General features: G+C 68.0%; 52 protein-coding genes (2 of these 52 running past the window's edge). 32 read left to right on the top strand and 20 right to left on the bottom strand.

Translation table 11 applies throughout. The features are described 5' to 3' along the window. The 3 genes in view from kdpB to ACWEOW_RS01740 are tightly spaced (each overlapping or abutting the next) and all read right to left on the bottom strand, a layout consistent with a single transcriptional unit that may run on beyond the window. Positions 1–1,195: the 5' portion of a potassium-transporting ATPase subunit KdpB gene (kdpB, locus tag ACWEOW_RS01730; RefSeq protein ID WP_452267415.1), read on the bottom strand. It extends 974 nt beyond the left edge of the window; only the first 1,195 of its 2,169 coding nucleotides appear in the window; its start codon is at positions 1,193–1,195; its stop codon lies off the left edge, out of view. Continuing rightward, complete coding sequence (gene kdpA / locus ACWEOW_RS01735; protein ID WP_452267416.1) at positions 1,192–2,838, bottom strand: potassium-transporting ATPase subunit KdpA; 1,647 nt, start codon at positions 2,836–2,838, stop codon at positions 1,192–1,194. Before kdpA ends, kdpB begins: the two co-directional genes overlap by 4 nt. After that, on the bottom strand, positions 2,838–2,924 hold the full coding sequence (locus ACWEOW_RS01740; protein WP_452267606.1) for a potassium-transporting ATPase subunit F: 87 nt from the start codon (positions 2,922–2,924) through the stop codon (positions 2,838–2,840). The genes kdpA and ACWEOW_RS01740 overlap by 1 nt, the downstream gene beginning before the upstream one ends. Positions 2,925–3,284: 360 nt before the next feature. On the opposite strand from ACWEOW_RS01740, the gene corA reads away from it, so the two are divergent. Then, a complete protein-coding gene (corA, locus tag ACWEOW_RS01745) occupies positions 3,285–4,427 on the top strand; it encodes a magnesium/cobalt transporter CorA (RefSeq protein ID WP_452267417.1) in 1,143 nt (380 codons plus the stop codon). A 73-nt stretch (positions 4,428–4,500) separates the two neighbouring features. Here corA and ACWEOW_RS01750 read toward each other — a convergent pair whose 3' ends face one another. Next, a complete protein-coding gene (locus tag ACWEOW_RS01750; protein ID WP_452267418.1) occupies positions 4,501–5,016 on the bottom strand; it encodes a DUF2127 domain-containing protein in 516 nt (171 codons plus the stop codon). Between the two features lie 258 nt (positions 5,017–5,274). On the opposite strand from ACWEOW_RS01750, the gene ACWEOW_RS01755 reads away from it, so the two are divergent. Both ACWEOW_RS01755 and ACWEOW_RS01760 read left to right on the top strand, forming a co-directional pair. After that, a complete protein-coding gene (locus ACWEOW_RS01755) occupies positions 5,275–5,859 on the top strand; it encodes a carboxymuconolactone decarboxylase family protein (RefSeq protein ID WP_452267419.1) in 585 nt (194 codons plus the stop codon). A gap of 2 nt (positions 5,860–5,861) precedes the next feature. Further along, the gene (locus ACWEOW_RS01760) at positions 5,862–6,749 is read left to right on the top strand and encodes an RNA polymerase sigma-70 factor (protein WP_452267420.1); all 888 of its coding nucleotides are present in this window, start codon (positions 5,862–5,864) and stop codon (positions 6,747–6,749) included. A gap of 223 nt (positions 6,750–6,972) precedes the next feature. Here ACWEOW_RS01760 and ACWEOW_RS01765 read toward each other — a convergent pair whose 3' ends face one another. From ACWEOW_RS01765 to ACWEOW_RS01775, 3 genes are read right to left on the bottom strand one after another with little or no spacing between them, the layout of a single operon-like run. Further along, positions 6,973–7,965, bottom strand: a complete 993-nt coding sequence (locus ACWEOW_RS01765; RefSeq protein WP_452267421.1) for a BadF/BadG/BcrA/BcrD ATPase family protein — start codon at positions 7,963–7,965, stop codon at positions 6,973–6,975. A gap of 16 nt (positions 7,966–7,981) precedes the next feature. Next, positions 7,982–8,752, bottom strand: coding sequence for a sugar isomerase domain-containing protein (locus ACWEOW_RS01770; protein WP_452267422.1), 771 nt, complete (start codon positions 8,750–8,752; stop codon positions 7,982–7,984). A gap of 36 nt (positions 8,753–8,788) precedes the next feature. Continuing rightward, on the bottom strand, positions 8,789–10,729 hold the full coding sequence (locus ACWEOW_RS01775; protein ID WP_452267423.1) for a DUF5107 domain-containing protein: 1,941 nt from the start codon (positions 10,727–10,729) through the stop codon (positions 8,789–8,791). Positions 10,730–10,878: 149 nt separating this feature from the next. On the opposite strand from ACWEOW_RS01775, the gene ngcE reads away from it, so the two are divergent. The 4 genes from ngcE (at position 10,879) to ACWEOW_RS01795 (ending at position 15,469) form a co-directional block, all read left to right on the top strand. Beyond that, complete coding sequence (gene ngcE / locus ACWEOW_RS01780; RefSeq protein ID WP_452267424.1) at positions 10,879–12,294, top strand: N-acetylglucosamine/diacetylchitobiose ABC transporter substrate-binding protein; 1,416 nt, start codon at positions 10,879–10,881, stop codon at positions 12,292–12,294. Between the two features lie 129 nt (positions 12,295–12,423). Then, a complete protein-coding gene (locus ACWEOW_RS01785; RefSeq protein WP_452267425.1) occupies positions 12,424–13,398 on the top strand; it encodes a carbohydrate ABC transporter permease in 975 nt (324 codons plus the stop codon). Further along, a complete protein-coding gene (locus ACWEOW_RS01790; RefSeq protein ID WP_452267426.1) occupies positions 13,398–14,300 on the top strand; it encodes a carbohydrate ABC transporter permease in 903 nt (300 codons plus the stop codon). The genes ACWEOW_RS01785 and ACWEOW_RS01790 overlap by 1 nt, the downstream gene beginning before the upstream one ends. A 359-nt stretch (positions 14,301–14,659) precedes the next feature. After that, the gene (locus ACWEOW_RS01795) at positions 14,660–15,469 is read left to right on the top strand and encodes a DeoR/GlpR family DNA-binding transcription regulator (RefSeq protein WP_452267427.1); all 810 of its coding nucleotides are present in this window, start codon (positions 14,660–14,662) and stop codon (positions 15,467–15,469) included. A gap of 9 nt (positions 15,470–15,478) precedes the next feature. Here ACWEOW_RS01795 and ACWEOW_RS01800 read toward each other — a convergent pair whose 3' ends face one another. The 5 genes from ACWEOW_RS01800 to ACWEOW_RS01820 form a co-directional block, all read right to left on the bottom strand. After that, on the bottom strand, positions 15,479–16,495 hold the full coding sequence (locus ACWEOW_RS01800; protein WP_452267428.1) for an aldo/keto reductase: 1,017 nt from the start codon (positions 16,493–16,495) through the stop codon (positions 15,479–15,481). A 64-nt stretch (positions 16,496–16,559) separates the two neighbouring features. Further along, positions 16,560–18,146 (bottom strand): MFS transporter, encoded by a 1,587-nt coding sequence (locus ACWEOW_RS01805; RefSeq protein ID WP_452267429.1) that lies wholly within the window; start codon positions 18,144–18,146, stop codon positions 16,560–16,562. Further along, positions 18,143–19,039 (bottom strand): aldo/keto reductase, encoded by an 897-nt coding sequence (locus ACWEOW_RS01810; protein WP_452267430.1) that lies wholly within the window; start codon positions 19,037–19,039, stop codon positions 18,143–18,145. The genes ACWEOW_RS01805 and ACWEOW_RS01810 overlap by 4 nt, the downstream gene beginning before the upstream one ends. Next, positions 19,039–19,923, bottom strand: a complete 885-nt coding sequence (locus ACWEOW_RS01815; RefSeq protein ID WP_452267431.1) for a helix-turn-helix transcriptional regulator — start codon at positions 19,921–19,923, stop codon at positions 19,039–19,041. Before ACWEOW_RS01815 ends, ACWEOW_RS01810 begins: the two co-directional genes overlap by 1 nt. 108 nt (positions 19,924–20,031) lie before the next feature. Beyond that, complete coding sequence (locus tag ACWEOW_RS01820) at positions 20,032–20,496, bottom strand: winged helix-turn-helix transcriptional regulator (RefSeq protein ID WP_452267432.1); 465 nt, start codon at positions 20,494–20,496, stop codon at positions 20,032–20,034. Positions 20,497–20,600: 104 nt separating this feature from the next. On the opposite strand from ACWEOW_RS01820, the gene ACWEOW_RS01825 reads away from it, so the two are divergent. Beyond that, a complete protein-coding gene (locus ACWEOW_RS01825; protein ID WP_452267433.1) occupies positions 20,601–21,107 on the top strand; it encodes an SRPBCC family protein in 507 nt (168 codons plus the stop codon). 81 nt (positions 21,108–21,188) lie between these two features. After that, positions 21,189–22,637, top strand: coding sequence for a wax ester/triacylglycerol synthase domain-containing protein (locus ACWEOW_RS01830; RefSeq protein ID WP_452267434.1), 1,449 nt, complete (start codon positions 21,189–21,191; stop codon positions 22,635–22,637). Between the two features lie 56 nt (positions 22,638–22,693). On the opposite strand, the gene ACWEOW_RS01835 is transcribed toward ACWEOW_RS01830, so the two are convergent. Continuing rightward, complete coding sequence (locus ACWEOW_RS01835; protein ID WP_452267435.1) at positions 22,694–23,437, bottom strand: ABC transporter permease; 744 nt, start codon at positions 23,435–23,437, stop codon at positions 22,694–22,696. Continuing rightward, the gene (locus ACWEOW_RS01840; protein WP_452267436.1) at positions 23,434–24,162 is read right to left on the bottom strand and encodes an ABC transporter ATP-binding protein; all 729 of its coding nucleotides are present in this window, start codon (positions 24,160–24,162) and stop codon (positions 23,434–23,436) included. Before ACWEOW_RS01840 ends, ACWEOW_RS01835 begins: the two co-directional genes overlap by 4 nt. Positions 24,163–24,369: 207 nt before the next feature. Between ACWEOW_RS01840 and ACWEOW_RS01845 the strand changes: the two genes are divergently transcribed. Continuing rightward, positions 24,370–25,545 (top strand): sensor histidine kinase, encoded by a 1,176-nt coding sequence (locus ACWEOW_RS01845; protein WP_452267437.1) that lies wholly within the window; start codon positions 24,370–24,372, stop codon positions 25,543–25,545. Continuing rightward, entirely contained in the window at positions 25,542–26,237 is a 696-nt protein-coding gene (locus ACWEOW_RS01850) for a response regulator (protein ID WP_452267438.1), read from the top strand. Before ACWEOW_RS01845 ends, ACWEOW_RS01850 begins: the two co-directional genes overlap by 4 nt. Positions 26,238–26,295: 58 nt before the next feature. Here the strand turns inward: ACWEOW_RS01850 and ACWEOW_RS01855 are convergent, their stop codons facing one another. Then, positions 26,296–29,013: an ATP-binding protein gene (locus ACWEOW_RS01855; RefSeq protein ID WP_452267439.1), complete on the bottom strand. Its 2,718-nt coding sequence runs from the start codon at positions 29,011–29,013 to the stop codon at positions 26,296–26,298. Positions 29,014–29,168: 155 nt separating this feature from the next. On the opposite strand from ACWEOW_RS01855, the gene ACWEOW_RS01860 reads away from it, so the two are divergent. The 7 genes from ACWEOW_RS01860 (at position 29,169) to ACWEOW_RS01890 (ending at position 37,469) form a co-directional block, all read left to right on the top strand. Further along, positions 29,169–29,747 (top strand): OsmC family protein, encoded by a 579-nt coding sequence (locus tag ACWEOW_RS01860; RefSeq protein WP_452267440.1) that lies wholly within the window; start codon positions 29,169–29,171, stop codon positions 29,745–29,747. Further along, positions 29,744–30,904, top strand: a complete 1,161-nt coding sequence (locus ACWEOW_RS01865; protein WP_452267441.1) for an NAD(P)/FAD-dependent oxidoreductase — start codon at positions 29,744–29,746, stop codon at positions 30,902–30,904. The genes ACWEOW_RS01860 and ACWEOW_RS01865 overlap by 4 nt, the downstream gene beginning before the upstream one ends. 704 nt (positions 30,905–31,608) lie before the next feature. Continuing rightward, on the top strand, positions 31,609–33,510 hold the full coding sequence (locus ACWEOW_RS01870; RefSeq protein WP_452267442.1) for a KAP family P-loop NTPase fold protein: 1,902 nt from the start codon (positions 31,609–31,611) through the stop codon (positions 33,508–33,510). 2 nt (positions 33,511–33,512) lie between these two features. Continuing rightward, positions 33,513–34,283, top strand: coding sequence for a hypothetical protein (locus tag ACWEOW_RS01875; RefSeq protein WP_452267443.1), 771 nt, complete (start codon positions 33,513–33,515; stop codon positions 34,281–34,283). Between the two features lie 2 nt (positions 34,284–34,285). Beyond that, positions 34,286–35,578: a hypothetical protein gene (locus ACWEOW_RS01880; protein ID WP_452267444.1), complete on the top strand. Its 1,293-nt coding sequence runs from the start codon at positions 34,286–34,288 to the stop codon at positions 35,576–35,578. Then, a complete protein-coding gene (locus ACWEOW_RS01885) occupies positions 35,575–36,342 on the top strand; it encodes a TatD family hydrolase (RefSeq protein ID WP_452267445.1) in 768 nt (255 codons plus the stop codon). The genes ACWEOW_RS01880 and ACWEOW_RS01885 overlap by 4 nt, the downstream gene beginning before the upstream one ends. A gap of 473 nt (positions 36,343–36,815) precedes the next feature. Next, a complete protein-coding gene (locus tag ACWEOW_RS01890; RefSeq protein ID WP_452267446.1) occupies positions 36,816–37,469 on the top strand; it encodes a hypothetical protein in 654 nt (217 codons plus the stop codon). 875 nt (positions 37,470–38,344) lie between these two features. Here ACWEOW_RS01890 and ACWEOW_RS01895 read toward each other — a convergent pair. Beyond that, complete coding sequence (locus tag ACWEOW_RS01895) at positions 38,345–39,907, bottom strand: IS1634 family transposase (protein WP_452267447.1); 1,563 nt, start codon at positions 39,905–39,907, stop codon at positions 38,345–38,347. A gap of 287 nt (positions 39,908–40,194) precedes the next feature. Here ACWEOW_RS01895 and ACWEOW_RS01900 point away from each other — a divergent pair, with 287 nt between their 5' ends. The 3 genes from ACWEOW_RS01900 to ACWEOW_RS01910 all read left to right on the top strand — a co-directional run bounded on the left by ACWEOW_RS01900 (position 40,195) and on the right by ACWEOW_RS01910 (position 45,242). Continuing rightward, positions 40,195–41,280, top strand: coding sequence for a hypothetical protein (locus ACWEOW_RS01900; protein ID WP_452267448.1), 1,086 nt, complete (start codon positions 40,195–40,197; stop codon positions 41,278–41,280). Positions 41,281–42,375: 1,095 nt separating this feature from the next. Beyond that, on the top strand, positions 42,376–43,815 hold the full coding sequence (locus ACWEOW_RS01905) for a M28 family metallopeptidase (RefSeq protein WP_452267449.1): 1,440 nt from the start codon (positions 42,376–42,378) through the stop codon (positions 43,813–43,815). Between the two features lie 560 nt (positions 43,816–44,375). Then, entirely contained in the window at positions 44,376–45,242 is an 867-nt protein-coding gene (locus tag ACWEOW_RS01910) for a phosphotransferase family protein (protein ID WP_452267450.1), read from the top strand. Positions 45,243–45,712: 470 nt separating this feature from the next. Here the strand turns inward: ACWEOW_RS01910 and ACWEOW_RS01915 are convergent, their stop codons facing one another. From ACWEOW_RS01915 to ACWEOW_RS01930, 4 genes are all read right to left on the bottom strand, one after another. Beyond that, positions 45,713–46,126, bottom strand: coding sequence for a cyclic nucleotide-binding domain-containing protein (locus ACWEOW_RS01915; protein WP_452267451.1), 414 nt, complete (start codon positions 46,124–46,126; stop codon positions 45,713–45,715). Positions 46,127–46,397: 271 nt separating this feature from the next. Beyond that, complete coding sequence (locus ACWEOW_RS01920; RefSeq protein ID WP_452267452.1) at positions 46,398–46,679, bottom strand: hypothetical protein; 282 nt, start codon at positions 46,677–46,679, stop codon at positions 46,398–46,400. Between the two features lie 51 nt (positions 46,680–46,730). Then, entirely contained in the window at positions 46,731–47,075 is a 345-nt protein-coding gene (locus tag ACWEOW_RS01925; RefSeq protein WP_452267453.1) for a type II toxin-antitoxin system HicB family antitoxin, read from the bottom strand. Then, entirely contained in the window at positions 47,072–47,320 is a 249-nt protein-coding gene (locus ACWEOW_RS01930; RefSeq protein WP_452267454.1) for a toxin HicA, read from the bottom strand. Before ACWEOW_RS01930 ends, ACWEOW_RS01925 begins: the two co-directional genes overlap by 4 nt. 258 nt (positions 47,321–47,578) lie before the next feature. On the opposite strand from ACWEOW_RS01930, the gene ACWEOW_RS01935 reads away from it, so the two are divergent. The 11 genes from ACWEOW_RS01935 to ACWEOW_RS01985 form a co-directional block, all read left to right on the top strand. Further along, positions 47,579–48,496 (top strand): tyrosine-type recombinase/integrase, encoded by a 918-nt coding sequence (locus tag ACWEOW_RS01935; RefSeq protein ID WP_452267455.1) that lies wholly within the window; start codon positions 47,579–47,581, stop codon positions 48,494–48,496. Positions 48,497–48,671: 175 nt separating this feature from the next. Further along, positions 48,672–49,076, top strand: coding sequence for an ArsR/SmtB family transcription factor (locus ACWEOW_RS01940; protein ID WP_452267456.1), 405 nt, complete (start codon positions 48,672–48,674; stop codon positions 49,074–49,076). Continuing rightward, on the top strand, positions 49,073–49,546 hold the full coding sequence (locus ACWEOW_RS01945) for an SRPBCC domain-containing protein (RefSeq protein ID WP_452267457.1): 474 nt from the start codon (positions 49,073–49,075) through the stop codon (positions 49,544–49,546). The genes ACWEOW_RS01940 and ACWEOW_RS01945 overlap by 4 nt, the downstream gene beginning before the upstream one ends. A 3-nt stretch (positions 49,547–49,549) precedes the next feature. Continuing rightward, positions 49,550–49,999, top strand: coding sequence for a CoA-binding protein (locus tag ACWEOW_RS01950; protein ID WP_452267458.1), 450 nt, complete (start codon positions 49,550–49,552; stop codon positions 49,997–49,999). A 316-nt stretch (positions 50,000–50,315) separates the two neighbouring features. After that, positions 50,316–53,165: an ATP-binding protein gene (locus ACWEOW_RS01955; protein ID WP_452267459.1), complete on the top strand. Its 2,850-nt coding sequence runs from the start codon at positions 50,316–50,318 to the stop codon at positions 53,163–53,165. Between the two features lie 123 nt (positions 53,166–53,288). Further along, on the top strand, positions 53,289–53,981 hold the full coding sequence (locus ACWEOW_RS01960; protein WP_452267460.1) for an alpha/beta fold hydrolase: 693 nt from the start codon (positions 53,289–53,291) through the stop codon (positions 53,979–53,981). A 14-nt stretch (positions 53,982–53,995) separates the two neighbouring features. Then, entirely contained in the window at positions 53,996–54,847 is an 852-nt protein-coding gene (locus ACWEOW_RS01965) for an alpha/beta fold hydrolase (RefSeq protein ID WP_452267461.1), read from the top strand. A gap of 326 nt (positions 54,848–55,173) precedes the next feature. Next, on the top strand, positions 55,174–55,746 hold the full coding sequence (locus ACWEOW_RS01970) for a VanZ family protein (protein ID WP_452267462.1): 573 nt from the start codon (positions 55,174–55,176) through the stop codon (positions 55,744–55,746). 189 nt (positions 55,747–55,935) lie between these two features. After that, positions 55,936–56,571 carry a tyrosine-type recombinase/integrase gene (locus tag ACWEOW_RS01975; RefSeq protein WP_452267463.1) on the top strand — a complete coding sequence of 212 codons (636 nt, stop codon included), beginning with the start codon at positions 55,936–55,938 and terminating at the stop codon, positions 56,569–56,571. Positions 56,572–56,672: 101 nt separating this feature from the next. Then, positions 56,673–56,894 carry a type II toxin-antitoxin system VapB family antitoxin gene (vapB, locus tag ACWEOW_RS01980; RefSeq protein WP_452267464.1) on the top strand — a complete coding sequence of 74 codons (222 nt, stop codon included), beginning with the start codon at positions 56,673–56,675 and terminating at the stop codon, positions 56,892–56,894. Beyond that, positions 56,891–57,195, top strand: partial view of a PIN domain-containing protein gene (locus ACWEOW_RS01985; RefSeq protein WP_452267465.1) — the 5' portion only. Its footprint extends 100 nt past the window's final position; the window shows 305 of its 405 coding nt (coding positions 1–305); its start codon is at positions 56,891–56,893; its stop codon lies beyond the right edge, outside the window. Before vapB ends, ACWEOW_RS01985 begins: the two co-directional genes overlap by 4 nt.

The following is a 57,195-nucleotide window of genomic DNA, read 5'->3' on the forward strand; positions in this document are numbered from 1 at the left end:
AGGAGTCCCGAGTCGGAGTGTCGATGCCAGAGCCGGCCAGCGCGACGATCGAGCGCCCTTCGGGCGTCTCGTCCGCGAGTGAGGAGACGTATGCCGCACGGATGATCTCGTCGTTGCCCAGGCCCGGTGCGGCGAGCAGCTCGGTGGCGCGGCGGTTGCCGTAGGTGATCGTGCCGGTCTTGTCGAGCAGCAGCGTCGACACGTCGCCGGCGGCCTCGACGGCGCGTCCCGACATGGCGAGGACGTTGTGCTGGACCAGGCGGTCCATGCCGGCGATGCCGATGGCGGACAGGAGTGCGCCGATCGTCGTGGGGATGAGGCAGACCAGCAGCGCCACGAGGACGACGGCCGACTGTGCTTGCCCGGAGTAGATGGCCATCGGCTGCATCGCCATGACGGCGAGCAGGAAGATGATCGTCAGCACCGTGAGCAGGATGGTCAGCGCGATCTCGTTCGGGGTCTTCTGCCTGGAGGCCCCTTCGACCAGGGCGATCATCCGGTCGATGAAGGTCTCGCCGGGCTTGGTCGATATCCGCACGGTGATCCCGTCGGACAGGACGGTCGTCCCGCCCGTGACGGCGCTGCGGTCACCGCCCGACTCGCGGATCACCGGCGCCGACTCGCCGGTGATGGCCGACTCGTCGACCGTGCCCATGCCTTCGATGACGTCGCCGTCGCCGGGGATGATCTCGTTGGGGCGGACCACCACGATGTCGCCGATCCTCAGGTCGGAGGCGGCAACCGTCTCGAGCGAGCCGTCGGACGTCCGGCGCTGCGCGGTGGTGGTCTTCCTGGTCGCCCGCAGCGTCGCGGCCTGGGCCTTGCCGCGACCCTCGGCGACCGCTTCGGCCATGTTCGCGAACAGGACCGTGGCCCAGAGCCAGACCGTCACGGCCCAGGCGAACCACGACGGGTCGACGACCGCCTGCACGGTGGTGACGACCGAGCCGATCCACACGACGAACATGACGGGGCTGTGCCACACGTGTCTCGGGTCGAGCTTGACGACCGCCTGGGGGAAGGTCGTGACCAGCTGTCGCGCGAGCTGGGTGTACGACGTGCTCGCGCGGCCTGGCCGGATCAGCTCTTCACCCCGCTTGTGGTGGTGGGGGGCGAGGGCGGTCGCCGCGCGCTCGGACGCGGCGGGGACCCGCGGTGGGGTGGTCGTGTTGGAAGTCGTGGACGACCGGGTCATGAGAGTGCCTCCGCGAGGGGACCGAGGGCCAGCGCCGGGAAGAAGGTGAGACCGCCGACGATGACGGCCACCCCGACGTACATGCCGACAAAGGTCGAGGTGTGGGTGGGGAGCGTGCCTGCGGTGACCGGTCGGCGGCGTTGCGCCACAAGGGCGCCGGCGAGCGCGAGCACGAGGACGATGGGAACGAACCGACCGAGGAACATGCACAGGGCCAGGGTGAGGTTGGTGTATGGGGTGTCGGCTGAGAAGCCGGCGAAGGCGCTGCCGTTGTTGTTGGCCGCGGAGGTGTAGGCGTACATCACCTCGGTGAGGCCGTGCGGACCCGTCGCGAGCATCTGCGACGACACGAGCGGGGCCACCATGCCGATGCCGGTGAAGGCGAGGACCAGGGTCGGCATGACGAGCAGGGCCAGGGCAGTCAGCGTGATCTCGCTCCGGCCGATCTGCTTGCCGAGCAGCTCGGGCGTGCGGCCGACCATGAGCCCGGCGATGAAGACCGACAGGATGGCGACAAGCAGAGCGCTGTAGAGGCCCGTTCCGACGCCGCCGGGCGACAGCTCGCCGAGCATCATGTTGAACATCGCGCCTCCCCCGCCGAGCGCCGAGAAGCTCTCGTGCATCGAGTTGACCGCTCCGGTAGAGGTGCTCGTCGTGCTGGCGGCCCAGAGCGCGGACGGCCAGACACCGAACCGCAGCTCCTTGCCCTCCAGGCCACCGAGCGAGCCGGACGCAGCGTGGACCTCAGCCCACGTCACCACGGCCAGCATGAGCCCCCACAAGGTCGCCATGAAGCCGAGAACGGCCCACCCCTGACGCTTGTCGCCGACCAGGACGCCGTAGGTGCGGGGCAGGGAGAACGGGATGACGAGCAGCAGGAAGATCTCGACGATGTTGGTGAAGGCGTTGGGGTTCTCGAAGGGATGGGCCGAGTTGGCGTTGAAGTAGCCCCCGCCGTTCGTCCCGAGCTCCTTGATCGACTCCTGCGAGGCCACGAGGCCGCCCTGGATCACCTGGTGCCCGCCGGAGAGCGTCGAGACGGTCGATGGCTCGCTGAGGTTCTGGATCACTCCGCCGAGCAGCAGCACCACCGCACCGATGACGGCGATCGGCAGGATGACGCGGAGCAGCGCCCGGACGAGGTCGACCCAGAAGTTGCCGAGCTCCGAGCCGCTCGATCCCACCAGGCCGCGGACGAGGGCGATCGCGACGGCAAGCCCGACGGCCGGCGAGACGAAGTTCTGGACGGTCAGGCCTACGGTCTGCACGAACGCCGACGTCCCGGCCTCACCGGCATACGACTGCCAGTTGGTGTTCGTCACGAAGCTGACGGCCGTGTTGAGCGCGGTGTCGAGGTTCATCGCGGTACCCCGCGCGAACGGCAGCACGCCCTGGAGCACGATCATGAGGAAGAGCAGCACGACCCCGACGACCGAGAAGGCGACGACGGCGACGGCATACGTCGTCCATCGCTGCTGCGATCCGGGATCCACCCGCACAAGCCGGTAGACGTAACGCTCGATGCGCCAGTGCTTCTCGTCGCTGAAGACTTTCGCCATCCAGTTGCCGAGCGGCACGTGGACGATCGCGAGAGCCGCGACGAGGACAGCGATGGTGAGCAGCCCGCTGACGGTGTCGCTCATCAGAAGCGATCCGCATGCAGCAGGACGTGGACGAGGTATGCGAGCACGGCCAGCGCCACGATGCCAAGGAGGATGTTGATGACCACGGGTCGTTCCTACCTGCGGCGCGGGGGACCGTTCTTGACCCTTGACATGGGGTTGACGGTTCTTGACGCGAACTTGACGACACGTCGTCGGTCGGAGGCGCGGGCCCTGGAGGATCGGGCCACGCCGCATCCGGAGCGCCATGACCTCCACGCGCGACGTTCACGGCGATGGGTCCGATTCGCACCGGGAGCACGATCCGCCGGGGTAGCATGTCGGTGCTCCGCATCGGGCGGGGACCTTGTCGACTGGAGGTGGTTGCCGTGCATACCGGCCCTGCCAGTCGTCGCGCTGGCATCTGCTGACCGGTCGCTCGAAGGGGCCGGTGTCACCGTGCCCGTTCACCGATCCGAGGTCCTGCCATGTCCGAGCGTTCGCTGCCATCGATCCGACGCCGCCTGACCACGCGCGTCGCGCGCCGCGCCACCCTTGCCGCCGTCCCATCACCTGAGAGCTCCGCGGCGGCGACTGCCACACCCGCGCCCTCGAGCCTGGTTGACAGCGCGATCTATGTCGACGGCGAGCGGGTGTCATCCCCAGGCTCGTTGGCGCGGTCGTTCCGCGAGCTTCGCTCCACCGACGGAGCGGTGGCGTGGATCGGCCTGTACCGTCCGAGCAACGACGAGCTCGCTGCCGTGGCAAAGGAGTTCGACCTGCACGATCTTGCGGTCGAGGACGCGATCGTGGCCCATCAGCGGCCCAAGCTCGAGCGATATGGCGAGACGCTCTTCGTGGTCCTGCGCGCGGCCCGGTACCGCGACGAGATCGAGGAGGTCGACTTCGGTGAGCTGCACCTGTTCGTCGGTCCCGACTACGTGATCACCGTGCGGCACAGCGAGTCGCCCGACCTGGCCGCGGTGCGTCGCCGGCTCGAGAGCAACCCGGACCTGCTCAGCCTTGGCCCGGAGGCGATCCTCTACGCCATCCTCGACCGCGTCGTCGACGGGTACCTTCCCGTGGTTGCCGGGCTCGAGAACGACATCGACGAGATCGAGGTCGAGGTGTTCCGCGGTGACCCCGCGGTGTCCCGGCGCACGTATGAGCTGACGCGAGAGGTCATCGAGTTCGAGCGCGCGACGCGACCGCTGGCCGCCGTCGTCCAGGCCCTGGCCGCCGGCTTCGAGAAGTACGGAACCGACGAGGAGCTGCGCCGGTATCTGCGTGACGTCGATGACCACCTGACCCAGGTCATCGAGCAGATCGACGGCTTCCGCCAGCTGCTGCGCGACATCCTCACAGTCAACGCGACGTTGGTGGCGCAAAAGCAGAACGAGGAGATGAAGATCCTCAGCGAGACGAGCAACGCCCAGAACGAGGAAGTCAAGAAGATCTCCGCATGGGCCGCGATCCTGTTCGCACCGACCCTGGTCGGCACCGTCTATGGGATGAACTTCGACAACATGCCGGAGCTGCACTGGCAGTACGGCTATGGGCTCGCGATCCTGCTCATGCTCGGTGTCAGCCTCGTTCTCTACTCCGTCTTCAAGCGCAGGCGCTGGATCTAGCGGTCCTGCATCGGCGTCGGCGCGCCGCGACTGACACCTCGGAGAACCCCGGTGCCGCTGACCGGGTTGAACCTCACCCCTCGCCGGCGGTGATGGGCGCCCTCGTCTGAGACCCGTCCCTGACCTTTTGGTACTCGCGCCAGATCAGCCAAAGGATGAACACGTCGAACACCGTCAGGAGAATCATCCCGACCGACGGCTTGACGAAGACGATCGAGTAGACCTGGTACACCATCAGGAGCCCCAGGGTGATGAGTGAGAACGGGTACGCCCACAGCTGGTTCTTGAGGATGCCGATCACCGCAATGAGCTTGATGGTGGCGTGAATCCACAGGTAGGCGATGGCGAACGCCTGACCTCCGGAAGAGAAGTGCGAGGTGGCGTTGAGCAGGAGGTTCGCGACCCGGTCGTTCGGGTCCTCGAGCAGCTCGCGCTGGGTCAGCAGGACGACGAACTGGTGCATCTGCGCCGGGCTCACGAAGAGCAGGAGCAGCCCGGCGAGGAACTCGAGCACGCCCGTAGCGCCCTTGATGAGGATGCCGCCCTCGAAGACCTTGTCGAGGGCGGTCGTCGGATGGAATGTGCTCATCTCGCCGACACCTCATGGACCGGTATCGCGTCCGTGGCCAGCAGGCGCACGCGCGAGTCAATCCCGCTCGTCATCGGCCGCTCCACCTGGGCACGGTATGGAGAGGACCTTGGAAGACTCTGGGACCTCCTCCCGGACTGAGTCCGGCGGCATACCCCGCGGCCACCCACCGGTCGAGTGAGCGCCCGGCCCCAGGGTGTGTCACAACGAGCGGCCGGCCGGCGTCTGGATGTCATACCGACTACACAGGAGGACGACATGACTGGAACGACCCGCATTCCTCCCGCCGACATCACCGGCTTCAAGGGTGCCCTGATCAAGCGGTTCGCGAGGAAGGCTCTGGGCCAGGTGCCGAGCTCGCTCGGTGTCTACTGGCACAACCAGAAGGTGCTGATGAGCATGACGTCCGTCGGCGGCAAGGTCCAGAAGTGGGACGCCTGCGACGAGCAGCTCAAGTCGTTCGCGCACATGGCCGTCGCGGCCCAGGTCGGCTGCAGCTGGTGCTTGGACTTCAACTATTTCGAGGCCCACAACAAGCACCTCGACATGGACAAGGCCCGCGAGATCCCGCGCTGGCGCGAGGCGGATGTCTTCTCGCCGCTCGAGCGCGAGGTGCTGGCCTACGCCGAGGCGATGACTGTCACCGAGCCGACGGTGACGGACGAGATGGTCGCATCGCTTCGCGCCCGCCTTGGTGAGGCCGCGCTCGTCGAGCTCACGGCGACCATCGCGTTCGCGAACCTCACGACGCGAGGCAACGTCGCCCTCGGCATCGAGGCCGACGGCTTCGCGGCAGCCTGCGGCCTGAAGCCGCTCGCCCAGCCCACAGCCGTAGTGTCGTGACAGTGACCGTGACCGACGACCCGTTCATCGCCAACCGAGGGCTGCTCTTCACTGTCTCGTACGAGATGCTCGGGTCCGCGGCCGACGCCGAGGACGTTGTGCAGGACACGTGGTTGCGGTGGGACGCCATCGGTGAGCGGGCGCGCGCCGCAGTGGACAACCCGCGCGCGTATCTCGTTCGGATGGTCACCCGCAAGGCCCTGGACCGGTTGCGCTCGAACGCCCGACGGCGCGAGGACTACGTCGGCGAGTGGTTGCCGGAGCCGCTGCTCACCGCCCCGGACCTGGCCGACGATGTCGTGCTGGCCGACAGCGTGTCGATGGCCATGCTCACCGTGCTCGAGACGCTGACACCCAGCGAGCGCGCGGTCTTCGTGCTGCGCGAGGTGTTCGACACGCCGTACGGCGAGATCGCAGAAGCTGTCGGCAAGTCCGCGGCCGCCGTTCGGCAGATCGGCCACCGGGCGCGCGAGCACGTCGCGGAGCGGCGGCCTCGCATGGAGGTCAGTCGCGGTGAGCAACAGGAGGTGGTCGAGCGGTTCCTAGCGGCCGTCGCTCACGGCGACCTGCAGGGGCTGCTGGACGTCTTGGCACCCGATGTCGTGCTGGTTGCCGACGGCGGTGGAGTCGCCCAGGCGCTCGTCAACCCCGTGGCCGGCGCCAAGAAGGTCGCCAACCTGCTGCGGCCGTTCACGCGGCTCGTCCCGGGTGCACAGATCCTGCCGATCATGCTCAACGGCACGGTCGGGGCCCGGGTAGTCGGCACCGACGACGGCTACGACACGGCGATCAGCTTCGTCGTCGAGGACGGCCTCATCAGCCGCATCTATGCCGTCCGCAACCCGGCCAAGCTCGGTCAGATCGACGTCGCAGCGCCGATCAGCCGCTAGCAAGCCGGCGGCATACCGTGGGGCTGATGTGACGGAGCGCCCACTCGACGGGGGGTGATCCTCGGACGTGGCCGCGCTACAGAATCCAGCCGCGGTCGAGCGAGTGTCGCAGTTCTGGGCGACTCACCTACCAGGTACTGCCGCGGCTGGATCTCGTAGGACTGCCCTGCTGATCAGGCGCGATGTCGCGCGCGCTCTGGCGGTCGGCGACCCCGGGCTCGTCTCAGGATCGACCCCTCAACTGGTCGATGGACCGTGTGAGGCGAGCCAGGGTGTCGCTGTCGACGACGGCTCGGCCGCGTAGCAAGCCGACGATCGCCGCACCAGCCACGCCGTCGTGGGCGGTGCGGACGTCGGCGCCCTCGAGCTCCCTCGTCAGCGCACCGCCCGACGATCGGCCGGGGTCGAGAAGCCCCTTGACGACGACGCTTCCACCGAGGACCACCGGCAGCTCGTCGTGTCCGTCACGAACCAGGCGCAGTGTCCTGGCCAGGGCTTCCTCCGCCTCCGCCGTGATCGCCGCCGCGGTCGCATCGCTGGCCTCGGCACGGAACGCCAGCGGCGCCAGCCGGGCGAGCCGAACCGGTTGGCCGTTGTAGGACCAGCTGACCAGGGCCCGAAGCAGCGCCGACCGGTCTCCCTCCGCCGGGCCCAGGCCGAGCTCTTCGATCACCAGACGCGTCAGCTCCGTCGGTTCGCCGGCCCGGTCGAGGTCGGCGGCGACCGCGCGCGCAACCTTGCGACCGATCCAGAAGCCTGATCCGTTGTCGCCGAGCAGCCACCCGGTCCCGTCGACGATGCGCTCGGTGACCAGGTCCTGGAAGCGGGCAGCGATGGCCCCCGTGCCTGCGACGAGTGCGACACCCGCTGGCTCGACGGCTGAGGAGTGGTACATCGCGAGGATGTCGGATGCTCTCGTGAACTCGGCCCCCGGCACTCCGAGCGCCTGTGCCACGGCACGCTGCTGGAGCAGGTGCTCCTCGCCCGCGGCCGCCAGCACCAGTCCGCGCACGTCGTCCGGTCCGAGCGACGCCGAGGCCAGTGCAGCCGAGGCGGCCTCGGCCAGCGCTGCCAGGGCACGTTCGGCGCCGACCGCCGTGGCGTTGCCGCTCGTGGAGGCGCCGTAACCCAGGCACTCGGCATCGGCGGACACCACCACCGCACGGGTGTGCGAGCCGCCCGCGTCGATGGCCAGCAGCACTCCGGTTTCCCTCACTCAGCCATTCTCCAGCTCAGGCGGTACGACGGATCCGGCCCTCGTAGCGTCCTTCGAGCACGGTGTTGTGCTCGTCGCCGCCGGGGATGTTGGCCGACAGATAGAGCGGCGCCTGTCCTCCCGACTGCGCAAGCGTCTTGGCGACGCCGATGGTCAGGAGCTGCGCGATGTAGGCGGCGGTGATCGACGAGACAGCCCCGACGGGGGCATCGAGATCTGTGACGAGAGTGGCGTCGCCGTAGGGCGCGAGGTTGTCGATGACGACGTCAGCGACATCGGCCAGTCGCTTCCCACTGGGGTGCTTCGGCGACACCCGCGCAGTGTGCTCCAGGCTGGTCACCGCGATGACGCGGTGACCAGCCTGGCGCGCCAGCAGGGCCAGGCCGACGACCGAGCCGTTGACACCGGAGTTGGACGCGATCACGAAGACGTCCTCGGGGTGGCGGTTCACCGTGGCGAACAGATCGTCTGCGATCTGAGGATCCCGTTCCAGCGGGGGGCGGCCGTCCAGCTCCGCGAGCGTGTGCTGCCCGTAAAGGACGGAGTCGCGTAGGGCGACCTTGTTCGTGGGGATGAGTCCGCCGGCCCGACCTGCGATCTCCATCGCAAACGCCTCGGAGTGGCCGGTACCGAATGCATGGATCACTCCGCCCCGCTCGATGCACTCGGCAAGGATGGTGATGGCGGGGTCCAGCCCACCCTCGGAGGCCAGCCGGGTGAGGGTGTCCAGTCGCGTACCAACCTGCGCGGCGAACGCCGCGACGTCATCGGGAGCCTTCGCCCACATTCGTCTCTCCTATCGTTGCGCTACGTCAGACTCTGTTCAGGGGTGGGCCCCGGGCGACATCCGGAAGTCCAGGTGCCGCGGCACGGGGTCCCCGGGGCGCAGCCGCTGCCACACCTCGGACAGGGTCCGGTCGCCCTCGGCGAGGTCCGGCACCTCGAGCGCATCCAGGATCTCGAGCGCCGCTGCGTCCTGCCCGAGTGCGGCCAGCGCCTCGGCCAGAAGCATCCGAGTGCGCCCGTGGTCGCGTACCGCCTCCGGCAGGGCGGCCACCGCGGCCACGACCTCGCCCGGGCGCCCCGCGTCCCGCAGGGCCACGAGACGCTCGACCGCGAGACGGCGGTCGTCCGGAGCGAGGGAGCATGCGCGCTGGTACAGCGCGTCTCGCGCCGTCGCGTCGCCGGCGAGCAGCGCCTGACCGCGCAGTGACACCGCGGTGGGCTGCAGCTCGGCACTACGACGGTATGCCGTGTGGGCGCCGTCCAGGTCACCCCGCAGATGGCGTGCGGTGCCGAGCGCGTACTGGGCCCACCAGCCAGCCTTTCGTTCTCCGGCCTCCGACAACCGCGGCACCCAGCGGTCGGAGACCAGGGGCAGGGTCGGTCGCGTCGGGTCGATGTGGTCAAGGGCCGTGAGGTCGTCCGACTCGACGAGCCGGAGCAGGGGCAGGCTCTCGTCCCCGACCTCCGGGAACGGCGTGCCCGGCAGCTGTGGTGCGCCACGAAGTGCCAGCTCGGCCCGCCCCCAGCCCGAGCCGGTGTGGACTGCCTCGCCGGGGGCGAGGTCGGCCACGCCGTTCAGCCACCGGTCGTGCTGCATCGCGAGCCAGCTGGGCGGCGTGACCGCATGGACGGCATCACGTGCGGCCCGTGCTGCGGCGCCGTAGTCCGCCGCCACCACGGAGGCGTCGAGCTCCAGCGGCGCGAACGCCTCCGTCCACGTCCTGCTGGCGTACCCGTCGAGCAGGTCGTGCTCGAGCTGGGTCGGGCAGATGCCCGCCTGGATCTCGAGGTAGCGGGTCCCCTTGATGCCAAGCCAGTCCTGCCAGTGCTGGCCGCCGGGTCCGTGCCCCCACAGGAACAGCTTTCGACCGCGAAGGGCCGCTGTGGACGTCTGGGCGAGCCCACGACCGTCGGGTTCCACGGCGGTGACCAGCCGGCCCTCCTGGTCACCGACCTCGTAGAAGTAGTCGGCGGCATACCGGCTGGCGCTGGGCACGCTGACGTCGACCGAGCCGTCGGGGAACGGCACGTTCACCCGCTCGAGCACGCCCGCGTAGTCCGTGCGCCAGGCGCTCTCGGCGGGCACGAGGACCCGGGTCCCCGGCGTCTCCGGCACGGCGATGTTGGTCCAGTAGTAGAGAGGCTTGGGTTCGGGGTCCGGGTTGAGCACGCGGGTGGATGCCATCAGGCGGGAGTCGCTGAGCCACAGGTCGACCTGCAGGACGAGGTCGCGGGTCCGCTCCCATTCCCAGAGGCGGACCACCGGGCCGAGAGGTGTGTCCAGGATGGCAGCGTGCATGGGCAGGTTGGAGGTGGTGCTGTGGCCGGTCGAGCCGAGGTTCCACTCGATGCCGCCGGCGAACCATGCGTCGGTGAGGCCGAAGTTCGCCCAGCGCAGCCGTGGGTTCTGGTGGACCAGCTCGCGACCAGTCGCCTCGTCGACCAGGGACCAGACCCGCCCCCCGAGCGAGGGCAGCACCAGAGCGCGAATGCGGCCGTTGCCGAGCTCGATGGCCTGGATCTCCACCTCGTGGTCCGCGCGGTCGTAGTCGCTTCGGACGCCGTACGGCAGCGGCGACGAGATGCGCCCGCGTCGGACACGCTCCATCATGTCCGGTGGGGCCTCGTCGCTCACCTGCGTGGTGATCGGCCCGCGCACCGGCGTGAGAGCCGGCAGCGGGCTCGCCGGGCCGGGAAGCGAGCCCGTCACGACCAGGGACCTGCGATGCGCGTAGGTGGCGGATCGGGGCGCGGTCACGAATGGAGTCTGATTGTTACTGATTGCTTTGGTCAAGATCCTTGACACAATCAATCACTGACTCCACCATGTGGTGATCACGGCACCCAGCGTGTCGCCAAGCACGGGCGGGGCACCGGGCCTCGCGCGACCCAGGAAGTAGGGAGCGGATGGATCCTCGGAACAGCCAGGTTGATCGGCGCACGATCCTGCGGGTGGCGTTGGCGGGCGGAGTGGTGTTGCCCGCACTGTCCCTCGCAGGATGCGCGACCAGTAGCGGCGGCTCGTCGACGAACACGAGCGCCGCGGGCGCCGCAAAGAGCGACAAGAACCCGTTCGGCATGGCCGCCAACAGCACGGTCGAGGCGGTCATCTTCAACGGTGGCTACGGCTTCGACTACGTCACCTTCGCGGCGGGGGTGCTCGAGAAGGCGCAGGCCGGCAGCAAGGTGACGGTGAAGCCCTCGACACAGATCGCGCAGGAGCTCCAGCCGCGGTTCGTCGGTGGCAACCCGCCGGACCTCATCGACAACTCTGGCGCGAACGCGATCGGCCTCAACACCATCGTCGACCAGCTCGAGGACCTCAAGGACGTGTTCGAGGCCAAGAACCTCGAGGGCACGACCATCAAGGACACCCTGTACCCGGGCGTCGAGGCGCCCGGCACCATCAACGGCAAGCTCGCTGCCATCAACTACGTCCAGACCGTCTACGCCATCTGGTACTCCGCCGCCCTCTTCGAGGAGAACGGCTGGACCGTCCCCAAGACGTGGGACGAGGCGATCGCCCTCGGCGCCAAGGCCAAGGCCAAGGGCAAGTACCTCATGCTCTGGGGCAAGGAGGCCGCGACCTACTACCAGACGCTCGCCATCGCCTCGGCCATCAAGGAGGGCGGCGACGAGGTGCGGCTCGCACTGGAGAACCTCAAGCCGAACGCCTGGAGCCTGCCGGCCGTCCAGGGCGTGTTCAAGGCCCTCGAGACGATCGTCAAGAACGGCTACATGAAGCCCGGCGGCGCCGGCACCCAGTTCACCGCCGCGCAGGCCCAGTGGAGCAACGACCAGGCCGCCCTGCTCTACCCCTCGGGCTCGTGGATCGAGAACGAGATGAAGAAGCAGACCAAGGACGGCTTCAAGATGACCGGCGCGCCCGAGCTGACGCTCACGTCGGGATCGAAGATGCCCTACACGGCTCTGCACTCGGCGGCCGGCGAGCCGTTCGTCGTCCCGAGCAAGGCCAAGAACGTCGCCGGTGGCAAGGAGCTCCTGCGGGCGATGCTGTCCAAGGAGTCGGCCACCAACTTCGCCAAGACCAAGCTCGCCCCGACGATCGTCAAGGACACGGTCCCGGCCGACGGGTTCGGCTCCACGGCACTGCAGTCCCAGGGCAAGATGCTCGCGGACGCCGGCACCGACGTGTTCACGTGGAACTTCGTCGACGTCTACGGCATGAACCAGGACCAGCTGGTCCCGTGGAACGCGTTCCTCTCAGGGCAGATCGACGCCGCGGGGCTCACCAGCCAGCTGCAGAAGATCACCGACAAGGTCGCAAACGACTCCTCGGTCAAGAAGGTCGAGGTCAAGTGACCCGGTGCCCGGCCCGGTGCCACACAGCCGGGCCGGGCACACTCTTGTCCACCACCTGCCGGTGCCGGGTGGGCCGGCAGCCGTGCTAGTGGCACCAGCCGACCCGCAGCAGCAAAGGGGACAGCGCCCATGACCGCAGTCATTCCACAGACCGGCACACCGACAGTGTCAAAACGGCGTCGCCGACGTATGCCGGCGTCGCGCCGGGCCTTCGTCCTGCTGACCCTCGGCCTCCCGTTCCTGTTCTATGCGGTGTTCGTCCTCTGGCCGTTCGCGCAGGCGTTCATCTACTCGCTCACCAACTGGAGCGGGTTCTCCGACACGTTCGACTTCGTCGGCCTCTCCAACTACACGGCCCTGCTCAACGACGACACCTTCCTGCAGGCCGTCCGCAACAACCTGCTGCTGGCGATCGTCGTACCGTTCGTGTGCATCGCCCTAGCGCTGGCGTTGGCGACGCTCGTGACCGTGGGCGGGTCGAGCACCGGCGCAGTCCGGGGCCTCGGCCACTCCTCGTTCTACCGGATCGTGTCCTTCTTCCCGTACACGATCCCGGCGATCGTCATCGGCCTGATCTGGTCGCAGATGTTCGACCCGTCCAGCGGGCTGGTCAACGGGCTCCTCACGAGTCTCGGCCTGAGCCAGTTCACGTCGTTCGCCTGGCTGGGTGAGGTCAGCACCGCGATGCCGGTGTCGATGTTCGTCATCATCTGGGGCTTCGTCGGGTTCTACATGGTCCTGTTCATCGCGGCCATCAAGGGCATCCCGGCCGAGCTCTACGACGCGGCCCGGGTCGACGGCGCCGGCCGGATCCGGATGACCATGATGGTCACCCTGCCGATGGTGCGCGAGACGATCCAGACGGCATACATCTATCTCGGAATCCTCGCGCTCGACGCGTTCGTCTACATGGCCGCCCTCAACGCCAGCGGTGGCCCGCAGAACTCCACCCTGACGATGACTCAGGACCTGTTCAACACGGCGTTCAAGAAGGGGCAGTTCGGCCTCGCCAGCGCCATGGGTGTGGTCCTCGCGGTCCTGACGCTGCTCTTCGCCGCCGTCGTCTTCCTCGTCAACCGCCTGACCAAGGGGAAGGACAGCTGATGGGCGTCGCCAACCCGCCCCGCACCGCCGCGACCGCCAAGGCGCCGAAGGAGCAGGTGCCCAGCCCGGCCCCGAAGGGCGAACGAGCCGTCACCGCCGTGTCGCACATCGTCCTCACGATGTGGTCGATCATCGTGATCCTGCCCTTGGTGTGGGTGTTCCTGTCGTCGTGGAAGACCACCGGCGAGATCTTCAAGTCACCGCTCGCGCTGCCCCAGCACTGGAGCTTCGACAACTACATCGGCGCCTGGACCGACTCGCACATCGGCCGGTACATGCTCAACTCGGTCATCGTCGTGACCTCGGCACTGGTCATCGTCATGGTCCTGGGCTCCGCGGCGGCATACTCCCTCGCCCGGTACCCGTTCCCCGGCAGCGGCGTCGTCTACTACTTCATCCTGGCCGGTCTGACTTTCCCGATCTTCCTCGCGATCGTGCCGCTGTTCTTCGTCCTGAAGAACGCTGGGCTGCTGAACACGCTCCCAGGGCTCGTGGCCACCTACGTCGCGTTCGCGTTCCCGTTCACGGTGTTCTTCCTCTATCCGTTCTTCCGGGCCCTCCCACAGGAGATCGCCGAGGCGGCCGAGCTCGACGGCGCCGGGGAGTGGCGCACCTTCGCGCAGGTGATGGTCCCGATGGCGCGGCCGGGGATCGTGGCGATCGCCATCTTCAACTTCCTCGGGCTGTGGAACCAGTTCTTGCTCCCGATCGCGCTCAACACCAACGAGGACAACTACGTGCTGTCCCAGGGGATGGCGCGGTTCGCTTCGCAGGCGGGGTATGCCGTGGACTTCGGCCAGCTCTTCGCGGCCGTGGTCATCACCATCGTCCCCGTCCTGGCGGTGTACATCTTCTCCCAGCGACAGCTCCAGGGCTCGCTCTCCCAGGGCACGCTGAAGTAGACCAGCGCGGCCGTGTGCGGAGGCTGGCCGTCTCCCACTCGGCGGCTGGTGTGCCCCGGCGACGGACACGCGCGAGGCCTGCCGATGCGGTCATGCCCCGAGACCACGCGGCGGGGCTTCGACGCGCGCGCCGCGTTCACATTCAGCCACAAATGTGCTTAGATTCGACTGATTCGAACCCCTCCCGATCGAAATCAATCAGTCAAAGTCGTGGCGACAGGCACGCCAGCAGGCACAACGACTCATCGCGAGCGCGTTGCGCGACACCCATTGATGGATAGAGGGGAGAGGCGCTTGATTCCGATCACCACAGCCGTCGACCACGGGCGCGGCGGCCTCGTCTCCGTCCGGGAGCGGTCATGACCGCACGACGGTCCAGGGCCGCCGACCGCGGCTCGCGCTGGAGCACCCTGCTCGGGCTGCTCGCCGAGCGGGGACGGCTCAGCGTCGCCGAAGCCGCGGAGTCGCTCGGCGCCTCCGAGGCCACCGTCCGCCGCGACTTCGGCGACCTGGCCGCACAGCAGCTGGCCACCCGCACCCATGGCGGGATCGTCGCGACGGCTGTCGCCTACGACCTCCCCGCTCGGTACAAGCAGGCCGGCAGCGACAGCGCCAAGGAGCGCGTCGCGACCTACGCCGCCGACATCCTCATGGAGGGCACGGTCGTCGGGCTCAACGGCGGGACGACGACGAGCGCGGTCGCGCGCCGCCTGGCAGCGCGGTCCGACCTGGCAGAGTCGTCCACGCACCCCGCGATCACGGTCGTGACCAATGCCCTCAACATCGCCACCGAGATGGTGCTGCGACCGTTCGTGCGGTGCGTGTCGCTCGGTGGGGTCGCACGGCCGGAGTCCTATGAGCTCACCGGCCCGCTGGCGTCGATGGTTCTCGGCGAGCTGTGGCTCGATACCGCGGTGATCGGCGTCGACGCCGTCTCGGCCCAGGCCGGCGCCACGTGCCGGCACGAGGGCGAGGCCGGCATCAACTCGCTCATGGTCCGGCGCGCCGAGCGAGTGATGGTCGTCGCCACAGGTGCCAAGCTGGGTGACCGCGCGTTCGCGCGGATCTGCCCGGCGAGCCGGATCGACGTCCTCGTCACCGACGAGTCCGCCGATCCCGCCGCCGTGGCGGACCTGCGGGCGGCCGGTGTCACCGTCGAGGTGGTCTGAGCCGCTCACCTAGGGCGATGGCGGCGGCGCGTCTCGGTTGGTCATGGCGTCCTGCGTCTCGGGGTAGCGTGCGCCGACGATCTGGATCTGATCGGCAGCGGCACGTAGCTCGCTCAGCTGGGCCTCACTCAGCTCCACGCCCGAAGCACCGGTGTTCTCCTCTAGTCGAGAGAGGCGCTTGGTGCCTGGGATGGGCACGATCCACGGCTGCTGGTGAAGCAGCCAGGTCAGCGCGAGCTGGGCGGGGCTGGCGCCGGTCTCCGCCGCGATCCGGTTCAGCACCTCGACCAGGGCGAGGTTGGCCCGGAGCGCCTCACCCTGGAACCGCGGTGTCTTGCCCCGGAAGTCGCTCTCGGCGAACGTCGTGGTCGCGTCGATGGTGCCGGTCAGGAAACCCTTGCCGAGCGGGCTGTAGGGCACCAGGCCGATGCCGAGCTCGTCCAGGACCGGAATCGTGTCGTGCTCGCGGTCGCGCCACCACATCGAGTACTCGCTCTGCACCGCCGTGACCGGGTACACCTCATGGGCACGCCGCACGGTGGAGGCGGCCGCCTCAGACAGCCCGAAGTGCAGCACCTTGCCTGCCTCGACCAGCTCCTTGACGGTGCCGGCGACGTCCTCGATCGGGACCTCGGTGTCGACCCGGTGCTGGTAGTACAGGTCGATGTGGTCGGTACGCAGCCGTCCCAGCGAGTTGTCGACGGCAAGGCGGATGCTGTCCGGCCGACTGCTGAGACCGCCGGGCTCGACGCCGTTCTCGCTGAACGCGAACCCGAACTTGGTGGCGATCTTCACCTCGTCGCGCACCGGTGCGAGTGCCTCTCCGACGATGTCCTCGTTCGTGAACGGCCCGTAGACCTCGGCCGTGTCGAAAAACGTGACGCCGAGGTCCACCGCATGCCGGATCAGCGCGATCGAGTCCTGCCGAGACGGGCCGCCGGTGTTGCCGTAGGCGCCCGTCAGGCTCATACAGCCCAGACCGATCTCGGAGACGGTCAGGCCTGTGCCAAGGGTTCGTTGCTTCATCAAGACTCCTTCGGGTCGTCTATCCCAGTCGGTCGGTCAGAGTGCCCTTGCTGCCGTGCGTCTGTCACGGGGGCAGCAGGTGGATGGCTGTCGCCGGCGGGTCGGAGAAGCCGAGCGCGGCCTGCTCGACGGCCTGGTCGGCACCGGTGAGCCGGCCCTCGTGCTGGCGCAGGTGCTCCTCCCAGGTCGCCACCCAGAACTGCTCCACGAACCGGTCACGGTGCTCAGCGTCGCGGGACAGCTCCCACCGGATCCCACCCGTGCGCAGCCGGGATCGTCGCAGCTGCTGCATCGCGGCCAGCCACTGCTGCTCCCGCTCGGGCGCGATCGTGTAGCTCCCCGCGACCTGCACCGGCCCGGTCGCCGGGTCCGGCGGCAGAGCCACGCGGGCCTCGCCCCAGTAGGCGACCGGGTCCAGGTCGTCGGCGCCCGCGTCGGGCACGCGCCGGATCAGGCCGATGCCCACCGCCAGCAAGGCCAGCACGGCCGAGACCGTGAACGACGCGACCAGCCCGACGCGCGTGGCGACGACGCCCCAGACCATCGCACCGACCGCTTGGCATCCGGTGAAGACCATCGTCCAGATCGCCATCCCGCGCGCCATCACCCAGCGCGGCAGGAACAGCTGCAGCTCCCCCACCAGCGTCGAGATGGTCGTCGTCCAGGACAGGCCCGCAGCCACCAGGATCACCAGGGTCAGGCCGAAGCTCGACGTCCTCACGGTCGCGAGCAGAGCCACAGACATCAGCACTCCAGCCACGGTCAACGTGGCGTTGGTCGACAGGACCAGCCGAACCCGGCCCAGCACCAGCGCACCCGCGATCGCCCCGATCCCCAGAGCCGCGAACATCACCCCGTACCCGCCCGGCCCGACGCCCAGCTGTCGCGATGCGATCAGCGGAAGTAACGCCCACAGTCCCGACGCCGGCAACAAGAACACGGACAGCCGGACCAGGATCCGGCGTGCAGCCAGGTCATGCCACGCGTACCGGCCACCGGCCCGCAGCGCCGGCCAGAACCGTTCCCGAGTCGAGGTGGTCTCGGTGGGGACGCGGCGCCAGAACAACAGCGCGACAGCGAGCGGGATCACGGACAGCGCATTCAAGGCGAACACCGTCGGCACGCCGAATCTCGCAAGCACCACGCCGGCGAGCGCCGGGCCGGCGGCCCGGGACACGTTGACGCCGACCATCTCCAGCCGCGCCGCGGACCGGATCTGTGGACGCGGAACCAGCTCTGGGGTGCTGGCCTGCCAGGCAGGCAGCTGCACCGCCGCACCGGCCCCGAGCAGGAACGTGAACACCAGCAGCAGCGACGGCGGCATCCGCCCGACGAGGGTCAGCGCCAACAGCGCGAGCCCCGCTACCAGGAAGTACACCTGAACGCTGAACAGCAGCCATCGCTTGTCGAACGAGTCCGCGAGCACCCCTGCCGGCATCGCCAGCAGCATCACCGGCAGCGTGTTCGCCGCCTGCACCAGCGCCACCACCGCCGCCGCGCCCGGGGCATCGACCAGCAGCCACTGCGCACCCACGGTCTGCATCCAGGTCCCCATCCCGGAGACCAGCACCCCGACCCAGAGCGCCGCGAAAGTACGCTGCCGCAGGGGAGCCCATGGCGATGACTCCAGCACTTCGGGCCGTGAGGTCATCTTTCCGGCGGGAGGTCGGGCTCGGGGATCGGCAGCCCGTGCTTGGCCAGGCTGATGTCCTCGGGCTCTGGTCCACCGCGCCTGCCGGTTTCGAGGCCGTCGATGGCGGCCAGCTCGTCGTCGGTGAGCGTGAAGTCGAAGACGTCGATGTTCTCGGCGATCCGCGCGGGCTTGGTGGACTTGGGGATGACGGATCGGCCGTGCTGGAGGCCCCAGCGAAGCATGACCTGAGCGGGCGACTTGCCGTGGGCCTGCGCGACCTTGCCGATGACGGGGTCTTCGAGCGCGCTGGTGTGGCCGCTGTCGCGGTAGAAGGTGATGCCGCCGATGGGTGACCACGCTTGGTTGAGGATGCCGTGCTCGACATCCACGTCCTGGACCTCTCGCTGCTGGAAGTAGGGGTGGATCTCGAGCTGGTTGACGGCCGGGACGACCGACGCGACCTCGAGCAGCGCGCGGATGTGGTCGACCATGAAGTTGCTGACGCCGATGGCGCGGACCGAGCCGTCGGCGAGGAGCGTCTCCAGCGCGCCATAGGCCGCGAGCGTCTTGTCGAAGTTGCTCGGCAACGCCTGGTGGAGGATGAGCAGGTCGACCTGGTCGACGCCCAGCTTGCGGGCACTCTTGTCGAAGGCGTGCAGGGTCTCGTCGTGCCCGTAGTCGCTGATCCAGACCTTGGTCTCGACGAAGATCTCGTCCCGCGGGATGCCGGAGCTCCGGATCGCGTCGCCGACTTCGCGCTCGTTGCCGTATGCCGCGGCCGTGTCGATATGCCGGTAGCCGAGCTCGAGCGCTGCCGTGACGGCGGCGCGGGTCTCGTCGGCAGGCGTCTGGAAGACGCCCAGGCCGAGGGCCGGCATACGGACGCCGTTGTTGAGCGTCAGAGTCTGCATCAGGGGGTCCTTCCGGGGATGACGCGCACGGGTGCGGTCGGTGCGCGGGGAGTCGTCGTCCAGCTGGCGAGCAGGGCGATGGCGTCCGCGGCCGGGCTGTCCGGTGCGGCCGTGTAGACGTTCAGTCGTTGGCCCTCGTCGCCGGGCAGCGTGAACGCCTCGAAGTCGAGGGTGATCTCGCCGACGAGCGGGTGGTGGAAGCTCTTGGTGCCGGAGCGGTGGTAGCGGACGTCGTGCGCCGCCCACAGATGCCGGAATCTCTCGCTGCGAGTGGACAGCTCGCCGATGAGGTCCTGCAGCTCCTTGTCGTAGGGGTCGCGGCCGGCCTCGGCCCGCAGGTACGCGACGGCGTCGCCCTGAACCCTCTCGTAGTGGGTGAAGAACTCCGCGGCGTCCGGGTTGAGGAACACGAACCGGGCCGTGTTCGGGTGGTCCGACTCCTCGAAGATCGGGCTGTAGAGGGCCCGGCCGAGGTCGTTCGCGGCGAGGATGTCGAAGCGGCCGTTGCGCAGGTAGGCCGGCGTCGGCATCAGGTCGAGCATCCGCTGGATGGTGGGCCTGACCCGCCGACGCGACGGCGCCCTACGGGCCGGCCGGCGCGTCGAGGCCGACCGGACCAGACGGTAGAGATGGTCACGCTCGGCCTCGTCCAGCTGCAGGGCATGGGCGACACCGTCCAGGACACTGTCGGACACCGCGCCGACGTTGCCGCGCTCGAGCTTGGTGAAGTACTCCACGCTGATGCCGGCCAGCAGCGCCGCCTCCTCGCGACGCAGGCCAGTGACGCGGCGGTTCGACCCGTACACGGGCAGGCCGGCCTGCTCCGGGGTCAGCCGCGCCCGGCGGGTGACGAGAAAGTCGCGGAGCTCGTCCTTGGGATTCACGGTCTCCACGCTAGATACCCGGGCGACGTCAAGGCAGTCCCTGCCGGTACCCCTATAGGCAGGCAGCCCAGCTCGGCGAGCGCCTGATGCTCGCGCGGCGAGCCGCAATCAGGAGCGTCGGGGTCTGCGGTCGGCGAGGTACTCGGCTGGCATCCCGGGGCCGGGACGGACACCGATGTCGGCTGCGGGCACGGCTCCGTGCGTCTGACACACGGCCTCCACGTGCACCTGCCCGGCGCAGTCGTCGTGCAGGTAGACGATCGGCGGCTCGCCGGGCGCCGCCCACCGGTCACCCCAGTGCGTCAGCGCGACCATGGCGGGGGCGAGGTCGCGCCCCTTGTCCGTCAGCACGTACTCCCCCTCGTCGGACTGCATGATCCCGGCGGCGACGAACGCCTCGAGCCGGGTCGAGAGCACGTTGGTCGCGATGCCGAGGTTGTGCTGGAAGTCGCCGAACCGTGTCACGCCGGCGAAGACCGCGTCGCGCAGGATCAGCAGGCTCCACCGTTCCCCGACGAGCTCGAGGGCGCGGGCGAGGGAGCAGACCTGGGAGTCGTATGTCTTGCCGAGCATGGAAGAAGAGTAGGCCAAACCACTTGCATCATGAAAGTGCTGCGATCTAAGGTCACTTGCATCAAGCAAGTACGCATCCCCAGCGCACCGGAGGGCAACCACCCATGAGCAGCAACCTCACGCACACGTTCACCGTCGAGCAGACGCCTCACCAGGTCTTCGCCGCTATCACCGACGTCCGCGCCTGGTGGGGCAGCCTGGTCGGCGACACCCACACCATCGGCGCCGAGTGGGTCTACCTCGTGCCCGACATCCACTACACGAAGTTCCGCACGACCGAGCTCATCCCGGGCGAGCTCGTCGAGTGGCTCTGCGTCGACAGCTACCTGTCCTTCCCCGAGGACAAGCACGAGTGGACCGGCACGACGGTGCGGTTCGAGATCACCCAGCCCGACGGGCCGGCCGGTCGCACGAGGCTGACCTTCACCCATGTCGGGCTGACCAGCGATGTCGAGTGCTACGACGTGTGCAACACCGCTTGGGGGCAGTACATCCTGGGCAGCCTGCGCGACCTCGTCCTCGCCGGAGCGGGTCGGCCGATGTTCTTCAGCAACCAGGAGTCGCTCGACGCCGCCCTGGCCGGAACCGTCGAGAACCCCCGCGTCTCCTGACGCAACCGGAGACACGGCGCCGGGTCCCGGATCGTCGGCCAAACCGATGGCGGACGGCCGGCGCGGACCTACGGTCGGGGTGTGGACACATCGACTCCCCACCGCGCGGGTCGGGCCGCCGCACGGGTCGGTGGGCCGATCGATCGGCTCAGCCCCAACGACCTCACGGCACTGGTCACAGACCGGGGCCCGGCGCCGATGAACGTCGCCGCCGTCCTCGTCGTGGACGGCGGCGAGGAGCTGGCGCACCAGGAGGTCACGAGGCTCCTCGGAGAGCGGGTGGGCTCGGTCCCCCGCCTGCGTCAGTGCCTGCGGCACGCTCCGCCGGGCTGCGGCCGTCCCTACTGGGTGGACGACGACCGGTTCGAGATCGAGCGCCATCTGCACTTCGCGAGGGTCGACGGCGAGGGCGGCGAACACGGCCTCTGGGAGTATGCCGCACTGCGGGCCTGCACCCCCCTCCAGCGAGGCCGTCCGCTGTGGACTGCCCACTGGGTCAACGGGATCGGCGACGGCCGGGCGGCCTTGGTCATCGTGGCCCACCACGTCGTGGCCGACGGCATAGGTGGCCTGGCCGTCCTCGCAGCGCTCGCCGACCGGCCGGCCATCGCCCAGCCGGCCGTCCCCGACCACGCGGCCGTCGCCGGACGCACGGTGGGCGCCGGCCAGGCGCACCCCGCGCCGCGTCCAGCTCATCCGGGCGCGCGGCATACATCGCCGACGGTGGCCGAGCTCGCGACCGACGCCTGGCAGGCTCGCCTGGACGGCCTCCGTCATGCGGGGGCCAGGGCTCGACTCTCGGGAGCCGGCCTCCGGGCCCTCGGGATCGGGCGCCAACGTCCTCGGCTGGTGTCGCACACGTCCCTCAACCGCCCGACCGGCCCGCGCCGGCGCCTGGGCCTGGTCGAGCTCCCGCTCGAGGCTGCCGTGTCGGCGGCGCACCGGCACGGCTGCACCGTCAACGACGTCGTCCTGGCCGCGGTGGTGAGCGCGATGACGGACGTCCTCGAGAGCCGGGGCGAGCGGGTCGAGTCGCTGGTCGTGTCGGTGCCGTACTCGTCCCGCGCCGAGGCGGGTCCGGAACAGCTCGGCAACCGCGCCGGCGTCGTCCCGTTCCGCATCCCGGGCGCCGGGTCGAGCGCGCAGGAGCGGCTGCGCTCGGTGGCCGCGCAGTCGCGCGCCCAGCGTGGGCGGCCACGGGCGGCCTCCGCCGGCCCCCTCGGCGTGGCTTTCCGTGCTCTCGCGCGGGTCGGTGCCTTCCGGCTCTTCATCGACCACCAGCGACTGGTGCACACCTTCGTCACCAACGTGCGCGGGCCGTCGCGGCCACTCGCCTTCGGCGGCTGCGAGGTGAGCCGGGTCGTGCCGGTGGCGGTGACGCCGGGCAACACCTCGGTGACGTTCGACGTGCTGTCATATGCCGGGAGCCTGGGTGTCACCGTCGTGGCCGACCCCGACGCACTGCCCGATCCAGCGGGGCTCGCCAGTCGGCTCGAGACGCGGCTCGACGAGCTCGTCGCTGGCGGCTAGGGCGAGGCAGGGAAGGGCCGCCCGATCTCGGATCGGGCGGCCCTTCGGCTTGTCTCTCAGTGGGATTCGCGACTCAGGGTGAACCGCGCGGCGACGGCTGACAACGCGATGGCCCACCCGGTCAGGACTGCCGCTGACGCCACGGGCGAGAGCAGTGCCGAGCCGGCGCTACCGACGCTGGTGAGGGCCAGCGCCGCACCGGCGGGCATCCACTTGGCGATGTCGGGAGCGACGGTCGCGAGGATTCCGGTCTCCACCAAGAGGGCCCACGCGAGGGTGCCCAGGATGGCGGCGACCGTGTTGCGGGTGATCGCGCCGACGGCGACGCCGAGCATCCCCCACAAGGCCGAAGACACTGTGGCCCCGACCCACAGCTGGGTCACGTCGACCGGCAGCGACTCGACGCCGCGGGTGCCGTACACGATGTGTGCCTCGAGCAGCGCCATGCCGAAGACCGTCGCGCCGAGGATGGCACCCAGCCCGGCGGCGGTGACGAGCTTGGCTGCGAGCACCCTGCCACGGCGGGGGGTGGCGAGGTAGGTCGAGACGATGGTCCGGGTGCGGTACTCCCCCGCCATCATGATGATGCCGATGGCGAGCATGACCATCGAGGTCAGTGCCGCCACGGACAGCGCGTGGTTGACCTGGTCGGTCGAGCCGAACGGCGGGCCGCCCGGGTTGGGGACCAGCGCGTTGGAGGCGACCGACACCGCTCCGAGCACCACCGTGACGGCGAGGCTGACCCACGCGGCGGGCGTGGTCCGGAGCTTGTGCAGCTCGAGAACGATGAGACGGGTCATGACCAGGACTCCTCGGCAGTGGTGGCGTGGGTGGGGTGGGTGACGCTCTGGAAGAGCGACTCGAGGTCGCTGTCGGCGACGAGGTCCGCGAGCTGCCCGGCGGCAGCGAGCCGGCCGGTGCTGATCACGATGAGGTCGTCGGCGACGGCCTCGACCTCGCTGAGCAAGTGGCTGGAGAGCAGTACGGTGCCGCCGCGGTCGGCGAAGCCACGCAGGAACCGACGCATCTCCCGGATGCCGTCCGGGTCGAGCCCGTTGAGCGGCTCGTCCATCACGAGAACCGATGGGTCTCCGACCAGGGCCGATGCCAGCGCCAGACGCTGCCGCATGCCGAGGGAGTAGCCGCCGACGCGCCGTCGGGCGGCTCCCCCGAGGCCGAAGCGCTGGAGCAGCTCGTCGGCGCGGCCAGGGTCGACGCCGGCCTGGCGCGCGGCGATCCGCAGGTGGTTGCGGGCGGACCGGTTGGGGTGGAATCCCTGGTCGAGGACGGCCCCGACGACGCGGGCCGGGTACTGCAGGTCGCGGTACGCGACGCCGCCGATGGTGGCGGTGCCGCTCGTCGGCTCGGCGAGGCCGAGCAGGATCTTCAGGCTCGTGGTCTTGCCGGCGCCGTTGGGCCCCACGAAGGCGGTGACCCGGCCGGGCATCGCCACGGCGGTGAACCCGTCGACGGCGGTGACGGCGCCGTAGCGCTTCGTCAGCTCGTGGAAGGACAGTGTGGACATGGCGGCTCCTGAGGTTGTCGGGTGCTCCCCTTTCGGGGTCGTCCACCACGGTCCGCCCCGAGCCGGGTCGTCGTCGTCGGCCCAGAGGGCGGTTCTCCGGCTCCCTCCGACGGCCGACGAGGGGACCGGCGCGCCCCCCGGCATACGCCTCTGGACGTACACCCGAAAGCCGATCCGCGCCCTCAGCAGCGCGCCTACCGTGGACGCATGGCCAGACGCTGGTGGCAGATGCCGCGCATGGACCCGCGCGTCTTCGACGCGGTCGTCGCGGCCGTGCTCCTGGCTCTGCTCGTCCTGTCGTTCCCGGGACATGTCATGCCGGGGCAGCGCCCCGCCGACGGGGTCGCCTGGTTGCTCGCGATAGGGCTCAGTGCCCCGTATGCCGTCCACCGCCGGTATCCGTCCGCGGCCCTGGCCGTGGCCCTGGCCTCGGTCCTCGCTTGGTCGGCAGCGCACTTCGCGCCCTACCCAGCGCTCGGCGTCTTCACCGTGCTGTTCGGCATCACCCTGCACGATGGTCGCCGCCGAGAGTCGGTCATCTCGCTCGTCGCCACCCTCGTCGCACTCGTCGCCGCGCTGGCGCTGCAGCCGCCAGGAGTGGCGGGTCCGAGCGACTGGGCCGCGACGCTCCTGGCAGCTCTGGTGGCGTGGCTGGCGGCCCACAACCTCAGGCAGCGGCGGCTGCGGTGGGCAGCGCTCGAGGAGCGGGCCCTGCTCGTCGAACGCGAACGCGCCGAACGCGAACGGGCTGCAGTCGCCGCCGAGAGGCTCCGGATCGCCCGGGAGCTGCACGACGTCGTCGCACACTCGATGTCACTCATCGCCGTGCAGGCGGGCGTCGGCGCGCACGTCATCGACACTGACGTCGCCAGCGCTCGCGCCGCGCTCGATGTCATCGAGTCGACGTCCCGCGATGCGCTGACGGAGATGCGGCGGATGCTCGGCGTGCTGCGGGACGGGACGGAACCCGCCGACGTGCGGCCGGCATACGGGCTCGCCGACCTCGACGACCTCGCGGCCGAGGTGCGACGGTCGGGACTCGGCGTGCTGCTCGACCGGCCCGCCGACGTGAGGTTGCCCGCCTCCCTCGACCTGACGGCATACCGCGTCGTGCAGGAGTCGCTGACGAATGTGCTCAGGCACGGCGGGCCCGTCGCGCACGTGCGCCTGGGGATGACGGACGACTGCGTGACGATCGAGGTGACCGACGAGGGACGCACGTCGGCTGAGCGTCGCGATGCTCCCGTCGGGTCCGGCGGGCACGGGCTGGCCGGGATGCGAGAGCGCATCGCGCTCTACGGCGGCACGTTCGAGGCGGGGCCGCTCGCGGGCGGTGGGTTCCGGGTGCGAGCAGTCCTTCCTCGAGTCCCGGCACCGCGATGACCGCGGCAGAGCCCATCCGGGTCGTGGTCGCGGACGACCAGGCGCTCGTGCGCGGCGCGTTCGTGCTGCTCGTCAACTCGGCACCCGACCTCGAGGTGGTCGGCGAAGCGGCCGACGGTGCTGAGGCGCTCGACCTCGTGGAGTCGCTCGCGCCGGACGTGGTGCTCATGGACATCCGGATGCCTGTCATGGACGGCCTGGCCGCGACCCGCAAGATCAGCGAGCTCGACTGCGCGACAAAGGTGCTCGTGCTCACCACATTCGACCTCGACGAGTATGTCTTCGCGGCGCTGCGCGCCGGGGCGAGCGGGTTCCTCGTCAAGGACACGCCACCCGCGGGCCTGCTCGACGGCATACGTGTCATTGCGCGAGGAGACTCCCTGCTCGGACCGACCGCGACCCGGCAGCTCATCGAGGAGTTCGTCAGACGAGGGACGCCGGAGCCGGGCGTCCCCAGCGCCGTGCCGCAGTCACTGGGAGCCTTGACCGACCGTGAGCGAGAGGTCCTCGGTCTGGTTGCGCGGGGGCTCTCGAACCGGGAGATCGGGGAGGCACTGTTCGTCTCCGCGGCGACCGTGAAGACCCATGTCAGCCGGCTCCTGATGAAGCTGGATGCCCGCGACCGCACCCAGCTCGTCGTCCTGGCCTACGAGTCGGGCCTGGTCAGTCGGCGAGCGTCGCCCGGCAGCTGAGCGCCGCAGCCATGCGTCGCGAGAGATCCGTGCGTCTGCCGCGAGAGCTGCGAGCTGTTCATCGCCGCGACCCCATCGGGTCTCCCTCGGCGAGGACGCGGGTCCGCTCGGCCTGATAGGGACATCCGAGCGCCGCGAACGTCTCGGTGAGCTCGAGGACCCCCGCGCGGTCCCCTGCGGCGATCGCTGCGGCGCGATCCACCATGGCAGCGGTGATCGGGTTGCCCTGCGTGGCCCGGCGGGCGCGTCCGACTCGGTCCGCTGCATCGTCCCAGCGCGCAAGCACGGCCGCCTCTGCCCAGACAGCGGCATACCAGGGTCGGAACAGCGTCTGACCGCCGTGCCACCAGGTCACCCCGTCGTCGATGTCGACCGCCAGCCGGCGCAAGGCGCTCGCCTCATCTCCCCGATGAAGATCCACCATGGCGTCGAAGGTCGTCTCCCAGGCGAATCGGTCGATGGCGGGTTGCCCGCCGATCAGGTCGTCGGTGACCCGCACCCAGTCGGCGCGGCGTGCGTCGTCACCGAGGATTCCGTGCACCATGGCCACCGCGTGGGCGCAGCTTGCGACGTTCGGCACGACCGGACGGCCATCGCGGTCCCAGCTCGACCGGAAGCCGGCTGCGTCGCGGAGGACGTCGTCGAACCGACCGGCAAGGGCCTTGACCTTGAGCCGGCGGGCAATGCCGAGAAAGTCCCCGTCGCGGTGGAACGGCAGGTGAGCGAGGCGGTCGGCGTACTCCACTGCACCGGTCAGGTCACCGGCCGCGAGCAGGACCTCGGACCCGTACTGGAGGTGATCGCTGTGCTCGAACCCCGCGCGCGGCACCATGGGCATCGACCCCACCAGCGCGTCCCGACGGCCCACCGTCTCGACCGCGGACGGGAGGTCGTTGAACCGAAGGTGCAATGCGGTCAACAGGTCCAGCGCAGCGTCCTCGAGGACCGGGTCACCCACTCGACCTGCCAGCTCGACCACCTGCTCCGCCCGGGTCACGGTGAGGTCGACGTAGTCGGCGAAAGCCTGTGCCACCGCCACGACCGCCTCGACGGCGTCTGATCCGTCCGAGTATGCGGTGGCCTCCGCGATGAGAGCCGCACCCTCGTCGGGCGTAGGGCGCTCCGACATGATGCCCGGCGCTCGAACCACCATCAGCGACATCCATGCGAGGTCGCGAGCGGCGCCCGGGGTGTCGCCCAGCGACAGCGCGAGGTCCGCGGCTCGACGGAGCAGCCGCACCATGTCGTTTCCTGCATACCCCGTGCCCGCTGCTCCAGCGGCGTTCCGCAGGTGCGCTATCCGTTGTTCCGGTGCCGGGTCCCACTCGGCGGCCTGCTCGAACAAGCGCTGGGCTTCGATGACACGGCCGCGGAGCCACAGCTGCTCAGCCAGCCGAGCGGCCAGCTCAGCGGCCTGGGCAGGGTGGCCATGCCGCGTGGCACAACGCAGCAGCGCGGCCCTGGCGTCATCGACAACCCGGTCGAGCCTCACGCACCACGCATCGTCGGGCTCCGCCGTCGCGATCTCGACGAGCCTGGCGCGGCAGAACGCCTCGTGGCGCAGCTCGATCTCGTGGCGCTCACCTGTTGCGTCGAGCTGCTCCTGGCCGTACTGCCGGATCGTCTCCAGGGCGCGGTATCGAGTCTCCACCCTGCGATCGACGAGCAGGAGGCTGTGATCCACCAGACGTGCAAGACCGTCGGCGGCCGCGGCCCGACTCTTCGACGGTGCCGCCACGGCATACGCGGCATCGACGTCGAACCACGACGCGAAGACGGCAACCCGGCGTAGCAACGCCCGGTCGGCGGAGTCGAGCAGATCGATGCTCCAGCTGATGGTGTCACGCAGCGAGCGGTGCCGTCCCGCGGTGTGGCCGCCGACGGTGAGAATGCGCAGCGGCTCGCGGAGTCCGGCCTCCAGCCCGTCGAGGCCGAGGGCCGGGTATCGCGATGCGGCCAGCTCGATCCCCAGCGCCACGCCGTCCAGCATCTGGCACAGCGCAGCGACTCGAGCGATATCGGTGACGACCTCGCCCGTGGCCTCGCCGACGCGGGCCCGGAACAGCTCGACCGCATCATCGACCGCGAGCCCAGGGACGGCGTACAGGCTCTCGTAGGGCACCAGCAGCCGGATCCGGCTCGTCGCCAGCACCGTCACCTCGGGACACCCGTTGACGATCAGCTCGACGCAGTCCCGGACGCCGTCGAGCAGGTGCTCGCAGTTGTCCAGCACCAGAACCCCGTCGCGGCGAGCCATCGCGGCGACCAAGGCCGCCTCCGGCTTCGATGCCCACTGCTGTGACGTGCCCACGGCATCCGCTACGGCGCCGACCACCCCGTCCGGATCGGTGACCCGCACGAGGTCGACGAACCAGGCGCCGTCACGGCGCTCCGAGGCGAGGTCGGTGGCGACGCTGAGGGCCAGTCGGCTCTTGCCGATCCCTCCGGCGCCGATGGCCGTGACCAGGCGATGCTCGCCGAGCGTCTGCGCCAGGGCGGCACGCTCGTCCAACCTCCCCACGAACGACGTCACCGGCACCGGTAGCCCGCCACCTCCGGGCCGATGCGACGCGGCGTGCCGGGCCAAGGCACGCCGGTCGGGCAGCTCGGTCTTGCGCAGGAGCGCCGCGACGTGCGCCTCGACCGTGCGCACCGAGATGACGAGCTCCGTCGCGATCTCGGCGTTCGTCATATGCCGGCCGACCAGCGCGAGCACCTCCCCCTCCCGCGCGGTCACCGTGGTCCAGGCCGCACCCGTGGCACCCGTGCCCCCCATGGCTCCCAGTGTGCCCCTAGCTGGAGGGGTACGAAGCGCGTAGGTAGTGCACATCGGTAGTGAGCACTGATGTGCCGGCGCGTGGTGCACGGCGACTCTCGATGTCACGGGCCCGGCCGCGGAGGGGCGGGCCACATCACCGACAGGAGCACACCATGAGCACCACTTCGATGACGACGAGGGACAACCCGGTGCGCAACGGCGTGGACACGCCCGCGCTGTTCGCCACGCTCGACGCGGTCAAGGGCGACCCGGACCTCGCCGAGTTCCAGTTCCGCGTGACGAACGAGTGGGTGAGCGGAACGCACAACAGGTCGACGATCCACGACTTCCATGGCTGCAAGCAGGAGATGACGCACGCGGCGACGTGGACGTACGACGCCGACCATCCGGCTGTGCTCGTCGGCAACGACAACGGCCCGACGCCGGTCGAATACGTCCTCCACGCCCTGGCGGCATGCCTTGCTTCGGGCTTGGCCAACATCGCCGCGGCACGCGGTGTGAACCTCGACCAGGTGACCACCCGGGTCACGGGCGACATCGACCTGCGCGGCATCCTCGGCCTCTCCGACGAGGCGCGCAACGGCTTCAAGCAGGTCTCGGTCCACTTCGCGCTGCGGGGCGACGACCCGGACAAGCTCCGTGCGGTCGTCGAGCAGTCGCGCCGCCGCTCAGCGGTGTACGACCTGCTGACCAACGGCGTCCCGGTGTCGATCGAGGTTGACGCCGGATGACGTACGACGTGGCCGTGGTCGGCGCCCGCGCCGCTGGCGCCTCCACCGCCCTCCTGCTGGCCCGCGCCGGCCTGAAGGTGCTGCTCGTGGACCGCGCCGCCTATGGCACCGACACGCTGTCCACGCACGCGCTCATGCGTGGCGGGGTGCTTCAGCTGTGCCGATGGGGACTGCTCGAGCGAGTGATCGGCGCGAGCACGCCGCCGGTGCGACAGGCCACCTTCCGATACGACGGCCGCGTCATCCGTGTCCCGATCAAGGCGACGCACGGGGTGAGCGCCCTGTACGCCCCCCGCCGGACCGTGCTCGACCCGATCCTGGTGGATGCCGCCGTCGCCGCTGGTGCCGATGCTCAGTTCGGGGTCGGGGTTGCCGATGTGGTTCGCGATCGCACCGGTGCGGTGAGGGGGCTGGTCGGTCGTCGGCGCGGTGGTCAGGCTTTTCGGGCGGAGGCGAGGATTGTGGTGGGGGCCGACGGGGTCCGGTCGACGATCGCCGACCGGGTCGGCGCCCCCTTCGATCGGGTCGGCTCGGGCGTCGGCTCGACCACGTACGGCTACTGGCCCGACGTGCAGGTGGACGGATACGAGTGGAACTTCCGTCCGAACGCCTCCTCCGGCGTCATCCCGACCAACGGCGGGATGGCCTGCGTCTTCGCGAGCGCGACCCCACGGCGGATCGGCCGCGGCGGGGCCCGCACCATCGTGGAGCTGCTGAGCGCCGTGGACCCTGATCTCGGTGCCCGCCTCGCGGCGGCACCACCTCCGTCGACGCGGACCTTCACCGGCCTGCGCGGGTTCGTCCGCCGTTCCTGGGGGCCTGGGTGGGCCCTGGTCGGCGACGCCGGCTACTTCAAGGACCCACTCAGCGCCCACGGGATCACCGATGCGCTGCGAGACGCCGAGCTGCTCGCCCGCGCGATCGTCGCAGCACTCGACGGCGCCAACGAACGCGATGCGTTGGAGGACTACCAGACGACCCGGGACTCGCTGTCGCGCAACCTGTTCGACGTGATGGACGTGATCTCCGGGCACCGCTGGACGGACGGCGAGATCGGCGACCTGCTGCTGAAGCTCAGCGCCGCCATGACGGCGGAGGTGGATGTCCTGGCCGGCCTGGGCGCCCCACCGGACATTCGCCTCAGCGCTTCCGGGTGACTGGCGTTTGGCCCATCCCGTCACTCCTATCCGGGCTTCGCCGCCCTCCTCATCAGAAGGAAGGCGCGCGTGAGATCGCCGCCCTCACCCTGCTTGACAGACCACGGTTTCTTTCCGGCCACGGGGTCGCGGCCAACGCGGAGACTCGGCCGCCGGACTGAGAACCGTCACCCCAAGGACGAACGCTCCGGCGGCTCCATGCACCCTGCTTCGAAAGGGCGCGGAGCCGCGGACCGGCGTCCCACCCACGACGCCCTTTTCGCCCAGAATGATCCTGCGATCAAGCTCGCGCAGCTAAGGTCAGCCCGTCGGTGCTCGCACGGATGACGGGACCGATCGGGAGGCGGCTTCATGACCACGTGGACGGTGATGTTGCTAGCCACCGCGAGTCTCTGCGTGCGCGTGCGTGACATTGCGATCTGTGGCGGACGCCGCACCTATGTTTGAACGTGCCGTCGGAGTGTCGCGACGTGCGCGGCCCGCCTGCTGAGGCAGGCTCGGTCGTGTCGCGGTAATGGCCAGCGGCGCTCAATGAGTTGTGCAGGCTTCCACCCGCGACGTGGTTGGTAGTAGCCGTGAAAATCAAGCGGAGTTTCCGGGTCGGCGGCATTCGGGAGACGCACGCATTGATCAATAACGACAAGCTGACGTGAGAATTGGTTTAGAGCCTTGAATATTGAAACAATTGAGATACCATGACAGAAATGCCGACGATCGCCCAAGGTGATGGCGAGAACTATCCGATCTTACTAGATGAGCCAAGTGATGTAGACCTCCTTTCCTTTGATGCCGTCGCGTCCACTGTAGTTGAAGCGGTCCTTGATCCGGGACTCGAGACGATTGCGCTTGGTCTCTCCGGTAGTTGGGGAAGCGGCAAGACCTCGGTTCTTCGAATCATCGCCTCACAGTTGCGCTCGGAGGAACGCGAGAAGCAGACTTGTCTCGTAATTGAGACCGATCCTTGGCGTTACGATCCACAGCTCGGCATTAAGGAGTCCCTGATCGGGGAGATCCTCGTTGCAATTGACAGCGCCCTGCCGGATGAGGGGCTAGGCCAACAGTCCAAGCATCTGGTGCGTAGGATGCTGCGACGCGTCGATTGGACGAAGGCGATGAAGCTTGCAGTGAATTCTGCCATAACCGTGTCGCTCCCATCGATCGACGGCGTGCTTGACCTGGTCAAGCCCAGCGAGGACGACGACAAGCCCGAACCGATCACGGACATGGTGAAGTTTCGCGAAGAGTTTCGCGCCTTGCTGAAATCGGACGGCTTGAAGGAGATCAAGAACGTGGTGGTCCTCGTCGATGACCTAGACCGTTGTCTCCCGGAGACGGTCGTGGAAACACTCGAAACCATACGACTGTTCTTGTCCGTGCCCAAGATGTCATTCGTTATTGCCGCGGACGAAGCGCGCGTAGCCGATGCAATTGCGACTCGCTTCCCTTCGACCGAAGGATCCCCAGGTGAGGAATCGCCCGCCCAGCTGTACCTGCACAAGATCGTTCAGACGTCCGTTCCGGTCCCTGCCCTAAGCGACTTCGACACGGAGGCTTACCTCGTCCTCCTACAGGTTCGGCGGCTCCTTCCGCCGGAAGAATACAACGCGATCGTCGCAGACGTGGCCAAGGCTCGGCGCGCTGCTGAGGCTCTCGACACAGTCACATCGCTGCAGCGGAGCGAGTTTGCGGACTATCGAAACAACGCTGCCCGAATCCGACCAATCGTCCACGAGAAGACTCGTGGCAACCCGCGGCGCATCAAGCGCTTTCTCAATGACCTCTCGGTTCGCCTGACTATCGCTGCCAAGCGAGGTATCCCGCTTGATGCCGCTACCATCGCCAAGCTCATGGTTTTAGAGCAGTACTTCCCAGATGACTTCAAGACCGTTACCGACTGGCTGCGAGAGCAAACGCTGCGCCAAAATCTGGAAGCGCTGGAGGCTCAAGCAGGAACACCAAATGCGGGCGACAGCGCTGACAGCGGGGCCGCCGCGACCGAGCAACCTATTGATGAAGGCGGCGTCCCGTCTCCGAAGGCCAGTGCAAAGAAGGTAGCGGCGAAGACCGACACCAAGGAGCTTGAACCTAAGGTCAAATTCACAGAGGGCCTCCTGCGTTGGGCTCGCCTGTCTCCGCAGCTGGCCAAAAAGGACGTGGCCCCATACCTGGTATTTGCGGCAAGTTTCAAGAATCTCTTCATTACATCCGTGGGACTACCGGAGTCCATCCGCGACATGGCGACCCAGCTGCTCTCTCGCTCACCGTCTGAGGCTCGTCGCGTGACCGAGGATATGCTTCGAAGCTTGCAGGCATCTGAGATTCTGCGTCTTGTCCAGCATATTGGCGGAGTCATTGTCGATGAACCTCAGCGGCAGACAGCGGGCATAGTTGCCATGCTCCGCATCGCGCGGGTGCACGCGTCGTCAGCCCAGGCGGTTGTTGCAGCGCTGCGACGAATGAGTCCAGGCGACCTCAGAGTTGGTGGCCTGACCGAGCTGCGAGCGAACGACCCCAAAGAGATCGTTGACCAGTTGGCTGGTATGGCTGAAGCCAGTGGCCGCAAGGACCTCCAGGAGGCCATCACCCTCGCCAAGGAGGACGTGTAGCCATGGGGACCAGCTCGTCGTATGAGGGCTCGGCGAGCAAGGTTTCGCGTGTGCTCAGAGAGGGCGTTGACGAGTGGAGTCAGTCTCAAACTGACGGCGCCGCATCCCCGGTCCCGGAGAATGTGGTCGCGCAGGCGCTTAAAATTCCGGTGTTCCCCCGGCGCCCATCTGGAGGGGGCGGCGGAGTTGGTGGTGGTGGGTCCGTAGGGAGCGCTGCCGGTGCAACCGGATCCAAGAAGCAGAGCGCGCCACGGCGCGATGCCCGAGCCTATGCGTCGACCGCAAGCCGTGCCGCAAACCTCGCCCGTGCCTTTCGTGAGGGTGACCGCGAGACACTCGAGAAGGCTGGGCTCGACTTCGACAAGCTAGCCGCGCTGCCGAGCCGGCCAGAGATGGTTCGAGCCATCCTTGATGTGGTCTGCGAGGACCAGACGGGCAGCGACATCCCGGCCGAGGAGCAGCGCGACATCGCGGGGCGCCTCCTTGACTGGATGCTCGACGATCGGATGAATGACACAGTTCCTGACGCGGCGGCCACAGCGGAGCATGCCATCGGGCTCATCATCGCCGAGGTCTTTCTTACTGAGGCGGGCGAGTATGCGTCAACAGACGCGGCAAGCCGCGAGCGCTTCATCGACGAGGTCTACGAGACCAGCCACCATCTTGCCGCCAAGGCGAATCTTGCCAGGTCGGGAGCCACCAAGGCCGCCATTGACAAAGCGATAGAAAAAGGTTTGCGGTTTCTTCGCCGCATCCATGCAGGAGACTCCTAGAAATGTTTGACTTCAACTTCTCAGTCCTTGCGCCGCCCAACCCGCTCCCGCCGGACGCCAACACCACCTTCTACTGGCACAATCAGACCACCAGCCCGTACTTCGGGACCAATGTCGGGCCCCTGCTCGGTAAACTTGGTGCCGTCAATAATAGAAATATCGACCTCGTACGAATTGCGTCCGCAGTACTGGCCGCCGACCGCTCAGCCAGTCGATCTGGTCGCCTATCAAAGTGGAACCAGCGAGAGATCAAACTGACGGTCGATGTGCTTGCAGTTGGCCCGTGGAACGTGGTCAGATACGACCTCCAAGATCTGCTCGGGTTTCTCACCGGAGACATCTGGCAACTAGGGTTTCGGCGGGAAGTTGGAGCCCCCGAACAGATCCGAGCGGCAGGCATCGACACCAAACGAGTAGTCCTCCTCAGCGGCGGGGCCGACTCCGCGGTAGGGGCACTCATGTCGGCGCATGAATTGTCCCCCCGGGGAGATAAGCATGTCCTCGTTTCACACTGGTCGTCCAAGAACCTTCCCAAGATACAGACGGCCCTCGCCGCCGAGATCGAGCGACTAGTGCCAGGCGCGCTGGCCGACCACATCAAGATCCATCACGCCCGGGGAAGAAAGTCGCCATCGGGGGCGAGGTACGGTCTTGAGAACTCGACCAGATCGCGTTCCCTTCTCTTCATCGCGCTTGGCCTAGCCGTGGCGTCTGTGAACAAGGTCCCTCTCTGGGTCCCCGAGAACGGCTATGCCTCCATCAACCCGCCGCTCTCACGCAGTCGTCGCGGGAGTCTGTCCACCAAGACAACCCACCCCAAGTTCCTCGCCGACCTCGTCCGCATCCTTCAACGAGTGGGTGCGCATCACGAACTACTCAACCCGTACGCGAACCTGACGAAGGGTGAGATGTTCGCGCGAATCCGCGACGCCCACGGCACCGGCGAGGCAAGCAAGTACCTCAGCGCAACCACATCGTGCTCCCACACGGGCGCGCGGTCGTATGGGATCTCGCCCACTGTCGCGTGCGGCGTCTGCTTTGGCTGTGTACTGCGGCAGGCGTCCTTCGTGGCGGCGGGCCTAAGCGACGGCACCAGATACCTGACACCGAAGGGGCCGAAACAGAAGGCTTGGGTTGCAGACAAGACTGTCGTTCCAGCGATGCGCGACTTCCTACGGGAGCCCTTCGGCGACATCGACCTCGCACGGTCGCAGATCCCGTCCACCATTCCCCTGACAGAGGTGAGTGACCTGTGTCGACGAGGGCGAGACGAGCTCCGAGGCCTAGCCCTGTGAAGACCACCCCGCCGCTCGATACTCATTCCCATATCTCCACGGACATCGACGCGCGTGACGTCAATGCGTTGGGTGCCTTCATTTTCGCCATGACACGATCACCGGCCGAGTATGCCGACACCAGGACGCGCCGCGACGCCCGAGTGGTCTGGGGCATTGGTGTCCATCCGGGACTCGTCGGAGTCAACAAGGCTTTCGACGCCGGAGAGTTCGAACGCGGCATCGAACAGTCACTACTCGTGGGGGAGGTCGGACTCGATGGCTCGAGTCGTGTACCAGTGTCGGCTCAGATCAACACTTTCCGCTTGATCCTCGAAGCACTTCAGCGGCATCCTCGAATCGTCAGCATCCATAGCGCGGGAGCGCAACTGCGGGTACTGCGCGAGCTTCACCGTACGCCCGTACAGGGCGTGATTCTCCATTGGTGGACCGGGTCCCCCGAGTTGACCGAGGAGGCCGTTCGACTTGGGTGCTACTTCTCGCTGCCGCCGGCGATGATGTCCGCAACCGAGACAGTACGTGTGATCCCGATCGGCCGACTCCTGCCAGAGACAGACCATCCCTACGGAGACCGACACACGAGAGGAATTAAACGCCCCGGAGGCGTGCGCGAGGTCGAACAACGTCTCGGGCGACAGCACGACATTCAACCGCTTGAAATGCGACTCCAGTTCTGGCGCAACCTCGCACAGCTCGTCGATGAAGTCGGACTCCGAAGCCACTTCCACACCGAGTGGCGGTCAGTCCTGAGTGATGTGCGCTGACGCGCCGATGTCGTCGCTCACAGTAGTCTGTGGAAATAGGTGCGAGTTGACCCGTAAGAAGGTGATCGGAGGAGTTTGAGCACTTGTCGGCGCGGCCAGCCCAGCGGTGCGGCATGCTCCTGCGGGGTGGTCGCACTCGAGGGCGCGACGTCGGTTGTCGAAGGCCGCCGAACGGGGCTTGCCTCGCTCGGGCGGCGGGTGCTTCCTTCCCGAGGATCTTCTGAGCTCCGTGGATCCGAGAGCATCCTCGGCAGGAGCAGGTCGTTGTCCGCCCCGAGCGGTTGAGAGGGCGCCGCGTGAGCCTGCCCGATCTGACCCGACGACCGAAGCAGGATGGTAGACATTGCAATGGCAATTAGCCCTTCGTTCGTCGACGCGGCGTCACTGTCCACACGGACGGCGCTTAGGGTCTGACGCGACGTACGACACAGTGGCATGAGAACCAGTTCACCAACTCACTGATGGAGCCAGTAATGGATCAAGCGCCGGCATTGATCGAGTCCGTAGCGTCTCTCGTCTGGCCACTTGCCCTGGTTGCGTTGATTGTTGTGCTGCTGCCAACATTGCGAAGAATCCTCGGTGACAGTGAATCGGTAGACGTTGAAGTCGCAGGCACTAAAGTGTCGATTCAGCGTGCATCGGAGGGCCTGCGCAGACTTATCACCGACCTTCAGGATCGAGTGAACGAGTTGGAGTCTGCAAGGATCGATGTTGATCAGCAAATACCAAAGCTCGATGAAGGACGTCAGCGGAACCGCTCGGTGCTGTGGGTTGACGACCGCCTGGAAGCCAACGTTTACGAGCGTGCGAGGCTACGCGATGCGAATTTCCAAGTGGTGCAGGCTGAATCGACCACGAAGGCGCTAAACGCGTTGGAGACCGATGGCCCATTCGAGGTGATCATCTCAGATATGTCTCGAATCGAGTCGTCGGGTCGGCTCAATACTAGGGCTGGTTTAGAACTGCTGAGCCAACTGCGGGCCGCGGGGGATACGACTCCAGTGGTGTTCTTCAGCAGCAGCCGATCACTTGCGCCAGTGCTGGCGGAGTTGAACGCGCAAACCGGAGTCAGTTACACCACGTCTCCAAGCGAGCTTATGCGCTTGGTGGGAATCGTCGACTCCTAAGGAGGTCGCCCGGGAGGTACAGGTGCCTCCCGGTTTAGGGAGCTGACTTCGTCGGAGCCTGGCCCTGCCCACCGTGCCGTGCGCCGCGTGCTGAGTCCGATGCCTGCAACGGTGCGCCATTGGCGATACCACCGCGTCGCGTAATCGCTGAACATGTGCCTCACCTATTGGCTGAATTAAGTGCGTCATTTCGCCAGGATCGATCCGTGACCCAGATCCGAGCGTCTTGGACTTGCAACTCGATTGGTCAGGCGAGGCGGAACATGGAGAGGTCGTACCCCGTGCCCGTGAGACTGCTGCTGAGCCTTTGTCCATTAGGTGTGCGGTAGGCGAGTTCCAAGATGCCCTCGTTCGACACGAAGGCGCCTCGACGGGATAAGGAGCCCCGGCCTGTTGCGCACGTTTGATTCGATTCGACAGCTCACGCGCAAGATACTGCGACAGGCTGGAGCGCTCCCCGGTCCCGGCACCGCCCACCTCAAGACCAAGCACCGCCCGGATGTTGGGGTGGGACGCATCTACCGCCATGGCGAGCTGGTAGGCAGTCAGGTACGGGCGTCCAAAGTGGTGCCCTCCGGGGTTGTTCAAGTGCCCCCCCGTAGTGCCTCTAGGACAGCACTCTCAACGCCTTCTGACTCCCACACGGACATGCACCGACCCTCTTCTGCCGCCCCTGCGGGTCAAGTGGTTCCCATCTGCGCGTTGCGTCACTTCCCCGCGTGCGGACGCGGCCTGATCACGAGCGGATCTAGCGTCGATGGATCCCGGTGCCCCGGGAGCGCGTCCACGCTTCGTCAGCGACCCCAGCCGGATCTGCGACGCGCGCGTGCAGCGCCGGTTATCGCTCGCCGCCCGACTCGTGCCACCGGGGTGTGTCAGTGAGGGTTGAGGTCGAGGGCGTCGAGGATGGCCTTGGCGGCTGGGGTGAGGGGGTCTTCGGCGAGGTGGTCATGGCCGGCGATGCGCACGTTGATCTGTTGCAGCGGCCGTAGCGTCCGCACGATCTTCTTGATGCTCATCCCGGTCGCGTCCTGCAGGTAGCGGGCCACGGCCAGCGCCGCGAAGACGATGGTCAGGTGGGCCTCGATCGACTCGCGGGTGTGGTGGAAGATCGGCCGAGCACGCAAATCGCTCTTGCTCATCCGGAACGACGCCTCGACGTGCCAGAGGTCGTGGTAGCTGGCGATGACCTCGCCGGCGGGCATCGCGTCGGCGGGGATGTTGGTGACGTAGCCCTTCATTCCGACGAGGCGTCGCGCTCGGGCGAGGGACGCCTCGTCGAGCGACTGGCTGCCGTTGCGGAGGGTGACGAACCGTGGGGTACGGGCGACCTTCTCGCCGGCGACGACGGCCTTGGCCCTGTTCTCCTGCAGCGTCAGAGTCTTGCCGTCCCGCACGGCACGCTTGCGGGAGTAGGCCCACACTGCCCGCCACGACCGCGAGTGGACGGCCGGGTCCCAGGTGGGTTCGGCCTTCTTGTTCACGTCGTTGACCGCCTGCGTGGCCTTGGTGGCCACCCGTGGGGTGATCGTGTCGATGACCTGCCCGTCGGTGAACGCGTCGCCGTGCCAGCGGAAGTGGGAGGCCAGGTCGGCCGGTGCCTTGGTGACGCGGGAGCCGACGATGAACCGCAGCCCGGCCTCGTGCAGGTCCTTCAGGTTGCTCGCGGACAGCATGCCGGCGTCCGCGACGACGACCATGTCCGACAGCGAGTGGCGCGCCTGGAACTGGCGGATGATCGGGATGATCGTGGCGGTCTCGGCCTTGTTGCCTTCCCAGCAGCCGATCTCGAGCGGGAAGCCTTGGCGGTCGACGAGGAGGCCGACGACGATCTGCGGGTCGACCCGTCGTTCCTTCGAGTAGCCGACCTTGCGCAGCTCGTCCTCATTCTCCGCCTCGAAATACAGCGTCGTGACGTCGTACAGGCACAGCGACACATCACCGCTGGCCGCGGCGTGGGTGAAGCACGCCGTGGCGACCTGGTCGCGGTAGCCGCCCGTCGCGGCCCGCTGCAGCGACCGGAACATGGTCCGCAGCGACGCGTGCTCGACGCCGATCTCGTCGAGGACCCGCAGCGAGTCGGCCTTGGACGTCGGCTCGATGATCCGGGCCAGCACCAGCTGCTGAAAGGCCGCATCGTCGAGGGCGTCGAACCCGAGCCGGGCGTACACGCTGGTCAGCACGTGCCACAGCAGCACGGACCGCTTCCCGGTGATCACCCCGGCCCGGCCCGGCTGCGGCATGCCGGACACCTCCAGCTCAAGCGACTCCGGACCGGGCCGCAGCCGCCGCCTGGCCTCAGCCATCAGCACCGCGAGCTCCGCCTCACCACGTGCGGTGCCGACGTGCTCCAAGACGACATCACGGCCAGCTCGCCGCTCCGCGATCTGCACCTTCGTGCTGCCCGACCGGCCCGGAGACTTCCGCACGAACACCACGACCCGACACTACCGATCCGCGGGGTGTGTCACTCAGCTCGCGCCCACGCCGCTGACCAGCACAAACGTCGCAAGACTGGGCTCTCAGCCCTCAGGTGGCACGAGTCAGGTCAGCGACCCCAGCCGGATCTGCGACGCGCGCGTGCAGCGCCGGTTATCGCTCGCCGGCACCATCTCCTAGGCCCCGCGCTCTCGCTGTCGAGGCCTCACATCTGCGTTCATGAGTCACCACGCAGCTGCTCGAGCGTTTATCCGTGGCGGCACGCGCCGAACGCTATCCTCCATGCATGAGTGAGGATTCCGCACCTGCAGCTGATCCGGGCCGCCCCTGGGCATTCAGAGATCAATTCGCCCGCGATCTGAATAGGTATGTGGGACTGCGACTGACCGGCTACGCCGTCAGTGGCCGTTACAAATTACAGCACCTTGCTCTCTATGGTGCCCTCCTCATTGCCGCGATCGTCATTGCTCTATCGCATTCCGAGAATCGGGCATTCTGGATGCTCAACTACTTCGGCTGGTGCGCGTGGTATATAGCAATCGGTCCTGTCATCGCTTGGGCGACGAACGTCGCAACCCGAGCATACGTCAATTCCGGTAAAGAGATCGATGCGGCTCTTGTCCCTGAAGTCGCCTCGCTTGTGTATGCGCGATGGGCTGAGACCTGGCTACCGGCTCGGCGCCAATGCACCGCATCGTTTGCCGTGGCCCTGCTCGGGCCACTAACGCTATACATGGCGGGCCGTGTAGATGACGGTGAGCATATCGTGACGTCCAATTGGCTCACGTCTGTAATTATTTTACTCGACGGCTATCTGGTCGCCGCAGCATCATATTGGGTCATTTCTGCCGTGGCGCTGATTCGCAATCTCGAACGATCCCACGCGTTCCGCCTACTACCTGACTTCCCTGGGCACACTCCCGGCGTGGAGCAACTTTCAAGAATAGCCGGAGCTACATTCGTCGCTTGCACCGCCTTTGTTTTATACTTGCTCATTCCGTTCGCGATGTGGCTACCAACGGCCAAGAGCGGCGATTCGGTGACGTCTCAATTAATCTTGATGGTTATTCGATTAATCACGCTCGGCATGTCAGCGACCGTTGCCTTCGTGGCGGGCTATCTCCCACAGCACGCCATTTCGCGGGCAATTCGGGAGGAACGTGCGGCGCGACTGTTGCAACTGCAAGCGAGGCTGCAGCAACAGAAAAAGGGAGCAACCAATATTGACGCTGCCTCGCTTCGGGACCAAAGAGATCGTTTCTTGTCGCTAGCGCAGTCCCCTTCAGCCAGCTGGGTTTCTAGCAGTAATCTTCAACTCGGTATAGGCGTAGTGGCTGCCTTGGTGCCTTCCCTCGTGTTGTTCCTTCAGTGATCGCTCCGCACCCTGACCGGGAGCGATGATATTGAAAGCGAGTCTTGGACGACTGGGCCGTACGCCACCTTGGAGGGGACGACAGATGAGGGCCAATTCCACGTATCACTTCTGGGGACCGCTGCAAGGTGGTACCCAAGTCGGCGGGTCATTTCGCCTGGTTTTCGCGGTCTTGCTTGACAGGCGGTCGGCAGCGCGCGCGAGGTCTCGGCGGATCTCGTTGAGGGCTGCGCCATGATTGGCCCGAGTGCCTGCAGTTTGGAGTAGGGCTTCCCCGGGCCACGGTACCTGCACCCCTCTGGTGAAAGGTGCACCGATCAGGGGCCTGTCGGCCTCCCCGAAACAGAGCACGCCGTGGGCGGGGACGTCGCGCAGCAGCGCGCCGACGATGTCCACCTGTTTGAGTACGCCGTCCGGCGGTCAGCGAATGGGCTCGTACTGACTCGATGCGAAACGGTCGTCGCGGCCGCCGCACGGTGCGAACAATTCGTTCACAGTTCGACGACCTCGTCAACGCTGAGCAAGCTGGCATCGACCGCGGGGCTGTCGCGCTCCGAGCGTTTAGTTGGACTCCTGGACCTGGCGCCGTGAGCTTGAGCGTTCCTCGGCCCAGTCGACGATGTCGTTGGCCCAAACAGCACGTCACATGTCGAGACCGCGGCGTTGAGGGTCCCTTTGAAGATGAAGGCGCCCGGGGTGAGCTGCTCGTCTGCTCCCTCGCCGAAACTTCTGTCCGGCACTCGGGCTGCGGCTCCGAGGCGCGTCATACCGCCGCTTATCGGTCCCCGCAGCTGTGAACGGGCGGCGGTCTTGGCGATCCATCTACTCGGTGACTTCCGCCATTGGTTGTTTGTCGGGCGCGGAAAGCGGAGCCGTCGTTTGGGACGGTCCCATCGAGTTCGTGGGGCGCCAGCTCCGGTGAGGTGATCGGATCAACTTCATCGAGGCCGACGGACGGGCCTTCGCTCGGCCCGTCCTGCGAGGAGAAGTCGGTGGAGGCGAGCGAGGCTGGCTTGGTCGCCTCCTGCTCGGAAGGACCTGCGCCGGCCACGCGTTCTTCTGGACAAGCGCCGGTGAGGGGCGTAGAACGCCAGGATGGGTACTGTGCCAAGCGCCGGACCCACCCGGCGCACCTTCCTGTCCACGGCCATCGCGGCCGCATCAGCCGGTGCAGCGGCACCGCTCATCGGCACCGCTCTGGCCTCTCCGGCATACGCCGAGGTCAAACCACCGGCCTCCCCACCCCCGCCGACCGCTCAGCTGGTTGACGCGGAGCTGGCCGCCCTGCTCGCGCAGGTGGACCCCACCAACCTCCAGGGGACCGTCACGAAGCTCGTGTCCTTCGGCACCCGGCATACGCTCTCCTCGCAGGACGACCCGGTCCGCGGCATCGGAGCCGCGCGGGACTGGATCTACCAGACCCTGCAGGGGTATGCCGCCGCGTCGGCCGGGCGGCTCACCGTCCAGAAGCAGAGCTTCGTCCAGCCGGCCGGGCCCCGGATCCCGGTCCCGACGACCATCACGAACGTGATCGCCACGCTGCAGGGCGCGAGCGACCCGGCGCGCACGTATGTCGTGACGGGGCACTACGACTCACGCGTCACCGACGTCCTGAACTCCACCGACGACGCGCCCGGTGCCGACGACGACGGGTCGGGCGTCGCGCTCGTGCTCGAGCTCGCGCGCATCCTCAGCGCCGCCCAGCAGCCCGAGGCGACGATCGTGTTCGCCGCCGTCGCGGGCGAGGAGCAGGGGCTCTTCGGGTCTGCGTTCATGGCGGCACAGATGAAGGCCGCCGGCACCGACGTGCAGGGTATGGCCAGCAACGACATCGTCGGCAGCAGCACCGCCGACGACGGCACGAAGTACAAGCACGTGGTGCGTCTGTTCGCAGAGGGGGTCCCGACCTCCGAGACAGTGCAGCAGACCGCGATCCGCCAGGCGATCGGCGGCGAGAACGACGGGCCCTCGAGGCAGCTCGCCCGGTTCGTCCGCGAGATCGCCGACAACGGCGCCACGGGCATGGACGTCCGGACGATCTACCGGCGGGACCGCTATCTCAGGTCGAGCGACCACGTCTCCTTCCTGCAGCAGGGGTATCCCGCCATGCGCTTCACCGAGGAGGCGGAGAACTTCTTCCATGAGCACAACGACGTGGCTGTCGTGGACGGCATTCAGCGCGGCGACCTCATTGAGTTCTGCGACTTCGGCTACATCGCGGATGTGACCAGGGTGAACCTGGCGACCTTCTGGTCCCTGGCCAATGCGCCCGGCACACCGAAGAACGTCCGCATCGACACCACCGCTCTCACCAACGACTCGACGCTGCGCTGGAACGCCTCCACCTCCGCCGACCTGGCCGGCTACGAGGTGGTGTGGCGAGAGAGCACGGCACCGGAGTGGGACCAGGCCATCCCGGTCGGCAACGTCACCGCGGTGACGCTCGACATCTCGAAGGACAACGTGCAGTTCGGGGTCCGCGCCGTCGACACGACCGGTCACCACAGCCCGGCCGGGTTCCCCGCGCCGAGCTGACGCCGACTATCGCTGCCGTGGCATGCGCACGCCCCCGGAGGGGGCCGCGCGGGCCACGGCGTGCCCTGGCATGCGTGGAGGCCTGTGGGAAGCGTGGAGTCCCGGGCCCGGACCGGCCTGACATCATGGCGCCATGACGTCAGTCGTGCGCGGGATCGCCTGAGCCGGGGTCTTCGTCGGGATCTGCGTCGCGCCGCTGGTCTTCGCGCTGATGAGCACGGACCGGCCCGGCCAGGGCTTCTGGACCGACTTCTCGGTCGCTCTCGGGTTCGTGGGCCTGGCCCTGTCTGAAGGGGCTCAGGGAGGTCCGTGTGACGGTGAAGGGTTTCCTAAGCGGCCCGTCATGGACCTCGACTGTCCCGCGTTGACATGGTCATTCGGGTGCACCTCGAGGTCGCTCCGTCGTAGCGAACGTTCGTCGGAAGCCCCGACGACGCTCTCCACCGGAGTGACCGCATGCCTCCGGGGCGCCGGCGCAGCAGCGTGAGTCTTTCCGCCGCTTGACGGGCGCATGGGCATTGCCAGGCCGCGGTTCGCGAGCGGGTGCGAGAATCCACGTCGTGGAGGCGGAGCTCGTTTCCCGCGCGTTGGCCACGGCCTCAGCTCTGGCCAGAGGTTGCGGGCTGCAGGTCGACGACGTCGTCGTGTTGCACAACTCGAACAAGCTGGCTCTGCGTCTGGCCCCGTGTGAGGTCTTCGTTCGAGTAGCAGTGAACGGGCATGAGGTCGCCGCGCTCGAGGTCGAGCTCGCGCAGCGACTGGCAGCAACGGCGAGCCCCGTCGCGGTGCTCGAGCCCCGGGTCGAGCCGCGGGTCTACGAGCGCGACGGGCTCACGGTGACGTTCTGGACCTACCACGAGTCCGTGCCTGACACAGGGGACTCACCAGCCAGGTACGCGGACGCGCTTCGCCGCCTGCACGCGGGTCTACGGGGCGTCGAGGTTGTGAGGTCCCACACGTCCCACTTCCTGGACCGAGTCGCCGAGGCGGAACGGCTGCTCTCCAGCCCAGAGCAGACCCCGAGGCTCGGTGAGACCGACCGGCGGCTGCTCCTGAGCACGCTGCAGGACGCCAGTGAGCGGATCCACCGACGCGGCGCTCCCGAGCAGTTGCTGCACGGCGAACCACATCACGGCAATGTCCTGCGCACCCAAGACGGGCTGCTGTTCATCGACTTCGAGACCTGCTGCCGTGGTCCCATCGAGTTCGACGTCGCCCACGTGCCGGACGAGGTCAGCGGGCACTATCCGAATCTCGACCTCGACCTTCTCGCCGAGTGTCGACGGCTCGTCCTTGCCATGGTCGCCGCCTGGCGCTGGGACGTCCGCGACGAGTTCCCGGATGGGCACCGACACGGCCGCGACATCCTGACCCTGCTGCGCCAGGGTCCGCCGTGGCCCGTACTCGGCGCTCTCCGCGCCGAGTAGCGAAACCCTCCAGCGAAGCGCCGATGGACTTCTGCCCATGACGGCAGGTGCGTCTTTGCGCCACGAGCCGGGGTTCCCTGACGGCGACTCCGGACGAGCGTTGCCATCCTCAGCCGGCATGTCCGGTCGCCGCTCGTAGCCGGGCGCGGCAGCGACAGCGCAGCGAAGAGGTGCCAAGTCGGGCCCTCCTGGCCGGAGGTATCGCAATCCACGACGAATGCGTCGCTCACGGCGACTGCGTCGAGGAAGTGTTCAAGGCTGCTGTGTCAAACGCCCGGCTGCCCGACCTCGTCTTCAGGACGTTGCTCGGCGACTTCGCCGCCACGGGCTGTGTCCTACGATCTGACCTCGCGCCCGAGGCACTCGTTCGGCACGAGAGGCGGCCCGAACGTTCGCGCGCAGCGTTCCGCGATGTCGACCGCAACGGCACGGGCTCGGCGGCGCAGGTTCTCGTCGAGCCTGGCGAGCCGCTAGGCCCCGATGTGCTCGACCTCGCGCAGCCGCCGCGCCAGTGCAACGAGGAGCGGCCATGCGATCGAGGCGTTCTCCTCGACGAGCGGCCGGAATTCCCACGGTGAGAGAGCGTGAACCCTGATGTCAGTCTTGGCCTCGACCGACGCGGTGCGCGGGCCTTCGTCGATCAGCGCGATCTCCCCGAAGTAGTCTCCGGGCGAGAGCGTCCGTCGGGCCTGGCCGTGGACTGTGACGACAGCCTCGCCTTCCTCGATCACAAAGAAGCCGACACCGCCCGCACCCTCTCTCACGATGAGCTCCCCGGCACTGAAGGTGCGGTCGCTGAAACTGCGCGCGAGGCTCTTCAGATGCTTCTCGTCGAGTCCTTGGAAGAGCGGAACGCGCCTGATCAGCTCGATGGGAGCGGCCATTTGCCGATTCTAGTGACCTCGCCGGTCGCCACGACAGACCGAGTCGGAGTCGGGCAGCGCTAACCCGCTGTCATCGGCAGATCCGGTAGATCACGCACGCGACCGGTGAACGCGCCCGAGCACTCAGCGCGGTGCGACGCTTCCACCGCGAGCCGGGCCACCCTGACGGCGACTCCGGAAGAGCGTTGCCGTCATCGGCGCGGCATGGTCGGACGAACGTCCTCCGCGCGGCATGGTCGGACGAACGTCCTCCGCGCGGCAAGACAGCTCGTCACCGGTTCTTGGGCGCCCCGCGTTCCCACCAGTCGGTCGGCGCCTCTTCGGTGATGACGCGGGCCGCGATCTCAACATGCACCAGATTGCAGAACTTCCACAGTTCCTTGGCAGCACGCGAGTACTGGAACAGGATCTGGTCGACATCGAACGCATTCACATGACCTGCACGGAAAGTGTCGATCCCCTCGCCGACGCGCTCCACTAGGACAGCCAGCTGCGCCTCGTGGTAGGCCGCAACCGCCTCGCGTGCGGCCCGACGCTCTGACTTCGTGGACACGGACCGAGGCTAGTCCGATGGGTTCAAGACAGCATCGTTGGCGTTGGCTGTTCAGGATGCGTCGCTGAGGCGTCGCACGACGTACTGGTTGAGGCTCAGGTGCTCCTGCGCGGCCTCCAGTGCCAGCTTGCGGTGCAGGCGCTCACCGACGCGCAGGTTGAACTTGCCCGAATAGGTCCGAGACGACAGCGGCTCGGGGATCGGCTCCCCGCCTGCGTGTAGGTCTGCGACGACCTCGCGCACCACATCGCGGATGCCGTGCAGCGCGTCGTCTTGGCTGGCCGCCAGCCAGGACAGGGAGGGGAACTCGAGGCAGGTGCCGACGAATTCCGCGTCCTCTTCCGACCACGTGACACGGTAGGTGTAGTGGGTGACTTCAGGGAGTGCGGTGGTCATCGGTTCGCCTCCTTCTTGTCGATGGCCGCCAGGACCTGCCGGACTTGGTAGGCCTTGGCCTTGCCGTGGTCGTTCTGGATGTTGACCCGCGGGTCGCCGGGCCACGGCGTCTTGAACACGGCGTGCGACCCGCCGGTGGTGCGCGGTGGGCCGAAGTGGTGCTCGCAGACCTTGGCCAGGTCGTCGTACCGGACGTTGCGGGGATTGGCTCGCATCTCGGCGAGGATCTTGGCAACGGAGGGCACAGATCGATGGTACCGCAGGTGGTACCGGGGTGCGAGTGGTGCAAACGTCCGACTCTCGGCAAGTGCGGACGACCTGTTCCTCAGGCGAAGGGTCTGTCCGGCCTGCTAGCCAGCCCGCCCCGAGGTGCATCATTCCGCCGCGTGCGGACGCGGCTCGGTCACCCCACATGGCCTAGCGTCGACGGCATTCCGGTGCCCGGCCACGATGGCGGCGAGCGGGGTCTGGCCACGAGTTAGGTCGCCGCGTGAGGTGTCCGAATGTCCAGCCCAACCACTCTGGTCCTGCCCTACCAGCCAGCGACGATGTCGACCGCCCACTTGGCGGCCGTGTCCTACCTAGCCCGCTACGCCGGGCACACCCACACCCTGTACGCCTACCAGCTGCGGCAATGGTTCTCCTGGTGCGAGTGCAACGGGCTCGACCCGCTGGTCGGGATCCAGCGCGCCCACGTCGAGCTGTACATCCGTGGACTCGGTGACCGGGGCCTGATGGACTCCTCGGTCGTGACGATGATGCACGCCGTGCGTGGCTACTTCCGGTTCGCCCACATCGACGGCCTGATCGGCTCCGACCCGGCCGTCTACGCCCGGCTCCCGAAGGTCCACCGCGACGAGACCCGCACCCAGGGACTGGACCGGCTCGAGCTCATCCGGTTCCTGCAGGTCGCCCAGAGCATCACCGTCCACCACGGCGCCCTGGCCTTCCTGCTGGGCATCAACGCCATACGCGCGTCAGAAGCCGCGGCGGTGCGGATCGAGGACTACGCCGACACCCTGCGCGGACACCGGGTGCTGCACCTGGTCGGCAAGGGCAACAAGCCGGCCACCATGCCCGTCACCGTCCCCGTGCTCCGAGTCCTCGAAGCCTGCCGAGGCCAACGCACCAGCGGCCCGCTGGTGCTACGTCCGATCTCCGGAAAGCCGATCGACCGACGCGATGCCTACCGCATGGTCAGCAGGATCGCCAAGGCCGCTGGGATCTCACGTCACATCAGCCCGCACTCCCTGCGCCACGCCGCCATCACCAACGCCCTGGACGCCGGCGTCCCGCTGCGAGACGCGCAGATCCTGGCGCGTCACGCCGACCCGCGAACCACCGAGCACTACGACCGCGCCCGAGGCAACCTCGACCGCCACGGCGTCCACTTCCTGACGGCATACGTCGCCGGCGTCTGAGGTGAAGGTCCCCAACACGCGTCGGACCCGCCCAGACTGACGCGCGGCGACAGATGGCTGGGCACATGTTGCGCCCCCCGGAGTGCGCGCCATCGGCCGGGCCGTTGGCGGTGGATGGCGCCGTTCATGGCTAGCGCTCGTTGATTAGTTGCAAGAATCGTGAAATATTAGTCAGATGGACAAGGATGTTGCGGTGGGTCGCTTCGCAGCACTGGCCGATCCGGTGCGCCTGTCGACCGTCGAAGCGCTGGCCCGAGGCCCGCTCAGCGCGGGCGACCTGGCTCGTCATGCCTCGGTGTCCCCGCCCCTCATGAGTCGCCACCTGCGCATCCTGCTTGAGGCCGGTCTGGTCCACGACAGCCGCGATCCGCACGACGCTCGTCGCCGCGTCTTCACACTGCGGCCTGAGGGCCTGGTTGCAGCCCGGGCCTGGGTCGACCAGGTGCAGGCCCAGTGGAGTGAGCAGCTCGCCGCGTTCCGGGCCCATGTCGAGACCACCGCGGGCAGACTCGACAGCGGTGCCGGAGACGGTAGCTCCGTCAACCGACAGCCACCCTCGCGCGGACGGGCGCGACCGTGAGCAACCCCCGGAAAGCCGCGAGCGAGGCTCCGCGCCCTGAAGCCAGGGCAAGCGTCGAGGTCGCCGTGCCGCCCGCGCGAGCATTCGAGGCGTTCACGGCCGAGATCAACTCCTGGTGGATCCCCGGTCCTATCAACTACTTCGACGCCGGCCGATCCCCCATGATGCGCGTCGAGAGTGGGCTGGGAGGCCATGTGCTCGAGGTCTACCCCGATGGTGAGCTCGTCATCGCCGAGATCACAACGTGGGAACCCGGCGCCCGCCTCTCCTATCGGGGCATCGTCGACGACAGCCAGACCGACATCACCTTCGAGCCGACGCCTGTCGGCACCCGAGTGCGTGTGCACCAGTACCTGCGCGACGACGGTGAACGCGCCTTTCTCTTCTGGCCCAACGTCATCGGTTGGCTCGTCCCCTGGTGCGACAGACCTGATCCGATCCGATCACCTCACCCAGACCACGGAGGCTGAACAGTGGTAGACCCCATCGAGATCCTGCACACCGCCCGAACCATGGTGCTGCACGACTGGCCGTCCGAGGACGTCCCCAATGCACTGGCACACGCCGGGCTGGAGCTCACCTTCCAGGGCGGCCCCGACCCCGACGACCTCTACGTGATGAGCCTCGTCGACGGACGCCCCGAGACGCGACCCGCCGACGGACTGCCCGACCACGCCGACATCATCTACAGCCACCGACCCGAGGCCGAACTGCCGCGCCTGCTGGAAGAGGCTCGACGACTAGGAGCCTCGACGCTCTGGCACCAGTCAGGCCGCGACGAGCGCGGCGAGAAGGACCCCACGGGCGTCCATCTCACCGACGCCGAGGCGGAGCAGATGACGACCCTCGCGCGCGAGGCGGGCATCCATTTCGTCAGCACCCCCTACATCGTTGACGCCGCCGCCGCAGCGCGACTCCGCTGAGCCGCACGTATGCCGGGTGGCGCCCAGATCACCCGACGAGCCGTCCGCAACCGGGCAAACTGGGCAACGGGTCAAGAGGCGAGCAGCCGCGCCAACGTTGACGCCCACGTCGATACGCTGGCGGTACCTTCCGCCACCCGATTGTGGAACTCGACCGCGGGAGGTACAACGGGCCAGCTCGGGTTTCGCTCGGGAGGGTGAGATGACACATCGAGGGTCGAAACCTGACCGCCCGACGTCTGCGCCACCAGCCGACACTGGCGTTGATGAAAGTGCTGGCGGCTTCCCGGAGTCACGCAAAGCGCAGGCTCCGTTGGTGGGCCGGAACATCGAGCTGAACCGCCTCGGCGAGTTTCTTGACCATGTCATCGCGGGGCGCGGCGGAGCCTTGCTGATTGCGGGAGAAGCCGGCGTCGGCAAGTCAGCCCTGCTCGAGGCCGCGGCTCGACGCGCCGCCGACCTGGACCTGCGTGTGGTGCTGGCCGCCGGTGCGGAGTTCGAGGTGGAAGTCAGCTTCGCTACCCTCAACCAGTTGCTCGGCCCCTTCATCGGCCTTATGCCTCAGCTCGACCCATCCGACTGGGAGGCGCTCGGTGCCGCGGTCCAGCTCGGCGGCGCCCACACAGGTGACCCAGCTCGAGTCTCCACCGCCACGCTGGCCCTGCTGCGCAAGGCAGCCGAGCACCACCCCGTGCTGCTGGTGGTGGACGACCTGCCGTGGATGGACAAGGCGAGCGCGCGGGTCTTGGCGTTCGTCGCCCGTCGACTGGCCGGTATTCCGGTCGGACTCGTGGGTGCCGCGCGACCCGGGGAGGCGGGCCTGTTCGATGACGTCGACCTGCCCCGACTGCTTGTCGCGCCATTGTCGAGCCCGTCAGCGCAGTCGTTGCTGGACCAGTCGTACCCGGGCCTCACTGGACAGGTCCGGCGCCGCATCCTCGATGACGCGAGCGGTAACCCCCTGGCGCTGCTCGAGCTGCCGAGGGCTCTGGCCAACCTGGGTCACGCCGAGGCGACCAGAGCGCCCGACGTTCTCCCGGTCACCGACCGCATCAAGGCGATGTTCGCGGCCCGCGTCAGGTCGTTACCCAGTGAGACCGCCGACTTGCTCCTGCTCGCCGCCCTTGAGGGCACCGGTGACCTGCGCGTCCTCACCGACGCCAGCAGCGTCCGGCCCGGTGCGAAGGAGTCGCAGGTGGACCGGTTGGAGGCCCTGGGACCAGCCGAGGTGGCCAACCTGATCTACGTCGACCCGCTAACGGGGCGCCTGGAGTTCCGGCACCCCCTGACCCGGTCTGCGGTCGTGGCAATGGCCACCGACGCCGAGCGACGCCGAGCCCACAATGTCCTCGCGACGCGTCTGACCGACGACCCGGACCGGCGTGCCTGGCAGATGTCCGCAGCAGCTCTGGGACCGGATGAACCTACTGCAGCAGAACTGGAGCATGTGGCGCGCCGGGCGGCTCGGCGAGGCGACCCAGTCGGCGCGGTCGCGGCATACGTCCGCGCTGCCGACCTCACCCCCCACCGTTCGCACAAGGTGCGGCGCCTGGCTCACGCCGCGTACCTGGGCGCGAACGTCACCGGCGACCTCGGCATGGCATCCCCGGTGTTGGACGAAGCCGCCCTCGAGGCTGACCCTGATGCTGCTTTGACCGTGACCCTTGCCGCGGCCGCGCAGCTGCTCAACCAGAACGGTGACCTGGACACCACCTACCGCTTGCTGGTGAACGCAATCGAGATGCACAGCGGCCCGTTCCGCGCCGACAACGAGGTCTTGGTCGAGACCCTGCACACCCTGCTGCTGGTCTGCTACTTCGCTGGCCGCCCGGAGCTGTGGACGCCCCTGGACAGTGCCATGGCACGACTCGAGCCGGCACCGCCGCTGGACCTCACGCTGCTGCGGTCCACGCTCGGCGACCCCGCGCGCCTGGCCGTTGACGTGTTGGGCGGCCTCGACACCGCCATCGCCCTGCTGCACCGAGAAACGGACGCGGCGCACATCCGCCGGATCGGGATCGCCGCGGTGTTCACCGACCGGGTCGAAGGCTGCCTGCCCGCGTTGCGGCGCGTCGTCGAAGACGGCCGTTCCGGTGGCGCGGTCACCGCGTCCATCGACGCGCTGTTCCTGCTGGCCAACCACCACTACTTCACCGGCGCCTGGGACGAGACGCAGCAGGAGGCTGGTGAGGGGCTGGCCCTGTGTGACGACCTCGGATTCCAGATGCTCGCCTGGCCCGGGCACTTCCTGCAGGGGCTGGTCGCGGCGGCCCACGGCGATGAGCACACGGTGCGAGCGATGACCAACCGCATGGCAGCGTGGGGGTTCCCGCGACGCGTGGGCTGCATCCAGCACTACATCGCCCAGCTCAACACTCAGTCAGCACTGGCGCGCGGCGACTTCGACGTCGCGTTCCGGCACGCGAGCCTGGTCAGCCCGGCCGGCGAACTGGCCACACACGCACCACTCGCGTTGTGGCTGGTCCTCGACCTGACCGAGGCAGCCACTCGCTCCGGCCGGGCCGGCGAAGCCGTGGCCCATGTGGCGGCCATGACCCAAGCCGGCATAGGCCACATCTCACCACGCCTGGACCTGCTGGTCACAGGCGCGAGTGCCATGACCGCCGCCATCACCAAGCCCGAAAAGGACGCCGACGAGGCGTTCGAGGCAGCGCTGGCGCTCCCGGGCACCGCCCTGCACCCCTTCGAGGTGGCCCGCATCCAGCTCGCATACGGAGAACACCTGCGGCGCACCCGCCGAACGACCCATGCCGGCATTCACCTGCAACAGGCGGTCGACCTGTTCGACCGGCTCCGGGCCGCGCCGTGGGCCGAACGCGCCGTCCGGGAGCTGCGTGCTGCGGGAAAGGCCAGCCCACGGCCGCCGGCGCGTTTGTCAAGAAGCGCCGCCGGCACGCTGACCCCACAGCAACGGCAGGTCGCCGAGCTCGCAGCCGCCGGCCTGACAAACAAGCAGATCGGCGAGCGTCTGTTCCTGTCGCCACGCACCGTGGCGACACACCTGTACGAGCTGTTCCCCAAGCTCGGTATCACCTCACGGGCCGCGCTTCGCGACGCCCTGGCACAGCACGACCAGGCCACGCATGGTGCAACCGTCGCACAGTCAGAAGAATCCTCGGAAGGCCAACGCAAGTCGACTGACTGAGGCGCGGCACCCGACGCGCGAAGACCGGTACCCGACCCAGTCACTTGACGCACGCGCCCTGCCACCCCCGACTCCTAGCGTCGAGCGAGCCCCACACCGGGGCATCGACCCAAGGAGAGCACCATGAGTACCCCGACCATCTTGCTCGTCCACGGCGGCTTCGTCGACGGCTCGGGCTGGCAGCCCGTCCACGACCTTCTGCGCCGTGACGGTTACGACATCGCAGTCGTACAGAACCCGACCACCTCACTCGACGACGACGTGGCCGCCGTCAACCACGTGCTCGAGGAGATCGACGGCCCCGTCGTCCTCGTCGGACACTCCTACGGCGGCGTCGTGGTGACCGAAGCCGGCACCCATCCGCAGGTGTCCGCGTTGGTTTACATCGCCGCATTCGCACCCGACGCCGGCGAGTCCGTCCAGACACTCATCGCCGACCCACCGCCGGGCGCGCCGGTACCGCCTATCCTGCCGCCCCGCAACGGGCTCCTGGCCCTGGACAAAACCAAGTTCCACGACTCGTTCGCCGGCGACCTCAAGCCGGAACTTGCCGAGTTCATGGCCAACTCCCAGGTCCCGTGGGGTGTCGAAGCGTTGGCCGGCACCGTCTCGACCCCCGCATGGCGGTCCAAGCCCAGCTGGTATCTGGTCGCGTCCGACGACCGGATGATTCCGCCGCCTGCGCAGCGCGCCATGGCCCAGCGCGCGGGCGCCACGACGCACGAGGTGGCCGGCAGCCACTCGGTCTACATCTCGCAGGCCCAAGCGAGCGCGGACCTCATCCACGCCGCCGCGCAGTCGCCGACCGCGGCCTGAGAAGGGAGCTCATCATGGGTCCGAACCTCTCCCGTCGCCAGCTCCTGGTCACCGGCGCCGCCGTGGCCGGATCTGCCGCGCTCACCGCTACCGCCCTGGGCGCGGAAGCTGCCGGTGCCACGACCATGCCCGACGCCGGCGCCGCACCGAAGACCAAGCCGACCATCGTCCTGGTCCACGGCGGCTACGCCGACTCCTCCTGCTGGAACGACGTCATCGCCCCGTTGCAGGGCGCCGGCTACCCCACCATCTGCGGGTCGAACCCGCTGCGGGGCATCCCGACCGATGCCCCGTACATCGCCAGCCTGCTCGACTCCATCAGCGGGCCAGTCGTGCTTGTCGCGCACTCCATGGGCGGCACCGTCATCACCAACGCCGCCGCGGGCAAGGCCAGCGTCAAGGCGCTGGTGTACATCGCCGCATTTGTCCCCGACGTCGGCGAGACACAGGCGGACCTGATCAACAAGTTCCCCGGCAGCGAAGTCCTGCCGGTGAGCGTGCCGGTCCCGTACACCAAACCCGACGGCACCACCGGGACCGACCTGTACCTCAGCAAGGACGGGAAGGCGGCCTTCGCGGCCGACATCTCCGCGTCCGCGTTCCGGCTGCTGCAGGCAACTCAGCGGCCCTTCGACGCGGACTCGTTCATCTATCCGACGACAGCCGCGGCCTGGCGCACCATCCCCTCCTGGGGGCTGGTCGCCGGCCAGGACAAGGCCATCCCGGCGCAGACCGAACGGTGGATGTACGCCCGCGCCAACGCCCGCAAGGTCGTCGAGCTGCCGACGTCGTCGCACGTCGCCATGCTCAGCCACCCCAAAGCAGTCGCCGACCTCATCCAGGACGCTGCCAAGGCGGCCTCCTGAGAGAACGCCTGCCGGTGGCCCGCGGCAGGTCCTCCGGGCCACCGGCAACGCGAGCATCCGTTCGATGGGCGTAATCGTCCTCAGCGTGGCTGTTGGCGCACGTTGCTCCGCCTGTGGTGATGACGGGCGTGGGTAAGTCCGACCTGCGACACCCTTGTCTCAGGCGCCGGTTTGGTCTGGCGGCAATCCCGCACCAAGGCGCGTCGTTCCGCCGCGTCGGGAGCTGGCGCCCCTGCTCGCAGGCCCCCGGCGGGTCCTGAGGATCACGTCGGGGAGGGCGCGGGGGGCCGCAGCGTGCGGACAGGTGCAGCACCTACTGTGCGGGAGTGCCTGAGCAGTCAGTACCCGAGATGGTCGACGATCGGTCGAGCTGGCGATTCATGACGTTGCGCGCGAGGCTCGAGACCGTCGTCATCTGTGCCGTGTTCGCCCTTTACGTGGTGTTCGCACTGAAGCTCCTGTTCCTGTCGCGGCCGCCGGGTTCGGAGCGATCGTTCAACCTCGTCCCGTTCGCGAGCATCTCGACCTACCTGTTCAGCGGTTCAACCGGCGTGAGCAGGTTCGCGTTCGGAAACCTCGCCGGCAACGTGCTCCTATTCATCCCGCTCGGCGCGTACCTGTCCATGCGGGCGAAGTCGACGGTGCCCAGGACCATGCTCACCCTCGCCCTCACGAGCGTGGCAGTGGAGATCCTGCAGGGTCTGTTCGCGGTGGGGGCGTCGGACATCGACGACGTCATCCTGAACTGCCTCGGAGGCTTTGTCGGCATCCAGGCGTTCCTCCTGCTCAGGGTGATCCTGCGAGATCGGGACCGGGTGCGCACGGCGGTCGCGGCGCTGTCGGTCGTCGCGCTCCCGGTCCTGGCCTACCTGCTGTTCGTCATCAGACTGCACCTGTGAGTCCGGCCGCCCCTGGAGCCCGACTGTTTGACGCATCCGGGCCAGCGCGCGAAGAAGCCCTTTCCGCCGCCTGCTGACGCGGCTCGATCACCCAACTTGGCGGCCTAGCGTCGACGGCATCCCGGTGCCCGGCCACGATGGCGGCGAGCGGGGTCTGGCCAGAGTCAGGTCGCCGCGTGAGGTGACCGAATGTCCAGCCCAACCACTCTCCTCCTGCCGTACCAGCCGGCGACGATGTCGACCGCCCACTTGGCGGCCGTGTCCTACCTAGCCCGCTACGCCGGGCACACCCACACCCTGTACGCCTTCGAGCTACGACAGTGGTTCGCCTGGTGCGAGTGCAACGGGCTCGACCCTCTGGTCGGGATCCAGCGAGCCCACGTCGAGCTGTACATCCGTGGGCTCGGTGACCGGGGCCTGATGGACCGCGGACACCGGGTGCTGCACCTGGTCGGCAAGGGCAACAAGCCTGCGACCATGGCCGTGACCGTGCCTGTCCTTCGCGTCCTCGAAGCTTGCCGTGGCCCGCGCACCACCGGGCCGCTGGTGTTTCGTCCGGTCTCCGGCAAGCCGATCGACCGACGCGATGCCTACCGCATGGTCGCCCGGATCGCGAAGGCCGCTGGGATCCCACGTCACATCAGCCCGCACTCCCTGCGTCACGCCGCCATCACCAACGCCCTGGACGCCGGCGTCCCGCTGCGAGACGCGCAGATCCTGGCGCGTCACGCCGACCCGCGAACCACCGAGCACTACGACCGCGCCCGAGACAACCTCGACCGACACGGCGTCCACTTCCTCACCGCATACGTCTCCGGCGTCTGAACGCTACGACCGGCATCAGAGTCGATTCCGCCTGATACGAGCGCGTATAGCCGCGTGCGCGCGACCAGTCTGATATCGTTTGATATCAGGAGGTGGTCGTGATGGCCGACGTGCTCATTCGTGACGTGCCGGAAGCGGTGTTGGCAAGCGTGGACGCACATGCGTCCCGATTGGGGCTCTCGCGGGTGGAATACATCCGCCGACGTCTCGCGGCCGACGCGGCGACCTCGGGCGCCACGGTGTCCGCAGCCGACCTGCGATCCTTCGCCGACAAGGTTTCGGATCTGGCTGACCCCGAGGTCATGGGCGCGGCGTGGCAGTGACCGAGTGGCTGGTCGACAAATCAGCGCTGGTGCGCCTGGGCGGGAGCCCGGATGCTGCGCTCTGGGCGGAGCGGATCGAGCGGGGTCTGGTGCGGATCACGACCGTGACCCGCCTGGAGGTCGGCTACTCCGCGCGCAACGCTGACGACGCTCGTTCGCTCCTCACCGGCCCGCCGGTGTCGGCAATGCCGGTGGAGCACCTGACGCCAGCGGTCGAAGACCGGGCGGTCCAGGTGCAACTGATGCTGGCAGGCCAAGGTCAGCACCGGGCGCCCTCCATCCCGGACATCATCATCGCCGC

It is taken from the genome of Monashia sp. NPDC004114 (genome assembly GCF_053603855.1).

Excerpts from the sequence above, each read along its gene's own strand:
- kdpA (WP_452267416.1), bottom strand. The coding sequence starts at position 2,838 with ATGAGCGACACCGTCAGCGGGCTGCTCACCATCGCTGTCCTCGTCGCG.
- corA (WP_452267417.1), top strand. The coding sequence starts at position 3,285 with ATGTCCGAGCGTTCGCTGCCATCGATCCGACGCCGCCTGACCACGCGC.
- ACWEOW_RS01750 (WP_452267418.1), bottom strand. The coding sequence starts at position 5,016 with ATGAGCACATTCCATCCGACGACCGCCCTCGACAAGGTCTTCGAGGGC.
- ACWEOW_RS01755 (WP_452267419.1), top strand. The coding sequence starts at position 5,275 with ATGACTGGAACGACCCGCATTCCTCCCGCCGACATCACCGGCTTCAAG.
- ACWEOW_RS01770 (WP_452267422.1), bottom strand. The coding sequence starts at position 8,752 with ATGTGGGCGAAGGCTCCCGATGACGTCGCGGCGTTCGCCGCGCAGGTT.
- ngcE (WP_452267424.1), top strand. The coding sequence starts at position 10,879 with ATGGATCCTCGGAACAGCCAGGTTGATCGGCGCACGATCCTGCGGGTG.
- ACWEOW_RS01785 (WP_452267425.1), top strand. The coding sequence starts at position 12,424 with ATGACCGCAGTCATTCCACAGACCGGCACACCGACAGTGTCAAAACGG.
- ACWEOW_RS01790 (WP_452267426.1), top strand. The coding sequence starts at position 13,398 with ATGGGCGTCGCCAACCCGCCCCGCACCGCCGCGACCGCCAAGGCGCCG.
- ACWEOW_RS01795 (WP_452267427.1), top strand. The coding sequence starts at position 14,660 with ATGACCGCACGACGGTCCAGGGCCGCCGACCGCGGCTCGCGCTGGAGC.
- ACWEOW_RS01800 (WP_452267428.1), bottom strand. The coding sequence starts at position 16,495 with ATGAAGCAACGAACCCTTGGCACAGGCCTGACCGTCTCCGAGATCGGT.
- ACWEOW_RS01805 (WP_452267429.1), bottom strand. The coding sequence starts at position 18,146 with ATGACCTCACGGCCCGAAGTGCTGGAGTCATCGCCATGGGCTCCCCTG.
- ACWEOW_RS01810 (WP_452267430.1), bottom strand. The coding sequence starts at position 19,039 with ATGCAGACTCTGACGCTCAACAACGGCGTCCGTATGCCGGCCCTCGGC.
- ACWEOW_RS01820 (WP_452267432.1), bottom strand. The coding sequence starts at position 20,496 with ATGCTCGGCAAGACATACGACTCCCAGGTCTGCTCCCTCGCCCGCGCC.
- ACWEOW_RS01825 (WP_452267433.1), top strand. The coding sequence starts at position 20,601 with ATGAGCAGCAACCTCACGCACACGTTCACCGTCGAGCAGACGCCTCAC.
- ACWEOW_RS01835 (WP_452267435.1), bottom strand. The coding sequence starts at position 23,437 with ATGACCCGTCTCATCGTTCTCGAGCTGCACAAGCTCCGGACCACGCCC.
- ACWEOW_RS01840 (WP_452267436.1), bottom strand. The coding sequence starts at position 24,162 with ATGTCCACACTGTCCTTCCACGAGCTGACGAAGCGCTACGGCGCCGTC.
- ACWEOW_RS01845 (WP_452267437.1), top strand. The coding sequence starts at position 24,370 with ATGGCCAGACGCTGGTGGCAGATGCCGCGCATGGACCCGCGCGTCTTC.
- ACWEOW_RS01850 (WP_452267438.1), top strand. The coding sequence starts at position 25,542 with ATGACCGCGGCAGAGCCCATCCGGGTCGTGGTCGCGGACGACCAGGCG.
- ACWEOW_RS01855 (WP_452267439.1), bottom strand. The coding sequence starts at position 29,013 with ATGGGGGGCACGGGTGCCACGGGTGCGGCCTGGACCACGGTGACCGCG.
- ACWEOW_RS01860 (WP_452267440.1), top strand. The coding sequence starts at position 29,169 with ATGAGCACCACTTCGATGACGACGAGGGACAACCCGGTGCGCAACGGC.
- ACWEOW_RS01865 (WP_452267441.1), top strand. The coding sequence starts at position 29,744 with ATGACGTACGACGTGGCCGTGGTCGGCGCCCGCGCCGCTGGCGCCTCC.
- ACWEOW_RS01870 (WP_452267442.1), top strand. The coding sequence starts at position 31,609 with ATGCCGACGATCGCCCAAGGTGATGGCGAGAACTATCCGATCTTACTA.
- ACWEOW_RS01875 (WP_452267443.1), top strand. The coding sequence starts at position 33,513 with ATGGGGACCAGCTCGTCGTATGAGGGCTCGGCGAGCAAGGTTTCGCGT.
- ACWEOW_RS01880 (WP_452267444.1), top strand. The coding sequence starts at position 34,286 with ATGTTTGACTTCAACTTCTCAGTCCTTGCGCCGCCCAACCCGCTCCCG.
- ACWEOW_RS01890 (WP_452267446.1), top strand. The coding sequence starts at position 36,816 with ATGGATCAAGCGCCGGCATTGATCGAGTCCGTAGCGTCTCTCGTCTGG.
- ACWEOW_RS01900 (WP_452267448.1), top strand. The coding sequence starts at position 40,195 with ATGAGTGAGGATTCCGCACCTGCAGCTGATCCGGGCCGCCCCTGGGCA.
- ACWEOW_RS01905 (WP_452267449.1), top strand. The coding sequence starts at position 42,376 with ATGGGTACTGTGCCAAGCGCCGGACCCACCCGGCGCACCTTCCTGTCC.
- ACWEOW_RS01915 (WP_452267451.1), bottom strand. The coding sequence starts at position 46,126 with ATGGCCGCTCCCATCGAGCTGATCAGGCGCGTTCCGCTCTTCCAAGGA.
- ACWEOW_RS01925 (WP_452267453.1), bottom strand. The coding sequence starts at position 47,075 with ATGACCACCGCACTCCCTGAAGTCACCCACTACACCTACCGTGTCACG.
- ACWEOW_RS01935 (WP_452267455.1), top strand. The coding sequence starts at position 47,579 with ATGTCCAGCCCAACCACTCTGGTCCTGCCCTACCAGCCAGCGACGATG.
- ACWEOW_RS01940 (WP_452267456.1), top strand. The coding sequence starts at position 48,672 with ATGGACAAGGATGTTGCGGTGGGTCGCTTCGCAGCACTGGCCGATCCG.
- ACWEOW_RS01960 (WP_452267460.1), top strand. The coding sequence starts at position 53,289 with ATGAGTACCCCGACCATCTTGCTCGTCCACGGCGGCTTCGTCGACGGC.
- ACWEOW_RS01965 (WP_452267461.1), top strand. The coding sequence starts at position 53,996 with ATGGGTCCGAACCTCTCCCGTCGCCAGCTCCTGGTCACCGGCGCCGCC.
- ACWEOW_RS01975 (WP_452267463.1), top strand. The coding sequence starts at position 55,936 with ATGTCCAGCCCAACCACTCTCCTCCTGCCGTACCAGCCGGCGACGATG.
- vapB (WP_452267464.1), top strand. The coding sequence starts at position 56,673 with ATGGCCGACGTGCTCATTCGTGACGTGCCGGAAGCGGTGTTGGCAAGC.